Source organism: Rufibacter ruber, assembly GCF_014138425.1.
Taxonomy (GTDB): Bacteria; Bacteroidota; Bacteroidia; order Cytophagales; family Hymenobacteraceae; genus Nibribacter; species Nibribacter ruber_C.
Map to the genome: position 1 here is coordinate 57,672 of NZ_JACJIQ010000015.1, position 56,503 is coordinate 114,174.

The following is a 56,503-nucleotide window of genomic DNA, read 5'->3' on the forward strand; positions in this document are numbered from 1 at the left end:
TTGCCGCTTCTTTACCGTACAAACAGACTAAACAAGACACTATTCCATGCAAGACTGGCGAAAACTGGTGGGTTCTGCGGTAGAAAAGGCAGACTTGACGTTTGACCTCATGATGCAGCGGTTCCGGAACCGGTTCAACCTCTACAAGCCGCTGCACATTGTGCCCTACCGCAGCTACGGCACCAGCACCCGCCTGTATGTAAAGGGCCGGGTGCTGGCCAACAAAGGTATTTCCTCTGCCGCTGACAATGACACCCTCTGGAAAAACCTGGTGAACATGTACCGCCGTTTTGAAAGTGATGAGGTGCCCAATGCCCAGTTGCGGGTAAAGTTTGAGGGGCAGGACCACCAGGTGGTGACAGACAAGGAAGGCTATTTTGTGCTGAACCTGGCTCCTGCCACCCCCCTGGTAGAAGAAAAGAGCTGGCATGAAATTGAAATAGAACTGCTGGCGGCTAACATCTCCTCTTTTGAGCCCGGTATCAAAACCGAAGCCCATGTGCTGGTGCCGCCGCCAGATGCTGAGTATGGCATTATCTCAGACATTGATGATACCATTGTCCTGACCTCGGCCACAGACCTGATCAAGATGTCTCAGAACACCTTCATGAACAACGCGCGCACCCGTTTACCGTTTGCCGGGGTCTCTGCCTTTTACCGCTCCCTGCAGTTGGGCCGCAACGGCAAGCGCAACAACCCGTTCTTCTACGTGAGCAGCAGCCCCTGGAACCTCTATGACCTGCTGCATGACTTTCTGGACATCCATGATATTCCGGCAGGGCCGTTGCTGCTGCGGGACTTCGGGCTGCTGCAGAACAAGTTCTTTGGGGCAGACCACATGAGCCACAAGTTCAAGGAAATCCAGAACATTCTGCTCACGTACCCGCACCTCAACTTCGTGCTCATTGGCGACAGCGGCCAGGAAGACGCTCCCATTTACCGGGAGGTGATCAAGGAGTTTCCCGGCAGAATCATCTGCGCCTACATCAGGGATGTGGAGCTGCCGGAGCGGGCAAAGATGGTGGAGGAAATTACGCAGGAACTGAAAGGAACCGTTGAGATGATCCTGGTAAAAGACACCGCCGCCGCCGCCCAGCACGCCGCAGACAACGGTTTGATCTTCCAGGAAGAGGTGAAAGAGGTAGAGGCGCAGAAAGAGGTAGATAGCAGTGATGCGCCGGGCACCCCCACTAACCTGCCTCCCGCCCCTATCAGCAAAGACACGAGGAAGAAATAATGAGTGAATGCGTGATGGGGTGAAGGTGTGAATGGGCGAGAGCTGTTTTAGGGCAGTTTTCAGAAAAGGAGGATAAAAACAGCAGACCACAGAATTTGGAGTGAATAGGGTTAGGTATTCAAATGTAGAGACCAGGCACTGCCTTGTCTCTTTGCGATGGCCGCTCCAGGAAAGGAAGCGTCAGCAAATATCTTATCCAAAAACCAGCAATGCGCAAGAGTCAAGGCGGTGCCTGGTCTCTACCAACGTACCTAACCTATAACCTTCCTAAGCATCCCTTCGGCACTCAGCTGGAGTGGTCAGCCACTATTTTCCATTTCCCGGCTATTTTTCTGAAAACAAGCGAAAAGTGGCCGCCAATGTCTCCCATGCTCCGCTTCAGGTGCCATTGGCCCACCACCAGCAGCACGTCTTTTGCCAACTCCTTAGTTTGCAGCAGGGTGAACGTGAGTTCGCCCATGGCTTCTCTGGACGGGTAGCCTTTGCGGTAGTTCTGGAGGGTTTGGTCCCAGCCATAGGTAAGGCCGCTCTTGCCAATGAACATTAGGGAGTCTGACCGCCAGTAAGGTTCCATAAAGCTTTCCAGGTCGCCCCGGTTCCAGGCCTGGCTTTGCGCCTGCATGATAGCGGCAATCTCAGTTGGGGCCTGTGAAGGGGATGTTCTGGTGCTGCGGCAGTTGGTGAAAGCCAAGGCCAAAGCAGAGGCCATCATGTATAAACAGACACGGGTAAGGAAAGCGTTTTTCATTGCATCCACTTTTTAATGTAGTCACTCCCGCCTAACCTGTTCATGTTGCGCACTATATTCCGGCGCCGCCGAAGGGTGTAGCCGCTGGGGTTTTTCACGGAATATTTGATTGGGTTAGGCAAGACAGCGGCTAACAGAGCCGCCTGTTGGCGGCCTAGTTTGTCTGGGGTTGTTTTAAAGAAGTACTGGCTGGCGGCGTGCACCCCAAAGACATGGTCCCCCATTTCGGCAATGTTCAGGTACACCTCCATGATGCGCTCCTTGCCCCAAAGCAGTTCAATCAAAAAGGTAAAATACATCTCCACTGCCTTTCTGAGGTAGCTGCGGCCATGCCACAGAAATACGTTTTTGGCCACCTGCTGACTGATTGTGCTCCCGCCGTAGGTTTTCTTACTGGAGAGATTGCGCTGAAACGCCTGCTTGATCGCCTTAAAGTCAAAGCCGGAATGGGTGATAAACAACTGGTCTTCGGCGGCAATGGCGGCCAGGGGCAGCTGTTGGGACATGTCTTCCAGCTCCACAAACCTGTACTGGATCACCTCTACTTTCTCTGTCTTGGGAGACGGCTCAGAGCGTTTGGAGAGCATGTGCAGCGTCACCGGCGGGTCAATCCAGCGGTACACCAGCACCCAGAGAACAGACGTGAGAAACAGCACCAGACACAGCTTCCAGAACAACCGCCGCGCATCTGCCCACGTGAAAGAAATAGTTGGTTTAGCCATCAAATCTATAGTTTCCAGACACTAGAGCGCCTCAATGAAAGACAAAAATAAAGAATTACTGGCAGCATCTGGAAAGCGTTCTTAAATTAGTAGCCTTACTCATCAATACTAGCAGCATGAGCAGATTTCTGCCTTTCTTCCCGTTGAATATAGTGGTGTTTCCGGGGGAGAAATTAAACCTTCACATTTTTGAGCCCCGTTACAAACAACTGGTCATGGAATGCCAGACCAATGACTCCACCTTCGGGATTCCCGTTTACCTGGATAACGGGGTGGGTGACTATGGCACTGAGATTAAGATCCTGAGCATTGAGAAGAAATACGCCAACGGCGAAATGGACATTAAAACCAAAGGGCTGGGCATATTTAAAGTAAAGGAGTTCCAGCGGCAGATGCCGGGCAGGCTGTATGCCGGCGGGGAGATTGAAGACGTGCCCCTGATTCTGGATGAGGAGCCCCTGCATAGGCTGCAGGTGCTGGAACTGCTCCGGCAGCTGTACGTGGCCCTGGGCATACAGTCTTTGATGATCAGCCTTAAACCTGATTTTCTGGCTTATGACGTGGCCCACCACCTGGGTTTGTCTACAGAGCAGGAATATGCGCTGCTGCAGTTACACAGGGAGAGTGAGCGCATGGAATTTATCTTAGAACACCTTACTGGCATTTTACCCGTGGTGCTGGAGACCGAGCGGCTAAAGGAACGGGTGAAGCTGAACGGGCACTTTAAGCATTTGCTCCCGCCTAACTTTTAACCTGCTTCTTCAGTAAGAGGAAGACCAACCAACACTCCCGCCCCTGTAATGCTGCTTTATGTGCTTCTAGTCTTTTTTCTGCTGTTTTCCCTCTGGCTGTTGTGGTCTTACCTGCAGGAGCGCAAGTTCAGGAAGAAGCCGTATTATGCATTGGCAGAGATAGGCTGGCGCACGGTGACCCCTCCCCCTTTTTCAGAGCGAATCCATTCTGTGGCGCTGGTAGGGGATTTGGGAAATGCCGGGCCGGTGAGCCAGGATCCGGTGATGAAATCTATTCAAGGGTGGCTGGAGGAGGCTGGGGAGCAAAGCACTATTATTTTTCTGGGGGACAATGTGTACCCGGTGGGGATCCCTCCGCAGGAACACAGGCTGCACCAGGCGTCTGTCCAAAAACTCCAGTACCAGCTGGACCTGCTGAAGGCCTACAGATCCAAAGTGATTTACCTGGGCGGAAACCATGACTGGAACAAAGGCCGGAAAAACGGGTATGACTACCTGATGCGGCAACAGCAACTGGTGCAGGAGCACCTTCAGGATCCCCATGCCTATCTGCCCAAAGACGGCTGCCTGGGCCCTGTCTCCTGGGAGATAAATGAAGGGCTGCTGCTGATTATCATCAATACCCAATGGTGGGTACAACGGGGGTTCAGGCCAATTGGGGAGAAGTACGGCTGCTCCCTCAAACTTCCCACTGATTTTTATAGTAGGCTTGACAGTCTTTTAACGCAAAACAAGCACCGGTTTGTTGTGATTGCCGCGCATCACCCTTTGTACAGCAATGCCCTGCACGGCGGCAAGTTTACGGTGAAACAGCAGGTTTTTCCGTTGACATTTGTCAATAAAAGGGCGCTGATCCCATTGCCCCTGATGGGCACCATTTTCAGATATTACCGGAAGTACCTGGGGGCTAATGAAGACATGTCGTACCCCCCTTACAGGCGGTTGAGAAAGCGGCTGCTAAAGATGTTGCACCAGCACCAGAACCTCTTTTATGTGGCGGGGCATGACCATAACCTGCAGTACTTTCAGGTGCAGGGGAATCATTACGCGGTGAGCGGGTCAGGGAGCAAGACAAATTTTGTGGCCAAAGGCGGAAAAGCCTCTTTCTCACACGAGAATAAAGGGTTTATGGTGCTGGACCAGTACCGCGATGGGACCATCTGGTTACGGGTGCTGGAACCCTCCCTCACTCCCGGGGCCCCTTCTGTGTTGGCATTTCAAAAATGCGTGTATGCACCCACTACCCCTCCTGCTCCCCGGGGGTAGGAAGCAGCACGTGCAAACTTTGGGGCCGCACCTTGAATTCAATCTTTTCAGGCAGGTCCACCGGTTCGCCGTCTATGTGTGTGACTTCCCGAGCATGGTTCAAGATGGTGGCCGAGCGGCAACTGAACCGTTGGGTGTAAATTGAGTCGTCAATACTGTCTGTGTACATCCGGTAAAGGATTCCCAGGCTGGCGGTCTTGGGGAACGGCTCCAGAATGCAGATCTCAAATTTGCCGTCATTGATCACGCCATTGGGGTTAATGGTGGCATTGCTCCCAAAGGCTTTGGCATTGGTAACGGTAAGCATAAAGGCCTCCCCGTCAAAAAGGGTCTCCCCTTCAGAAATAACCGTATACCGTTTGGGTTCATAGCTCATATATTCCTGCATGGCTATCCAGGCGTAAGCGCCGGGGCCGCGGGTGTCTCCCTCGCAGAACCTTTTCACCACCAGGGCATTGAAGCCCATGTCACAGAGATGGATGGAATGGTGGCCAGAAACTTGCAGCGTATCTATCGCTTTCACCTTATGCTCTGCCAATAAATGGAGCGCCTCCTCAAAGTCCTGGGGAATGTCCAGGTCTTTTGACAAGCCATTGCCAGACCCCTGCGGAATAATAGCCAGTTGCGTAGGAGAATCAATCAGGAGTTTGGCCACCAGATTCACGGTGCCATCTCCCCCCATAGCCACCACCACATCAGGTTGTCCCTGTTCTATCTCCTGCTGGAGCTTTTGTTCATCCTGCTCCCCGGTGGTTCTGAAAAAAGAAGCAGAGATCTGGTGGCGTTGGCAGAACGCCACCAGATCCTCTTCCAGGTCTTCTTTGTCTATGTCTCCTGAAATGGGATTGATTACAAAAAGAATCTTGGTCATGGCAGTTTTCAGCTTGGGCTGTTTTAGGGCTGTTTTTCAGAAAACAGCCCTAAAACAGGTTAAAGTTATTGATTAGGCAAGTATCAGCAAGTAACCAGGAGTTTATTTATCTGGAAGGGAAAGCCGGTTTCCTTACTCCACCAGCCCGGCCGGCACCCCACTGGGAAACTCCTTTCCAATGGTCTGCTGGAGCCTGGTATTTCTGTTCTCAGGATTGGGGTGCGTTTGGAAGAACTCTGGCCCGCCGCCGCCCCCTTCGGCCTGGGCCAGTAACTCCATCACGCCTATCATGGACCTGGGTTCATAGCCCGCCTGGGCCGTAAAAGCGACAGGCAAACGGTCAGATTCCAATTCATCATCCCTGCCGTACTTAAGGTTCAGAAGTCTTCCTACCATAGCCGCCGCTGCGGCAGTACTCGCAGAGGAAGGGTTCTCCGGATCATACGTGGCCACCGCCGCTGCCCCTGAAAGCCCCTGGGTAAGTTTAGATTTGGCTATTTGCTCAGCAGAGTGCCGTGCTACCACATGCCCCACCTCATGGCCCAGGACCCCGGCCACCTGGCCTTCGGTTTGCAGTCTGCGCAGGAGACCGGCCGTAATGAATTTCTGCCCCCCGGGCAAGGCAAAGGCATTCACTGTGTTTTCATCTGCCAGCAAGTGGAAGTCAAACGGGTACGGTGTTTCTCTGGCTTTGGTATTTTGTACTATGCGCTGCCCAAACTCCTTGACTTTGGCAACGGCCTGCTGGTCTGGGTGCCGCCCCCCATACTGGGCAGCCATTTGGGGGGCGGCCTGTAACCCCAGGGCAATCTCCTGATCTGCGCTCATGTTCACATGCTGGTTTTCGCCGGTCACAGGATTGTTCTCTCTGTTACACCAATAGGTCAGCATGGGAAAAGCCGCAATCACAATGCCCACCAAAATGCGCATAGAGCCTCTCATATTGCAAAATTTTAATGTAGCTACGGGTTTACCCCCTGATTCAGATTTATTATCACTCAGAAAGTATTCCTCCAAGAACGGCTCTAGCGGTAGTTGGTTGCGTGTTTATACGTATTGCTTTTGGCTGATTCTCAAAGAAACATAGCATAGCTGCTATATCCTTTTGATTGCACATACGTAAGATACCCAAGCGGGCAGAAGCTCGTGCACAACTAAAACATGCAAAAATGAATTTGAAGAGAACATTCGGCGCCATTCTGACAATCCTAGGGATTGTGGGTGTCATATGGGGAGCATATGCCTTCTTAGCTGGAGGTGACTCAGTAGGGAATCTTTCTGTGAATCAATTCTCAGCGGCCGTTCCATTTGTGGTGGGGCTTATATTTCTTTTTACCGGTATCAGCTTAGTGAAAGCCACCCGGGACACTGCTTGATTTTTCAGACCCCTGTAAAACAGAAAAGCCGGCTAAAATAGCCGGCTTTTCTGTTTTACAGGGGTAAACTTATTTTCCTAACAGTACTTTTTGCTGGGCAATAATTTCAGATTCAAACGTTTTGATGGCTTTGGTTGGGTTCAGGTACGCAGACTGCAGGTTCGCCTTAGGAGAATCAATGTACAGGCAGGTGCCGTCTTTGATCAGGTTAATGACTTCGGCAGAAATATCTTGTGGCAAAGCGGGGCAACCGTGGCTGCGGCCCAGGCGGCCATGTTTTTTTACAAAGGCGTCACTTACATAATCAGCCCCATGCACCACTATTGCGCGGCCTCTGGCATTGGAGTTGAACCCTTTGTCCAGGCCGTCTAGCTTCAGAGAGAGGCCGTGCTTGCCGTAATAAGGCTCATCTGTTACATAGAACCCTACACTGCTCATATGGGAATCAACCGTGTTAGAGAAGTTTACGGCCATGTCATTTCCAGACCCCTGGCCGTGGGCCACCAGACTTTTATAAAGAACTTTGTTCTTCTTCATGTCTACTACCCAAAATCTTTTCTCGCGGCTTGATTTGCCGAAATCAACAATGGTAAGAATATCTTTAGAACGGTTCAGCTTCTTTTGCTCTTTCAGGTTATAATACCCCGTGGCCGCTCGTTGGAAGACGTTGAAGTCTAAACCGGCCTGTTTCAGATCTGCATCATCATAGACTTCTTCCAGGAACTCCTGAAACGAAGGAATGATAGGCACATCTGTCATCTGGGGAATCGCCAGGCTCGCTTCTTGGTTGGGCAAAGTAGTATAGTGAGAAGGATCACTGGTAGCAGGCGATACGAAGGAAAGAGTGGCTAGAAACGAAAGTGCTAAAAATGTTCTATTCATATCTAATTTCTTTACAAGGTGCACTCTTATAACGAGGAGTCTTTCTACTTTTGTTCCATGTTGTCTGCATTTTCTCCTTTAAATATAGGTAGAACCTGGTGATCAGAAACAACACCAATGGTAAAAATACCATTATTTTCTAAAAGTGGATCTATGAAACTATCCTTTAAAAACTTTTTTTCTGCTTCTGTCCTCCCCTTTTCATGTGTGCTTTTACTGGCCTCTGGGGCCTGTTCCTCACGTACCAGCAATTTTAATTTTGATTCTGGCGCCTGGAAATCAGATGTACACGGCTGCGAAGGCAAACGTCAGGAACTACAAAAAGAGCTGGAGGCTATCCGGTTAGATTTAATTGGCCTGAAGGAGTATGATATCAGAAGCCTGTTTGGCAAACCAGAGGCCGAAGAGTTGCTGGACAGGAGCAATAAATCTTATGTATACTATATAAAACCCGGGCCAAAATGTGCCAGCTTCTCTGTCTCCAGCGAAACCCTGGTCCTCAAAGTGAGGATTGACGCCTTGGGCAATACCATTGAGTCTGCCATTACCAATTCCCTGTAAGCATTGCCCACAGATTCGTTTCTGCTATACAGGGTGTGCGTTTATGACCTGTTTTTCTGAAAATAGGGCAAAACCAGGTCTTGCGGGGAGGTTGGCCTCAGAGGGGGAAAGGGTATACGCCTGGAAAGGAGCTAACACCCACGTAAGAGAGTGCTTCATCAGAAAAAAATAGCTCCTTACTGAAATTCATCTGCCAAAAAAGAAAGCCGTTCTCCATACAGGAGGAACGGCTTTCTGGGCAAGCGTCAAATCTTAGTTTTTGACTTTCTTTTTTGTAGTCTCAGTCTTGATCTTCACCTTGTCTTTCTCCACTTTAGATTTTCCGTCTGGAGTGATGATTTTCGTTTCTGAGGGGGTTGACTTATATTTTACTGAGTCAGTCTTTAGTTTTTCGACTTTCTTTTTTTTTTCATCTCACCATAAGAAGACTCCACTTTCACTTTGTCATCTTTTACTTTGACTTCACCTTCTGCAGATTCAGCAGCGGCAGAACCGGCAGAGACATTCGTGCTGGTGGAGTTCATGGTAGAAGTACCTTCAGGGCTGGAGGCCCCACCGGAAGTGGCTCTGCCTTCCATTTCCAGATAAGCAGTGAATTGCTTAGGGGTTAGCACCTCTGCAAACTGCTCGTCCAGCTGATCGTTTACCTCTTTAATCTTGGCATCACGCATCTGGGTATCATTGGAGTACATGCGCTCTATTTCACTGTATCTATCTAACCTGGCCTGATTAAGGGCCTTCAGTTTAATATATTGTCCTTCATTCAGCTCCAGGTTATTGTACATCTGCCGTGTCATATCTGTCGCGCTCATAGAAAGCACAGCACGGGTGGTAGCGGCAGTACCAGCAAGATTGGTTTGGGCTTGGGCAGTATAAACGGCACCAATAAAGAAGGCGGATAGTAAGAACTTTTTCATGATGTTTTGACGCTTTAGTTGTTTATGACTTCCAGTTGGTTATTTGCTTCTGGTTTACATCTCCTTTAACGTCACCAAAATGTTATAGTTATATGAAATTTTATATTTTATAATTGCACTACAAAAACAATTGTGTTTGCACTATATTTAAAACATCAATATTCAATACGTCTATATATAGTCTATAATATATTATTTTTCTATCTAAAACAGGTTATTATTACTCTCAAACCGATTTTTACTCTCAGAGCAAAATATTCCATATTGTAGTTTAACAGCCGTCTCAGATAAAACAAATTAAGGAATTAAATTTTTTTCATAACTAAAATACAATTATTATCTAAAGGGGATACAATAAAAAAAGCCGACCCTTAGTAGAGAGTCGGCTTGAGAGGCGCTGGCTGAGCAGGCCGCAGCTTAAATATCAGTTAGTTTATGGTCTGGTTTTTTAAAGAACTGCATAGCCAGGTACGCAACAAAGGCACCAATGGCACAACCAAAGATGACCCAGGTAGTGGCTACAATCCAGATGGCTGGCTCGTCTCCGTAGAGGTCATCTGCCATGTATGGGTAAGAATAGGCCATGTCAAAGAGGTAGTCTCCAAGCACCTGGGCAGTAGAATAGAGTACTGAGGAGACTAACCCTACCATGAACCCCACCCCAATGCCTTCCAGGTAGTTAATCCTTCCGTTTTTCAGCTGCTTGTGCCGTTTTATGCCCAGACAGACTCCCACCACTAAAATCACCCCTGTTAAGAAGTGCAGGGAGGTCACATTTGCTAATCCTGTTACTATCAGCAGGAGGTGGTACACTATGGCTACTATTCCAGTAATCACTCCATAATAAGTACCGGTTTTCTGTACCGATGTCCTACGTTGTTCCATGTCTAGTTTTATTTTGTTTTGGTCGTTTAGCTTAGAAGCGGCAAGCTTCTCCATATCAACTAAGATATGATTTATCATATACTTGTATATTTGCGAAGGTGTTGTGTTAAAAGACATTTTTTTCATTCCTGCCCAAATCCCTTTTCAACTGACTCACCGCTTTTTTTCGGCCTGAACTGTTTCAACAAATTGATTGTCTGTATATAAGGCCGCACCGCATTCAGAACGTAAAATTCACCGCATAGAGATGGTTTACAGTTCTTTTGGTAACTTCGCGGCCACAACAGCATTAGACAAATAGTAAAGCATGATCAGCACCAATAACGTCAGCCTTTCTTACGGCAAACGCACCCTCTTTGAAGATGTCACCATTAAGTTCTCCCCCGGCAACTGTTACGGCCTCATTGGCGCTAACGGCGCGGGCAAATCTACCTTCCTGAAAATCCTTTCAGGGGAGATTGACCCCAACACCGGCACGGTGGAGATTCCTTCTAAAATGCGACTGGCGGTACTAAAGCAGAACCACTATGAATATGACGAGTATCCGGTTCTGCAGACGGTGATCATGGGCCACAAGCGCCTGTATGAGATTATGCAGGAAAAGGACGCCATTTACGCCAAAGAAGATTTCTCTGAGGCAGATGGCATGCGCGCCTCTGAACTGGAAGCTGAGTTTGCCGACATGGAAGGCTGGAATGCCGAATATGAAGCGGGTGAATTGCTGAGCGGCCTGGGTATTTCCCCTGACCTGCACTACACCTTGATGAAAGACCTGGGGGGCAATGAGAAGATCAGGGTGTTGCTGGCCCAGGCCCTGTTTGGGAACCCGGATATTCTGCTGCTGGATGAGCCTACCAACCACTTAGACGCTGAGTCTATCATGTGGCTGGAAAACTTCCTTGACAATTTTCAGAACACCGTGATTGTGGTGTCCCACGACCGCCACTTCCTGGATGCTGTTTGTACCCACGTGGCAGATATTGACTATGGCAAGATCCAGTTATTTGCGGGTAACTACTCTTTCTGGTATGAGTCAAGCCAACTGGCCACCAAGCAACGCACAGACGCTAACAAAAAGACTGAAGACAAACGCAAGGAGCTCCAGGCATTCATTGCCCGCTTTAGCGCCAACGCGTCTAAATCAAAACAAGCTACCTCCCGCGCCAAATTATTGGAGAAACTGACCCTGGAAGACATCAAACCTTCCAGCCGCCGCTACCCTTACATCCAGTTCAAGCAGGAACGTGAGGCAGGGAACCAGATTCTGCAGGTAGAGGGCTTAAGCAAGAGCAATGATGAAGGGGTGATCTTCAAAGACATTTCGTTCATGGTTGACAAGAATGACAAAATAGCGGTCATTAGCCGCAATGACCTGGCCGCCTCTACTTTCTTTAAAGTAGTCATGGGCGAGGCTCAGGCAGACCAGGGGGAATACAAATGGGGAACCACCATCACCACCGCTTACTTCCCTAAAGACAACGGCGAGTTCTTCCAGACAGATATGAACCTGGTAGACTGGCTGCGTCAATTCTCTGTAGAGAAAGATGAAAGCTTTATCAGAGGGTTCCTGGGCAGAATGCTGTTCTCAGGAGAGGAGTCCCTTAAAAAAGCCAGCGTGTTATCTGGAGGCGAAAAAGTGCGCTGCATGCTATCCAGAATGATGCTGCAAAGCGGCAACATGCTGATTCTGGATGAACCTACCAACCACTTAGACCTGGAGTCTATCACAGCCTTGAACAACGGCTTGAAAGAGTACCAAGGCTCACTCCTCTTCAGCTCCCATGACTTGCAGTTTGTAGACACCATAGCCAACCGCATCATTGAGTTGACCCCTAGCGGCATCATTGACAAGCGCATGAGCTATGACGAGTACCTGACCAATGAAGACATCAAGCAGTTAAGGGCCAAGATGTACAAAGAGAAAACACTGGCCTAAGCCGGGGCGTTTCCGGGCTGTTTTTCTGAAAACAGCTCTAAAACAAAAAAAAGGGCGCTACTGCTGTAGCGCCCTTTTTGTTTATCTGAAGCACGGGTTACCCCCTGATCAATCTTAATAGTACGGCAATGATGGCAATCACCAGCAGCACGTGAATAATGCCGCCCACGGTGTCTCCAAATCCCAGGAACCCAATGAGCCACAGAATCACCAGCACCACTGCTATGATATACAACAAGTTTCCCATAGTATTTTCATTTTACTGCTTACGCAGATGGAACATACTTTTCAGAAAATAGCGTTACGCCCTCCTGATCAGACGCAGCAACACCGCAATTACGGCAATGACTAATAATACGTGAATGATACCGCCTACTTGGTCACCAAAGCCCAAGAAGCCGATCAACCAGATAATTACCAATACTACTGCGATAATATACAATAGATTTCCCATAGTTTTAGTTGTGTTAGGTTTTAGTTTCACTCCCCCCATTTTGAAGGGAGCTTTAATGAATTTTTAGCTTGTACGCAACTGTATTGCAAAAGATTTATATAGGGTATATCAAATTTCTTTACAAGCAAAATTTCATCCCCGGCTCCCCGGGGAAAAGCCACAACCTTAGCACGTTGCCATGCCGTTTAAAAGTTTTAGTTTTGTAGCACACACACCACTAAACACATGACTATGAAGATAGCCGTAATAGGATCAGGCACCATGGGAAATGGCATTGCGCACGTTTTTGCCCAGAACGGGTTTGAGGTTGCCCTGATAGATGTTTCGCAGGAGGCGCTCACCAAGGCGGTCACCACCATTGGTAAAAACCTGGACCGGATGATCACCAAAGGAACCGTTACAGAAGACGAGAAAGCCCAGACGCTGCAGCGCATTACCTCTTACACCGCCTTGCAGCAGGGAGTGCAGGAGGCAGATCTGGTCATAGAGGCTGCCACTGAAAATGTGGAGATTAAAATGGACCTGTTCCGTCAGCTGGAAGAATTCACTAAACCGGGCTGCATTCTTGCCAGCAACACCTCCTCTATCTCCATCACCAAGATTGCCTCTGTCACCAAGCGCCCAGACAAGGTGATAGGCATGCACTTTATGAACCCGGTGCCGGTTATGAAACTGGTAGAAGTGATCAGGGGCTACTCCACCAGTAACGAAGTAACAGAACAAATCATTGACCTCTCCAAACAGCTGGGTAAAATTCCGGCAGAGGCAAATGACTATCCTGGGTTTGTGGCCAACCGTATCTTAATGCCTATGATCAATGAAGCCATCTACACCCTCTTTGAAGGAGTGGCCGGGGTGGAGGAAATTGACACCATCATGAAACTGGGCATGGCGCACCCCATGGGCCCGCTGCAGCTGGCCGACTTCATTGGCCTGGATGTTTGCCTATCTATTCTGCGGGTCCTGCATGATGGTTTCGGGCAGCCAAAATATGCCCCTTGCCCACTGCTGGTGAACATGGTGCAGGCCGGACACAAAGGAGTGAAAACCGGGCAAGGGTTCTACTCCTACACCCACGGCACCAAAGACCTGGTGGTGGCAGATACTTTTAAAAAATAAGCAGTAATGGAAGTTTCTGTTTTAGGCCTGTTTTTCAGAAAACAGACCCAAAACAGAAAGCACCATTTCTTATTTGCAGTTTATACAGCTACTGGAAATAAAGATTTCTCAAACATAAGGGGCCAGCTTTTTTGCTGGCCCCTTATGTTTGAGTGCGGTATGGAAGCTAGCACCTACATGACTCAGTCAGGTATAGGGTTCTGCACAGGTAGAAGTTCCCTCTGTTTTTGGCCTGTTTTCCTGAAAGCAGGCCAAAAACAGAGAAGATATTCAAACCTTCTATTGCTGAGACAGCCTCATAAAAATTAGCCTATACTGCTACCTCGTTTTCCCGGAGGGCATCATTCAAAGACGTTTTCAAGTCTGTGCTTTCTTTGCGAAGGCCAATAATCAGCGCACAGGGCACCTGATAAGAACCTGCTGGGAACTCTTTGGTATAGGAGCCCGGGATCACCACAGACCTGGGCGGAACGTAGCCTTTGTATTCTTTGGGCTCTGCGCCAGTCACGTCAATGATCTTAGTGCTGCCGGTGATGCAGACATTGGCACCAATGACCGCCTCTTTCCCAATGTGGCAACCTTCCACCAGAATGCTTCTGGAACCAATAAAAGCGCCGTCTTCCACAATCACCGGGGCAGCCTGCACCGGCTCCAGAACACCGCCTAGGCCCACGCCACCGCTCAGGTGCACGTGCTTGCCCACCTGCGCGCAGGAACCAACGGTGGCCCAGGTGTCTACCATGGTCCCTTCGTCTACGTACGCTCCAATATTGGTGTAAGAGGGCATCAGGATAACACCCTTAGACAGGTAGGAACCGTATCTTGCCAGCGCATGCGGCACCACGCGCACCCCCTGTTCGGCAAAGTTCTTCTTCAGCGGAATCTTGTCATGGAACTCAAAGGGACCGGCTTCAATGGTCTCCATCTGCTGAATGGGGAAGTACATGAGCACCGCTTTTTTAACCCACTCGTTCACTTGCCATTTCTCACCGCCGGTTGGTTCGGCCACCCTGATCTCGCCTTTGTCCAGCATATGGATCACACATCTGATGGCTTCCTGCGTAGCAGACTGCTGTAACTGCGCCCGGTCATCCCAAGCGGCTTCTATGGTTGCGCGTAAGTCGTTCATTGGTCTTTTTAAAAGAATAAGAGCACAAATTTATTAATTTACCCCCTATGTTCCGAAAGCGAATTTTACTGGCCTCTCTTTTGAAGCCGGTTTCTGATACCCGCATGTATGGCAAAATAGGAAAAAGCCTGGCAAAAATGGCGGGGACAGAGATACATGTGGCTGGTTTCGTCAGTAAAAACTTTAACCCAACTGAGCCCGGCATTCAGGTTCACCCGGTATTTAATTTCAGCCGGTTATCCTGGCAGCGCGTGGCGGCGCAGTTCACCTACTGGCGTTTGCTGAAAAACATTAAACCGCAGCTGGTCATTGTGGGCACCCACGAGCTTCTTCTGCCTAGCTGGTGGTATTGCCGCCTGCATTCCTGCAAGCTGGTCTATGACGTGCGTGAAAACTACTACGTGAACCTGACCACCCAGGGCGTGTATCCCGTTGCCGGAAAACTGCTAGGGCTGCTGGTGCGGGCCATTGAGAAAGTCACCGCCCCTGCGGTCCATCATTTTCTGTTGGCCGAGGCGTCTTATGCCCATGAGCTCCCTTTTATTGGTACCAGCTACACGGTGCTGCAAAACAAATACCAGCCGCTCCCCCTTCAAGTGCAGGTGGGGCGCAAAACATCCGTTCACCTGGCTGCGGCCTCTCCCCTGCGGTTGCTATTTTCTGGCACCATCTCCCAACTGTACGGCGTGCTGGAGGCGGTACGGTTTGTAGAGCAACTGCGCCACTATGTGCCAGACGCGCAGCTGACCATCATTGGCTACTGCGCTGACCAGACCTTTTTAGGGGAGCTGAAAAAAAAGATTTCCCCGTTGCCCTTTGTACAGTTGATAGGCGGGGAGGCGCTGGTGCCGCACGCCCAGATTCTGGAGGAGGAAAAGCGGCACCATGTTGGGCTGCTTCCGTACCACCCCCACCCCAGCACCTTCCACTGCGTACCCACCAAGCTCTTTGAGTACCTGGGCAATGGCTTGGTCACCGTGGCACAATACAACCCGCACTGGAACCAGATGATAGAGGCGGCTGATGCCGGGTTCGGATATGATTTTTCAAAATCAGTAACCAGGCAGACGGTGCAGCTTCTGTTAGAAAAAACGTTCTACCAAAATGGCCTTCCGGCGCAGGTGTTTTGGGCCAATGAAGAGCCCAGGCTGGAGCGGCTCATGCGGCAACTCCTTTAAGAACAACCCCAAAATTAAGTTTTAGACACACCTAAACAAATATTTTAACTTTTCGTACATTAGCGCAACTATGACAAAGCAACTTAGAAACTCACGCATTGCGGGACTGGGCCATTATGTGCCGGAGAAGGTAGTGAAGAACGCTGATCTGGAGAAAATAATGGACACCTCAGATGCCTGGATTGTTGAACGTACCGGAATCCATGAGCGGCGGTACTTTGAGCCAGGGAAAGACACCACCGCCAACATGGCCGCCAATGCCGCCAGAAAAGCCCTGGAGAAAGCAGGTTTAGAAGCCAAAGACCTGGATATGATTGTATTTGCCACCCTCAGCCCAGACTACTTTTTCCCGGGGTCAGGGGTGTTGTTGCAGCGCGAGCTGGGTATTTCAGACATTCCCTGCTTTGATGTGCGCAACCAGTGCTCTGGGTTCATCTACGCCCTCTCTTTAGCCGACCAGTTCATTAAAACCAGCATGTATGACAATGTGCTGGTGGTGGGTTCTGAAATCCACTCGTCCGGGCTGGATTTCAGTGACCGCGGCAGAGCCGTGTCTGTTATTTTTGGAGACGGGGCCGGAGCCGCTGTCCTTACCCCTTCTGACAGCCTGGAGAAAGGAATCCTCTCTACCCATTTACATGCCCAGGGCGAATTTGCCGAGGAATTAATGACCATAGGGCCGTCCAGCAACGAGCGGGAGCGCATAACGCACCAGATGATTGATGACGGCACCATCTTCCCTATTATGAACGGCAGCACTGTGTTCAAACACGCCGTAACGCGTTTCCCTGAAGTGATCAACGAGGCCCTGAACCAGAATGGCTATACCGCCGCTGATTTAAACCTGGTTGTGCCCCACCAGGCCAACTTGCGCATCACCCAGTTCATTCAGCAGAAGATGCAGCTGCCAGATAATAAAATCTTCAGCAACATTCAGAAGTACGGCAACACCACGGCCGCCTCAGTGCCTATTGCCTTCTCAGAGGCCTTTGAAGAAGGATATGTGAAGGAGGGGGATCTTATCTGCCTGGCCGCCTTTGGCAGTGGGTTCACCTGGGCTTCTGCCTTGATCCGCTGGTAGTACAAACGTCATGCACAGTACCGCAGAAGAAAATTACATCAAAGCTATCTATAAACTGTCTGCTGGCGGCTCCTCGGCCGTCAGCACCAACGGTTTATCTGAAGTGCTGGAAACCAAACCCGCCTCAGTGAGTGACATGCTCCGCAAGCTCAGCGCCAAAGACCTGGTGCATTATGAGAAATACCGCGGGGTCTTGCTCACTGAAGAGGGAAAACGGGTGGCGCTGAAGATAATTCGCAAGCACCGTCTCTGGGAAACTTTTCTGGTACAGAAGCTCCATTTCTCCTGGGATGAGGTGCACGAGGTGGCTGAACAGATGGAGCATGTGAAATCTGAGCTGCTCACCCAGCGGCTGGACGAGTTTCTGGGGCACCCGCGCGTTGATCCGCACGGCGACCCTATCCCCACTGAGAACGGGGAGCTGCGGCAGGTGCAGCAAAGGGCCCTCGCCTCGCTGGAGGTGCAGCAGGAAGGGGTGGTTAGCCGCGTGAAAGACTCCCAGCCAAGCTTCCTGCAGTACCTTAACCGGGTAGGAATCCAGATAGGCTCCCATCTTCAAGTGCTGGACAAGATTGCGTATGACAACTCCCTTGAGATACAAATAGATAAGAACAAGTCAGTGATTCTTTCCTCAGATGTACTGGAGAAGATTTTCGTCATCTATCCGTGAAGTGCGTTTTAGACCTGTTTTTATGAAATCAGCCCCAAAACGGAAACGGTTCCTTGGGTGGTGGGTGGTAGGGCTGCTGCTGTCTGTTGCGGTTTCCTGCACCCCAGAGAACCCGGTGAGCGAAGAAGCCCGCCGGCATGGCAAACTCTACATAGTCACCACCACCGGAATCTTGCGGGATGCCGTGGCCCACGTGGCGGGTGACCGTGCCGAAGTGGAGGCGTTGATGGGCCCGGGGGTTGACCCTCACCTGTACAAAGCCGCCCTGGGTGATTTGCAGAAACTGCGGCAAGCCGATATCATCATTTACAACGGGCTGCACCTGGAGGGGAAAATGGGTGAGGTGCTGGAGAAGCTGGCCAGACAAAAGAACGTCTGGGCTGCTACAGATGCCTTGCCTGAGAAAAGCCTCCGCAAAACCCCGGCGTTTGCAGACAGCCATGACCCGCACGTCTGGTTTGATGTGCAGCTCTGGAGCCAGCTGGTAGAAGGGCTTGCCCAGAAACTGAAACGCTTTGACGCGGCCCACGCTCAGACCTACCAGACCAACGCCCAGCAGTACCGGCTCCAGCTAGACAGCCTGCACCGCTGGACCAAAAATAAGATTTCCTCCATTCCGGCGCAGCAGCGCATTTTGATCACCGCCCATGACGCCTTCGGGTATTTTGGCCGGGCCTACGGGATAGATGTGCGGGGGCTCCAGGGAATCTCCACCGTCTCAGAATTCGGCTTGCAGGATGTCTCCGGGCTGGTCAATTTTATTGTGAACAGAAAGGTGAAAGCCGTATTTGTGGAGACCTCCATTTCCCAAAAAGCCATTGAGGCGGTATTAGAGGGTGCCCGGCAGAAAGGTCACAAGGTAAAGCTGGGCGGGTCGCTGTATTCAGATGCCCTTGGGGAGGCGGGTGGTCCCGCCGGAAGTTACGTGGGCATGGTGCAGACCAATGTAAAAACAGTGGTTACCGCCTTAAAGTAAAATACGGGCTAACGGGTAGACAAAAGAAAATTTCTGTTTTCGGCCTGTTTTTCAGAAAACAGGCCGAAAACAGAAGACTAGTTCAAGAATTTCAGGAAGTGAATAGAGCCAAGCAAGTATGATTCAGCATGTAGACAACCCGGTGTTGGAAGTGCACGACCTGACGGTAAGTTACCAGCGCAAGCCTGTGCTGTGGGACGTGGACCTCACCTTGCCCCCCAAAGCCCTGGTGGGGATCATTGGGCCTAACGGCGCGGGCAAGTCTACCCTTATTAAAGCGGTCATGGGGCTGCTTCCGCTGAACAGCGGCTACGTGCAGCTGTTTGGGCAGGGGCTGGACCAGGTCAGGAAAAAAGTAAGCTACGTGCCGCAGCGCGAATCTGTGGACTGGGATTTCCCGGCCTCTGCGCTTGATGTGGCACTCATGGGAACGTATGGGCAGTTAGGTTTATTTAAACGCCCCACCGCCCTCCACCGCCAGCAGGCCATGGAAGCACTTGAGAAGGTAGGCATGCAGGACTTTGCCAACCGGCAAATATCCCAGCTCTCAGGCGGGCAGCAGCAGCGGGTTTTCCTGGCCCGGGCCCTGGCGCAGAACGCAGATCTGTACCTCATGGATGAACCCTTTGCGGGCGTAGACATCGCCACAGAAACCGCCATCATTGAGCTTCTGCGGCAGATGCGCGAAGCGGGCAAAACGGTAGTGGTGGTACACCATGACCTGCAGTCTGCCCAGGATTATTTTGACTGGATCATCCTGCTCAACATGCGTCTGATCGCCTCCGGCCCCACCGCTGAGACACTCACCCCTGCCCTGCTGGAAAAAACCTATGGCGGGCGGCTCACTGAGCTAAGCCGGGTAAGTGAACTGCTCCACAAGAAGAACTTCCCCATCCGGGAAACCAAACCGGCCAAGAAATGAATGCCTTGTGGGAATTCCTGAGCATGAGTGATGCCAACGTGCGCTACGTAACGCTGGGCTCTGTTTTACTGGCGGCCAGTTCTGCCGTGGTGGGCTGTTTTACGGTACTGAGAAAAAGAGCGCTGGTGGGTGACGCCGTGGCCCATGCCGTGCTGCCCGGCGTCTGCCTGGCATTTTTGTTAAGCGGTGAGAAAAACCCGCTGCTGCTGCTCCTGGGCTCCTTTGTCACCGGCTGGCTGTCTCTCATCGCCATTGACACCATCACCTCTAAGAGCCGCATTAAAGAAGACACGGCCATTGGGCTGGTGCTGTCAGTGTTCTTTGGGGTGGGTATTCTGTTTCTCACGGCTATCCAGCACTCCGGCAACGAGAACCAGAGCGGGTTAGACAAATTCCTGTTCGGCAGTGCCGCGGCGTTGGTGGGCCAGGACCTGATCACGTTTGGCGCCGTGGCTACGCTCCTGCTCCTGAGTGTGCTGCTGCTGTACAAAGAATTCAAACTGGTTAGTTTTGACATGGCGTACGCCCGCACCATTGGCCTGCCCGTGCGGGCCCTGGAACTGGTATTGACCACCCTCACCGTTTTGGCGGTGGTAGTGGGTATCCAGTCGGTGGGGGTGGTGCTCATGTCTGCCATGCTGATCACGCCCGCCGCCGCCGCCCGCTTCTGGACAGACCGCCTGGGGGGCATGGTCACCATTGCCGCCCTCATGAGTGCCGTGTGCGGGGCCGCCGGGGCCTTTGTCTCCTTCACCGCCCCGGCCATGCCCACCGGCCCCTGGATTGTCATGATCCTTTCGCTGCTGGCCATCCTCTCCTTTCTGCTGGCCCCGCGGCGGGGTCTTGTGGCGCGGCTTTTGTTGCAACGGCGTGTGCGTAGGCAAATGATGCGGGAGAACATCTTGAAAACGCTTTTCCTGCTGGGCGAATCAAAGAACGAACAAGGCCTCAGCTATACCAGAAAACAGATCAGTGAACGCAGAAAAATGCCCTTGCTCACCATGCAGGAGAGCCTGCGCGTACTGCGCAGCAAGGGGCTGGTCACCCACGGCTCTTCCGGCTGGTCTCTGACAGAGGCGGGCATGAAGGAGGCGCAGCGGGTGGTGCGCCTGCACCGGCTTTGGGAGCTATACTTAACTGAATACCTGCAGGTGGCCTCAGACCATGTGCATGAAGACGCTGAATCTATTGAACACGTACTTACCCCAGAGCTGGAGAAACGGCTGGAAGAACTTCTAAACTACCCTACCGCAGATCCGCACCAAACCGTTATACCCCAACAACCATGAACTTAGACGCCTTCTGGATCATCCTGACCGGCTCTCTGGTCGCAGTCTGCTGCAGCCTGCTGGGCTGCTTCTTAATACTGAGGCGCATGGCCATGGTGGGAGACGCCATCTCCCATGCCGTACTGCCGGGCATTGTACTGGCGTTCCTGTTCAGCGGCACCCGCGAAGTCTGGTCCATGCTGCTGGGTGCGGCGGCGCTGGGGGTGGCGTGTACCTTTCTTATTGAATTCTTCCATAAGAAAGCCAGGGTATCGGCAGATGCCTCTATTGGCGTCACCTTTACCTGGTTGTTTGCGTTGGGCATTATCCTGATCTCAGTCTATGCCGGCCAGGTAGACCTGGACCAGGACTGCGTGCTGTACGGCGAGATCGCCTACGTGCCCCTGGACACCTGGATCACCGCCGCCGGGCTGCACCTGGGGCCGCGCACCGTTTGGATGATGGGCGGTGTTTTAGCCCTCATTCTCCTTTTCATCCTGGTATTCTACAAGCAGCTGTACCTGACTTCTTTTGACCCGGCTTTTGCTACTGCCATTGGGCTCTCCACCACCCTCTGGTACTACCTGCTCATGGGGGCTGTGTCTCTGACCACTGTGGCTGCGTTTGAATCTGTGGGGGCCATTCTGGTGGTGGCGCTGATGGTGGGGCCGCCAGCCACCGCCTATCTGCTCACAGACAACCTCAAGGTGATGCTGGGGCTATCTTCCGCCTGCGGAATTGTAGCGGCTGCCCTGGGGTATTACCTGGCGCTGTGGCTGAACGGATCTGTGGCAGGAGCCATATCCGTCATCATAGGACTTCAGTTTTCTCTGGCGTTTGTTCTTTCCCCCACCCACGGTCTGGTTTCCAGACGCCGAAAGGTGCACCCCTCCCCCGCCGTTGTTCCTTCTTGAGAGTACCTTTCAAATCTGAAGGCGGGCTATTTCAGGAAGACAGCACCTCAGTTCGGGAAAAGACAACAATAGAAATGCTCTTTTTACGTCTTTAACGTTAGGTAGCTTCTTGAACAGGAACTGTTTTGGAGCTACTTTTTGTAAAACAGAGGAAAACCAGCCAACCCATGTACCTTCTGCTCTTTATCCTGACCTTTATCCCCTTCAAAGACCAGCCGCCTCTGCCAAAAGAGGCTTCTGGTCCCGCTTCTGTTGCCGCCCCTAAGGCAAAAGTAGAATGGCTCACGCTGCCAGAAGCCCTGGAACGGAGCAAGAAACACCCAAAGAAGATCCTGATAGACGTTTATACTGACTGGTGCGGCTGGTGCAAAAAGATGGATAAACAGGTGTATGCAGACCCGGCCGTGGCCAATAAGCTCGCGCAGGATTATTACGTGGTCAAGCTCAATGCAGAGCAGCGGCAACCCATTACCGTGAACGGCACCACCTACCAGTACCTTGAAAAGTACAAAGCCCATGAACTGGCGCTGTCGTTGCTGCAAGGGCAGATGAGTTACCCTTGTACCGTGGTTTTAAATGAGAAGCTACAGGTAATGCAACGGGTGCCGGGCTTTGTTCCGGCCAAGGACTTTCTGCGGGTGCTGGCGTAATTCTCAGGCAAATAGCCTGTCTTTTGATTCATCTTAATAGCCGCTGCGCAAGAAGCCGCCCCAGTATTCTGGAGCAGTTTTCTACATTCTTCTGTTTTTAGGCTATTTTTGTAAAAACAGGCCAAAAACGGCTTTTGATCTCTTAGAACCTGCTGAACTTGATACCCTCTACCCTTTCTAATGATACCATTGTGGCACTGGCCACCGCCTCAGGCCACGGCGCCATTGCCGTAATACGGCTTTCCGGGCCAGACGCCATCCCGCTGGTAGACGCGGTTTTCAAAGGCAAGAACCTGGCCCACCAGCCTTCCCATACCCTGCATTTCGGTACAATACGGGAGGGTGACCAGATTCTGGACGAGGTAGTGGTTTCCCTGTTCAAAGGCCCTGCGTCTTACACCAAAGAAGATGTGGTAGAGGTTTCCTGCCACGGTTCGCCTTTCATCACAGAGCAGTTGATCAAACTGTTTCTTAAAAAAGGGGCCCGCCTGGCCTTGCCCGGTGAATTCACCAAAAGGGCTTTCTTAAACGGCCAGTTTGATCTGGCCCAGGCCGAAGCGGTGGCCGACCTCATTGCCTCAGACTCGGCCCTCACCCACCAGATTGCCATGAAGCAGATGCGGGGTGGCTTTTCAGCCGAAATCAAAGCACTGCGGGCCCAGTTGATTCACTTTGCCTCCATGATTGAGCTGGAGCTGGACTTTAGCGAGGAAGATGTAGAGTTTGCAGACCGGGCGGGCTTACGGAGACTGATCACCACGCTCCAAAAGCTGATCTCAGACCTGCTGCAATCGTTTGAGATGGGCAACGTGCTCAAACATGGGGTAGCCACGGTGATTGCCGGTAAACCCAATGCCGGTAAGTCAACCCTGCTGAACGCCCTGCTGAACGAGGAAAAAGCCATTGTCTCAGACATACCGGGAACCACCCGTGATGTGATTGAAGATGAGGCCACCCTGGGCGGCATAAGGTTCCGGTTCATTGACACCGCCGGCCTGCGGGAAACCTTAGACACCGTGGAAGCCATTGGGGTAGCCCGAACCAAGGAGCAGCTCCAAAAGGCGGCGGTGGTGCTGTATCTGTTTGATGTGACCTCCACTTCTCCCGCCCAGCTGCAAGAGGAGCTGCAGCAGTTGCAGCTTCCAGGGGTGCCACACCTGCTCCTGGCCAACAAGAAGGATTTAGCCACCCCCCAGCAGTTGGAAAGCTTTGAACACCTGGAGAACCTGGTCTTTCTTTCCGCGGGGCAGAAAGAGGGGCTGGAAGAATTGCAGCAGGCGTTGCTGGCGCTGGTACATGCCAATGAGGCGCTGACCGGTGACCGCACTATTGTGACCAACCTCCGGCACTTTCAGGGACTGCAAAAAACCGACGAGGCACTGCAGGAAGTTCTGCAGGGGCTGGATAACGGCCTCACCGGTGATTGGCTGGCTTCTGATATCAGAAGATCCCTCTACTACTTAGGCGAAATCACCGGCGAAATCACCACAGATGATTTGCTGGACAACATCTTTACCAAATTCTGCATAGGAAAATAAATCCTGGGGTTGAGGCTAATAGGCATTTCTATGACTGCAGTGGTACAGCTAGTAGCATCAGAAAGTGTAAACGGTAGATCAATGAAAGATACCTTCCTGTCTCTGGCACAAGCATGGGTAGTGCCGCCGTTTTGGGGCTACTTTTCTGAAAACAGGGCAAAAACAGAAAGTTATAATTTAACGAACAAGCAGACGCGTGCGCCAGAGAAAGTCTGCTAAACATTTCTCCCTGGCTAGAGAAGTGCTGGTTTATTTCTAAATAAACCCAGTAAATCCTCTTGTTCAGGCAGGACCAGGACTGTACTTCTGCTCCCCAGACTTCTTCAGCCATACCGGGAACCATAAGACGGACCAGCTTTTACCACACACTGCTCTCAATGGCGGCAGAGCTTCTATTCTTTAGGGATTCTGATATAAAACGTGGTACCTTTTCCCTCTTTGCTGTCAAACCAGATGGTGCCCCTATGCCATTCCACCAGGGTTTTACAGATAGACATGCCCAGGCCAATGCTCTCCTCTCCCAGTAAGCCGGGTCTTCTGGCATCGGTAAATTTCTCAAAGAGGGTAGAATGGTATTTCTGGGGAATACCTACGCCGGTATCCTCTACTTTTACCAGAACAGTAGTTTCCTCATCTTCCAGGAAAACGGTAATGGTTCCCCCTTCGGGAGTGAACTTGATGGCATTAGAGAGAAGGTTGGTAAGGACCTGCAGGAATTTCAGATCATCTACCATGGCAAAAATCTCATCTTTGCTGCTCACGAAACTCACTTTCTTGCTCAGGAAGGTCCCCTTCTCCCCCCCATATTCTTCTATGGCTTCTTTCAATTTCTCCACCAGATTCACCCTTCTGGTGATCAACTCTGTTTTTTCAGATTCCAGAAACTCCTGGCTCATGAACTCCCTGATGAGGGCGGCCCCCTTTCGGCTATTCTGTTCAATGAGTCTGATGATCTCCAGGGCTTGTGCTTTCCCCTCTGGCGGAAAAGTCTGCTCTAACATTTGAGCAAGGCTGTGAATGATGCCTAAAGGGCCAGATAGGTCATGGGAGAGTATATTCAGGATGGTGTCCTTCTTGTTTGAGAATTTTTTAAGGTGGTCGTTGTATTCCCGCACGGCGGTTATGTCTTCGGCCCGGCCTATTATCACCTTGTCCCCCTCTGCCCGGGCAAGGAGGGAAAGCTGCAGACACACCCATTGCTCCTCCTGTTCTGGGAGCTGCACTCTCAGCTCCAATTGGTGCACCCTTCCTTTATCCAGCAACAAGCGCAGACTTTGCCGCACATACTCCTGGTCTTCCGGATGTACCAAAGACAGCAGGCCCTGCGGGTTCACAAGAACGTTTGCCCCCTGATAAGTTTCTATAAAAGACGGACTTTGATAGATGAAGCTTTCCTGGGAAACACTATAGGCAAAAAAAGCCTGTCCGGTTTTTTCTAAGAGCTGCTGGTAAAAATCAGAAGGATACGGTTCCAGTGACATGGGTGTAAGATAGTCTCCTATGTTAAACATAAAGTATAGTACCGTTTTTATATAACAAAGGTTGAATAATAAAGGAGAGCCTGCTCTGAAAGGGGTGCAGAAACGAATGTGCAAGTACTGGTTTTTAGCAGCTCTGGCGGCTTTCTGCCATGGGGGTGTTTCTGTTTATGGCGTACATTTCTGAAATCAGGCCCAAACCAAGGCTAACGGTTCTCACCCGGCAAAGTGCCATTCACAGAACCTGCGTTCACCCTCTCCAGGCTGCGCAGCATAGAACCGCATATGCAGAACTTTTTCCTGACACGCTTTCCCAGTAAAATGTGAATTTACGCATGCTCTACCTCAGGAAAGGTCTGGACTTATTTGAAGGAGCTTCCGGTAAAAGACAGGCCATGCACTACTCCCCGGTATAGCATTCTGGGGCAGAGGGAGCGCATGAGCAGCTGCTCAGTGGTGGGGTCATAATTCTGGAATCCGTTTTGCCAGTAGTTGATCCCGTGGTGATCATAGGGGTTGTGCTCGCAGGTTAGGTTCCCCTTTTCATGTACGCAGAGCAACCCCCAGTGCAGGGGCAGTTCGCGTTCTGTTACTACACCTGCCGGGGCACAGATAAACCGGAACTTCCCAATCTCCCGTGCCGGGTCCTGGTATCCGAAGCGCTGCATCTCGTGTTGAAACGCCTCTTTTGTCAGTACCACCTCCACATAGACGCTTTTCCCGAAGGAAGCCACCCCAAAGACAAACGGCCCGCCGACAGGTGCCGGAACGGGCGTATTTCCTTTCATTGAAAATCCACAACCGGCCTGCTTCAAAACCCATTCCTGAGCAAGGTGTAGTAAATCTTCTTCTGTCATTTGGCTATTTCCTCTTCAGGATTCCTGTACGGTTCTGGAGGCAAAGGTAATTAAAACCGCTGTGGGAGAAGGCACCTAACTTGCTTTATTCTGCCTGAAGGAGCAGGTTGTTGCTGTACAAAGGCAAAAAAGCGTACCAGACGACTGCCGGCACTACCTCTTGCTGTAAGGGGAACCAAGCCGGTTGGCTGATTCTAAAACCACTCCATTTGCCAACCCGCCCTTGCCGCAGCTCCCATTCCTGGCGGAGAACGGGAGTAGATAAAAGCTGTTTTCGGCCTGTTTTTCTGAAAACAGGCCGAAAACAGCTATTTTAAAAGCAGGCAACAGGGGGGCAAACCAAAATCTCACGCTACCTCCAGACTCTAAAGAGCCAAATGCAACCTACCCGTTCTCCTGTAGCAGATAAGATAGGGCAGAGATTTTCTAAGCTGATTCTAACCGGATTACCACCCCTTCATCTCCGGACAGGTCTATTTTATCCTGCACCGGTTGGCCATCCCGCTCCGGTAGGGTTGCCACCTCTATCCTTCCCTTGAAACTGAAGTCTTTGGGTTTGAAATAGCAGGTGCGGTGGCTCAGGTTCAGCACCACCAGAAAACGGCTGTCTGCGTCTTCCCTTACAAAGGCCATCATCTGCCGGTCTGCGAAAACAGGTGTGTAGCTGCCCACGTTGAGGGCCGGCTCCTGCTGCCTGAGCTGAATTAATTTTCTGTAAAGGGTGAGCATTGAATAAGGATCGTGCTCCTGCGCCTCCACATTCACCCGCCTGTAATCTGAGGCAAGCCGCAACCAAGGGTGGGCAGAAGAAAAGCCGGCGTGCTCCTGACCGTTCCATTGCATGGGCGTGCGGGCGGGGTCACGGCTCAGGTTCAGGTCAGGCATGTTCAGCCCCTGCGGGTCCCGTACCTCCTCCGCCGGAATGGGCACATCGCGCATGCCAATCTCCTCTCCGTAGTAAATGGTGGGGGTTCCCCTTAACGTAAGCAGAAGCATGGCCGCCACCCGCGCCTGCGAGTAGCCCACCCTGCTGGCAATTCTGGGCTGGTCATGGTTGCCCAAGACCCAATTGGGCCAGCCGCCCTCGGGCAGAGACCCTTCGTACTGGTCAATAACCGTGGCAATCTGCTGCGCCTCCCACGGCAGCACCAGCAGCTGAAAGTTAAACGGCAAATGCACCCCCGTGTGGTTCACCCCATAATAAGAGACCAGCCGGTTCAGGGGCAAGTAAATCTCACCTATCAGTACCCGGTCCTCGTACTGGTCTGTCACCTGCCGCATCATGGCCACTATCTCATGCACTGCCGGCTGGTCAGTAGAATACACGGGCAGCAGCTGGTCATAGTTGTTCATGTGCGGCTGGTAGTCAGGGTTCACCGGGTTGTTCCGGAACTGGTCATCTTTCACCATATGGAAGATCACATCTACCCTGAAACCGTCAATCCCTTTATCCAGCCAGAAGCACATCACCTCCATCATGGCGTTCTGCACCTCGGGGTTGCGCCAGTTCAAATCTGGTTGCTCTTTCAAAAAGCCGTGGTAATAGTACTGCTGGGTGTGTTCATCCCACTCCCAGGCGCTGCCGCCAAACATGCTCAACCAGTTATTGGGCTCAGCGCCGTCTGGGTGGGCGTCTTTCCAGATGTACCAGTCCCGCTTGGGGTTGTCCCGTGATGATTTTGACTCCTGAAACCACGCATGCTGGTCTGAGGTGTGGTTGGGTACCAGGTCCAGCAACAGTTTCATATCCCGCCGGTGCACCTCGGTCAGTAACTGGTCAAAGTCGTCCATACTCCCAAAGAGCGGGTGAATGGCTCTATAGTCAGAGATGTCATAGCCAAAATCTGCCATGGGCGATGGAAAAATAGGGGAAATCCAGATGGCTGTCATCCCCAGGTCCTTCAAATAATCCAGCCGGGAGATGATGCCCTGCAGATCTCCCACGCCGTCTGCGTTGCTGTCTTGAAACGATCTGGGGTAAATCTGGTAGATGATGCCGTCTTGCCACCAATGGTAATGCTGGGTTGCTGCTGCCATGTTCAATAAAGTAGTTGTCAATGATTCGCCTTCGTGGTTCAAACAGGTACACTGGCAGCGTTGCCAGTTGCTGCTCCTGCCTGCCCCTTTACCTCCGGGCGCCTAAATTGGGCACCTAAGTTGAAGGAAAAGGCAAACGTTTGAAGACAGTGTTTCTTTTTGTTTTATCTGGAGTACGTAAAAAAATACGCATCAGAATAAATACTGATCTCCGGCAACTGCCAGAAAGTGGCAGAGCCGGGCTTACCACCAGTCTCTGTTTTTGGCTTATTTTATGAAAAACAGTCCAAAAACAGCCCGTTTCTGCGTATAGAAAGAGAAGGAGCTTTATCACAAGAAAAAAATTGAAATGGCAGAGGTAGTAGTCAGTGCCGCGCAACCCAATGGCTTGGTAGCACAAATACAGATGGGAGTTCACCAGTTTACCATAGATGAATCTGACGTACAGAAACAGGGGGCGCCCGTGCCGGGACCCAATGACTATATTCTCAGCGCCCTGGGGGCGTGTACGGTGGTGACCCTCCAAATGTACGCCCAGCGCAAAAACTGGCCGCTGGAAAAGGCGGAGGTGCGGCTGTCACAGATGGTGCTGGAGGCCACCTCTCCCCTCACCGTAAACCAGCCCCACCCCAAGCGCATGCTCATCACCAAACGGCTGAAACTGACCGGGCCGCTTACCCCTGAGCAGATTAAACGCCTGGAAGAAATTTCTTCCCGCTGCCCGGTGCAAAAGACGCTGGAGGCCGGTGTGGTGGTGCAAACCTTCCTTGATGAAACCCTGCCCACGTAAGCCCTTTCCCGGCTGTGAAACAACCATCTGCTCCCCCGTGAGTAAAAGTAATAGAAAGAATAAACGAAAGGCTATGCAGATCTTAAAGTTCAAAACCGACATCAGCGGCCAGGAGGCTATTGACAAAGTAACCCCGCTGCTCAACCAGAAAGAGAACATCAGCAAATGGGACATTGACCCCAACTCAGATGATAATATTCTCAGCATCTCAGGAGAGAAAATTGACCCGCAGCAGATAGAGAACCTGGTACAGGAGGCAGGGTACAAAGCCGAACCCGTGCGTATTGTAGGTACAAGCGGCGAAGGTTTGTAAGCCTGCCTCTTAAGAAAACACCGTTTCTGTTTTCGGCCTGCTTTTAGAAAAACAGGCCGAAAACAGAAACGGGGGGAAGGTGTGCCGAGACCTAAAGGGAGCCGGTAAATTCTTCCTTTGGGATGCTACGTGCGGTTCAACTCATCTAAACTGTTGTTCCTGGGTTTGGGGGGTGTTCACCAGGTAATTGTGCGCGGTTATAAACTGTTGAGGGTGCTGCGGCTGGTTCCCTATCAAGGTGGCGGTGTTGAAATCTTCCCATCGTTTGTTCTGGTTAAAGTACACCATGTCCCCAATGCTGTGGCGGCCATTCAGGGTGAAGTCAGTTCCTAGCCTTAGGTTGGGTGGCCCCAGGTTTTTGCTTTTCCCGTAGGCCTCCTGGTCATAGTAGGTGGTTTGCTGCCCGTCATAAAACACGCGTGGAAAGGTTCCGTCAAGGTTGTACGCGCGTTTCAGGTGCTCCAGGCTCTGGAAAGAATTCCACTTGCCCGCTTTGTAGTTCACGTTGCCGACTACCGTCCCCCCCCCATTGTTTAAAGTTATAAGTACCCGTCCCGAAGACGCTTCCGTTCACGCCCCGCAATTCATTCTTCCTGAGGTTGATGTTCAGAATGCCAGATGCCCCCTCGGCATCAATTTGGCACTGGGGCTGGTGATGATCTCTATGTTCCTGATGTTTTCCGCAGACATGCTCTGCAGCAGATTTCTGAGATCACTGGCTAAGAGGTAGGTGAGTTTTCCGTCCAGCATGACCGTGACACCGCTTCTCCCGTTCAGCTGGATATTGCCATCCTGGTCTACAAACACCCCCGGCGATTTTGTCAGCACATCAAAGACGGTTCTCCCGGCGGCCAGCGCTGTTCCCTCAATACTCACCACCAGTTTGTCGGCCTCCTGGGAAATAATGGGCCTCAGCGCCGTCACCGTGACTTCCTTTAGGTTTGTGGCCGTCTGCCGAAGCGTCACCGTTCCCAACCTGGCCTCTGGTTGCGCCTCAGACAGCAAAACCGGTAAGTTGCCCCTGATCATGTACCCAAAAAACTGAAAACTAAGGTGTACTGGCCCAAGGCAATTTTCTGAAAAAAGAACTGGCCCTGGGTATTGGTCAGGGTGCCACCCACGGCAGCGGAAGAACCTTTTGCAACCAAGGCCACCGTGGCATATTCTATGGGTTTCCCCGAAAGGGAGTCTACCAGTGCGCCCGAAATGGTTCCCGGTGCAGCAACGGCAGCCGGGGCCTGGGGAGTGACTTGCGCAGCTCCACTACCCGGCAAGCAGAGGCAAAGGCATAGCAGTCCCAGCAAAAAGAGGGCTCTTTTTTTCATAGCAAGTAGATTGGAAAGTACGTCTGTGGTGGGTGGTAGTGGTAATCAACCTAAGAGACATGGGAAATTTGGCACCGTTGCATCTGTTTTCCTCTTTTTGCCAGAGATCATGCTATAATCCTGTTTTTGCAGAGGTTGATCAGACTAATGCCAGCTTATGCTTACGTGCAGACCTACGGGGCATCTGTTTTTTATGGAGACAGAACTACCGCCTCTTCTCGTTTCCTGCCAAGTGCTATTAAAGTTACCAAGGGCAAAATAATGCTGAACAGGCTTCTTCCGGGACCCGTCTTCCCCGGAAAATCAAAGATTTATCAACTTCTGTTGCCTTTCATTCAAGAGCGGCTGAAAGAAAGGAGCAGTTTTCTTTCAGGTGGTATGAAATGGTTTGCCTACTTTTGCAGCATGTTTGCAAATGAAGTACGGCTAGGAAACATTGTGCTGGAATCTGGGAAACCCGTGATGCTAGACGCCCCCCGCCTTATTGCCCTTCTCAGTGGCAATGATACTTCCTTTGCGCCCGTTCCCCTTTCACTTGCCTGGATTGCCGGGGCCAGCTACAATGAGCTGGAGAATGAATACATGTTTCCGGAGCTCAGCCAATGGGCCTTAGACCTGGAATATAAAGAGATTGTTTTCAACGGGGGGTTCATTGCCACCAGTGCCCCGGTGGCGTATGTGCATCAACTCCAGAACTTCTTCTTTGCCATGACGGGTCAGGAGTTGGAATTGCCGCTGGAGCACATTCAACAGGGCTAACGTTCTGTTTTTGGCCTATTTTTCTGAAAACAGCCCCAAAACAGAAAGCCGGCACAGGAGCTACATCAAAGACATGGACTGCTGCACGCCTTTTTCCTGAGGAAGAAGCGAAGCAGGCAAGTTCACCGCAAATACTGATCCCTTGCCCTGGGTGCTGCTGATGGAGAGACCTCCGCCGCTCTGCCTGAGTAAATCATCACAGATCATCAACCCGAATCCACTGCCCGTTTCACGGGCTGTGCCCACGGTGGTGAAGTACATCTTCTGCTTTATCTTCTGGAGGTTCTCCTCGCTAATACCTACCCCCTGGTCTTTTATGGCAATGGTGACCCCGTCAACGGCTTTAGAAGTGATGGTTACCTCCCCTCCCTGTTTGGTGAATTTAATGGCATTAGACAGCAAGTTCCTGAAAACCACTTTCAGCATCTCCGGATCCCCCAGCACCGAAAGGTCCTCCTGCACCTGGTTCCTGACCACCACAGATTTAGCGGCCAAGGCTTCTTCATGGTCTATGACAACGTCTTGCAAAAGCGATGACAAGGCCACCTCCCGCACTTGCACCTGCGCCCCTTCCAGCTGGCTTTTAATCCATACCAGAAGATTTTCCAGCAGGTCTGAAGACCGTACGTACTGTTTCTCCAGCTCCTCCAGCTTGGGCGCGTACTGCTCCTGCGTCACCATGCCGCTGTTGATGATGTGCAGCAGACCCTTGGTGTTGTTCAACGGCTTGCGCAGATCATGCGAAAGAATAGAGAACAGTTTGTTCTTCAACTCGTTGGCTTGTTCCAGCCTTAGGTTTTGTTTAGAGATGGCCTTGTTTAACTGGTCTAGTGCCACAGAACTTTTCTGGATTACCTGGTTCTTCACGGCTAACTCCTTCCCTATAGAGCGCGCCCTTTTAAAGTTACGGTACCAGAAGTAGGCAATTGCCAGCAACACCACTGAAGCCACCAGAGACACCTGAAGGATAAGATGGGTCACCTCTGCCTTTTGGGCGGCCAGTAAGGTTTGTTTTTCAAAAGCCGCCTGTTTTTCCTGCTTCTCTTTGAGCAGGTCCAGCATGTTGATGGCTTCGGTTCGCTCGGTCTCATAGAGTTCTGCCTGTTTCCGCACCAGACTGTCTTGCCAGGCAATGACGTGTTGCAGGTGGTTGCGTGACTGGTTAATGGAAGCCAGTCGCTCCAGCGCCTCTATCTCCAACTGGGTGGCTTTGATTTCCCGGGCGTACCGGAGCGATGCCAGGGCCAGGTTTTCGGCTTCGGCATTCTTCCCCTCCTCACTGGCAATCACTGCCAGGTGCCCCGTAGCCAGGGAGAGGCCGTAACTGTCATGTTTCTCCTGGTCCATGACCAGGGCGTGGCCCATGTAGTTTCTTGCTTTAGCAAGCTCGCCGGTGGCTTTGTACAGAAGCCCCAGGTGAAAATACGCCTTCTTCAGGCCATAGGTGTACCGACTGGCTTTGCTTTCCGCCAGGGCCTCTTGCAGGTATTTTTCTGCTTCTGAGTATCTGCCCCGGTCAAGCAATACCAACGCCAGGTTGTTTTTAATGTTAATGACATCCTTCCCTTGTTTCAGGGCCATAAACTGCCCCAAGGCCTCTTTGTAAAGTACTTCAGCCTCTGGCAAACGGTCGGCGTCTCTATAGGCATTGGCAATCTGGTGGTTGGCACGCGCAATGTTAAAGGTGTCTTTGAGCTGTTTGCTGATTTCAACCGATTGAAAAAACAAATACAAGGCGCGCTTGGCGTAGCCTTTCTGCTGGTAAATCCCTCCCTCATAGAGGTAATTGATTGCTTCTCCTTTCCGGTACTGGTGCTGAAGGGAAAGGGTAAGGGCTTTGTGGAGAAGGCCCAGGGCGGCCGATACATCCTGACGCTTTACTTCAAATGCTTCTTCATTCAGGGAGTCAATTTTAGCGGCCAACGCCGGATCAATTACTTTGATTTTATCTGGTCCAGAGACAGCACCAGACGCGAAAGGTTTGCCCAAAATCAGACACACCAAAGCAAGAACCACCGCAAGAGGCCGTATTTTGATTTTTTTAGATAATTTAAATATGCGCCAGAGCATTGCCAATAGCTAAAACAGGTAACAATCCCCTGCCATTACAAAGATAATCAAAAAAGAAACAGATTGTTGTATGTACAATCTTGAGTCTAGCAAATTGTTTTATAATTGAATTTTACCCATTTTATTCATTTACAAACCAAGGTGTTTCTAGTAATAAACAAGCGGTGGTACGGCTATGTTTAGGATTGAGGATGTTTATGACCGCCTTCCAGCCCAGTGATAGGTTTTTGTTCAGGTTTTCGTGGGGGCGAACATGATAAAGTATCTGAGTGAAGGACAGACAAATCACGGGAGGCGTTCACTTTTTACGGGACGCAAACAGCGTACTTTTACTTTTGCTTCCCGCTCACAAGCATCAGCGCCAGAAACTAAATTGACTCTTACCAGTGTTTGAAACCCCAGTGGTGAAAATCAGAATGTCTTCATCAGACCCCTCTTACTCTGGTCACCTCCTTTCCCTCATTCAAAACGTCACATTTTCTCTGCAGGTTTTATTGGCTCAAGGTGGTTTCGTTCATTCCCTGTGCTGCGTTTGCTTTTAAGTCTTCCTAAATAGCTTACTTTTACATCAGCTCCTGAGCGGGTTTCAATAGGGTTTCTTTGAGCCGAAAAGTGCCTTATGGCTGCTTTCTTTCCCTCCTGGCAACACCTTGCCCAGCGGAGCGCATAGTTTGTTTAATGGCAGTGGCTACTGGTCATGCTGCTGCTTTCTAACCTCTTACCTGATACCATGGCCGACCATAAAGACAAAGATTCTATCCTACACCTGTACAACCAGATCCTTCCTAAACTGGCAGAGCGCATTTACCAGAACCTGACAGAGGTATTCCCGCTGTTTGATGATTTCCGGCTAGAGAAGATGGCAGACACCTGGACGAAGGACAAAACGAACCCCACTGACAAAGAAATCAGCCTGGAGAACGGAAACGTGGCGCAGATAGGGCTCCGGCTGCAGTTGCTGGGCTTTCACCGGGCAGGGGCCGATGCTTTTGATTTGGCAAAAGACCTCCTCTTCAAACTGGAACACACCTCCTATACCGTAGGCCCCTCCCCAGATAAAACATGGCTGGAGAAATTATATTTTGAACCGTGGTCGTCAGCAGAGCTTACTGACATAGCCTCCAGATGGAGCGAAGAGGTGGTAGATGACCTTACGCAGCAGCTCCAGCAACAGGGATAAGTGACTTTCTTAAAAAGGACTTCAAACTTCCGACTCTGGAGGCAAAACGTAGCAACAGCAGGCATTTCTCTTTGGGAAGTGCTTCTGTCCTGCTCTCCAGTTTTCATTTCAGGTTGTATCAGGGGTTGGTTTAACTTCCTGTTTTGGGGCTGTTTTTGCAAAACCAGCCCCAAAACAGGAAGCCTTTCAAGAAGGCTTCCGTAGCTGAAATTTATAAAGGGTTCCTTCTCCCCTTCCTGAGATTGATCTGCGGCAGGGAGAGAAGGTGGTCAGATAAACCGTACCTTTACCTTTTCAACCCATACCTCATGCAGCAGCGAATACTGGACCGACTCAAGATTGCCCAACTCACCCCCATGCAGGAAGCCACGGTGCAGGCGGCTACCCAACACGATGTGGTGGTGTTATCGCCCACCGGGTCAGGTAAAACGCTGGCGTTCCTGCTGCCGTTGGCCCTGCGCCTGCAAGAAAACCAGAAGAGGGTACAGGCACTGGTGCTGGCCCCCACCCGCGAACTTGCCCAGCAGATTGAGCAGGTCCTGAAACAGATGAGCCTGGGCTATAAAGTAGACTGCTTCTATGGCGGCCACGGCATCTATGAGGAAAAAAAGAGCCTGGCCTCTCCCCCCGCGGTGGTCATAGGAACCCCTGGGCGCATTGCCGCGCATTTGCGCGAAGGCTACTTAAAAGCCGACACCCTGCACACGCTGGTGCTGGACGAGTTTGACAAGGCCCTGGAGATGGGCTTTCAGGAGGACATGGCCTACATCATTGGTCAGTTGCCAAAGGTGTCCCGCCGTCTCCTGACCTCGGCCACGGCCATGCCGCAGGTTCCGGCGTTTACCGGCTTACGGGATGCAGTTACCCTCAACTTCCTTCAGGATACCTCCAGCACCCCAGACCTGCTGTTGAAGTACGTGCCCGTAGAAGGTCAGGATAAACTCTCGCCGCTGTACCGGCTGCTCTGCCTCCTTGGCACGCAACCTACCCTTGTCTTCTGCAACCAGCGCGAGGCGGTGGAACAGGTCAGTACCTTCCTCCAGAAAAAGAAGCTGGCGCACGGCATCTTCCACGGCGGTCTGGAGCAGCCTGACCGGGAGCGCACACTGCTCAAATTCCGGAACGGCACCCAGCACCTGCTGGTGAGCACAGATTTGGCGGCCCGCGGTCTGGATATTCCCGAAGTGGCGTTTGTCATTCATTTCCAACTGCCAGATGCCTCTACGTTTCTGCACCGCAACGGCCGCACCGCCCGCATGAACGCCAAGGGCACGGTCTACCTGCTCCTGCATTCCGGCGAAAAACCCGCCTACCTGCCCCACCTCCCGGCGCAGGAGAAGTTACCGGCCACTGCCACACCGCCCCCCCCCTCCTTCTGGGACACCCTCTACCTCAGCGCCGGCAAAAAGGACAAGGTGAACAAGGTAGACGTGGTGGGCTGGATGCTGCAAAAAGGCGGCCTGGAAAAAGCGGACCTCGGCAAGATTGAAGTGCAGGATAACGCCACCTTTGTAGCCGTGAACCGGAAGAAATTAGAAAAAGCCGTACAACTGCTCAGACCTGAAAAGCTAAAGGGGAAAAAAGTGAAGGTGGAGCGCGCGAGTTAAAGGTTCTGCTACCGTAGTGGCCAGTAGTGTATTTTAATTATAGAACAATTATACAAGAAGCTGATTAGCGTCTTTCCCCCTCTCTGGCGTAACGTGTTTGTATGTGGTTTAAAGAGGGTAACTTCTGTTTCTGGCTGATTTAGAAGAACATGTTTGAAACTGAAGATAAAATTACTTTTTAAACAAAAGATTTTAAATAGAATCCATATGTTGTTTCATGTCTAGAGATGAAAAACTAAGTAATTCCTTTTTTATTATCTATAGCTGAAAAGCGCATTATTCCTGAATTAAAAAATTAAACTTACTTTAAAGAAAAAAATATCTGTCCCTCCTATATATGTTCAATAAGCAATCTCTCTCAGAAAGAGACATCTGTACCAAATTCATTACCCCGGCCTTAGTAGCCGCCGGGTGGGATATTCAGAAACAGGTACGGGAAGAATGGTCGTTCACCGATGGCCGAATTATTGTAAGGGGGCAGAAGTACACCAGAGGCAAACAGAAACGGGCCGACTATGTGCTCATTTATAAATCTACGCTGTTGGCCATCATTGAGGCAAAGGAAAATAACCATTCTGTGGGCGCGGGCATGCAGCAAGCCAAAGACTATGCGGCTATTTTGGATATTCCGTTTGTCTATAGCTCCAATGGTGATGCATTTCTGGAATTTGACACCACTAAAGAAGAAGGGCAGGTAGAGACAGAGATTCCTTTGAGTGGCTTTCCGTCTCCGGAAGAACTCTGGCAGCGTTATGCGGCCCATAAAGGATTAAGCCAGCCGCAGCAAGAGATTGTTAAGGAAGAAAACCACAAAGACGAAACAGGCCTAGCCCCGCGCTATTACCAACAGATAGCTATTAACCGCACCATTGAAGCCGTGGCCCGAGGAGAGAAACGCCTCTTGTTGGTGATGGCCACCGGCACGGGCAAAACCTATACGGCTTTTCAAATTATCTGGCGACTCTGGAAAGCTAAGACCATAAAACGGGTTTTGTACCTGGCCGACCGCAACATTCTGGTGGACCAGACCAAGACTGGCGACTTCCGGCCGTTTGGGTCAGATATTATGACCAAGATCCAGAACCGCGAGGTGGACAAGTCATACCAGATTTACTTTGCGCTCTACCAAGGCCTTACGGGGGCAGAGGAAGAGAAAAACGTCTTCAAGCAATTCTCCCGTGACTTCTTTGACCTGGTGGTGGTAGATGAGTGCCACCGTGGCAGCGCCAAGGAAGAATCTGCCTGGCGTGAGGTGCTGACGTATTTTGACAAGGCGGTGCACCTGGGCATGACCGCCACGCCCAAGGAAACGAAGGAAACCTCTAATATCACGTACTTCGGGGAACCCATTTACACCTACTCTTTAAAGCAAGGCATTGAAGACGGCTTCTTGGCTCCTTATAAAGTAGTGCGCCTAAGCCTGAACGTAGATGACGGCTACCGTCCCGAGAAAGGAAAAGTAGACAAGTATGGCCATGAGGTAGAAGACCGCATTTACAACACCAAAGACTTTGACCGCACCCTGGTCATAGATGAGCGCACCAAGGTAGTGGCCAGAAAGATTTCTGAGTACCTCAAACTCACCAACCGCATGGCCAAGACCATTGTATTTTGCGTAGACACTGAACACGCCGAACGCATGCGGCAAGCACTGGTGAATGAGAACAGTGACATGCTGAAACAGTACCCCAACTACGTGGTACGCATTACCGGCGATGATGACATAGGCAAGAAAGAACTGTATAACTTTTCCTCAGTGGTAGAGGAGCAGCCCGTGATTGCCACTACGTCCAAACTGCTCACCACCGGGGTTGATACCAAAATGGTGAAAGTGATTGCTCTGGAGGCGGGCATTCAATCCATGACCGAGTTCAAACAAATTATTGGCCGGGGCACCCGCTTACGGGAAGACGATGGAAAGGTGTATTTCACCATCATGGACTTTAGGAAGGTGACCAACCTGTTTGCTGACCCAGACTTTGACGGCGACCCCGTGGTCATTTATGAACCCAAAGAAGACGAACCCATTGTACCTCCCAACCCGCCAGAAGGAGGAGAAGAGGATGAGTTTACTGGTGGGCAACCTATACCCGGAGAGGGCGTAGATGACCCGGATTCCCCTCCTCTAACGCCGCCCATCATTGACCCCGGCACCGGCAAACCTAGAAAATACTACCTCAATGATGTAGCCGTGACGGTGGCTAATGAACGGGTGCAGTACTACGGCGCAGACGGCAAATTAATCACAGAGTCTCTAAAAGACTACTCACGCAATAAGCTGCTGTTAGAATATGCTTCACTGGATGATTTTCTACAGAAGTGGAATGAAAGCGAACGCAAAGAAGCCATCATCAATGAATTAGCCGAGAAAGGCGTGTTGTTTGAGGAACTGCAACAGGAGATTGGCAAAGACCTGGATGCTTTTGACCTCATTACTCATATTGCCTTTGACCGACCGCCGCTCACCCGCAAAGAGCGCGCCGAGGAAGTGAAAAAGCGCAACTACTTTGAGAAGTATGGCGCGGGTGCCAGAGAAGTGTTGCAGACGCTGTTGGAGAAATACGCTGATGAAGGCATTGGCTCCATTGAAACCACGGCGGTGCTTAACGTGAAGCCACTCAATCAACTGGGCACACCCATGGAGATTGTAAAACGGTTCGGGAAGAAGGCAGACTTTGAGAAAGCGGTGCAGGAATTGGAGCAGGAGTTGTATAAAACAGCATAGGAATGGCAGAAATAACCGAACATGACCTGCAGAAGCAATATTTGGCTTTAATGAAAGACACCAATTTAGACAGATTGGAACTTGAGCTGAATGAGCCAAATATATTCTCTATTTTGGCCATAGACAACATGGAAATAAGGCACTCCAACTTTTTAGCGTGGCTCTTAAATCCAAAAGAAAGCCATGGCTTGAATGACCTTTTCTTAAAAAGATTCTTGCGAGAAATCTTTTTTGACAAGAAAATTCAAAATGTAACTCCGCTGGATGCTGAAATGTTAGATTACCGGAAGGTAGAAATTAGAAGGGAATGGCATCATATTGACCTTTTAATTTCTTTCCCAAACCTTGTAATCTGTCTTGAAAATAAGGTCTGGTCAAAGGACAATGGTAAACAGCTTACGGAATACAAAAATATCATACAAGCAGCGTTTCCAGAACCAACTTATAGGCAGGTATTCCTTTACCTCACACCTTATGGAGAAACAAGTTCACATGAAACAGACATTTATTCTTTTATCTCCTACAGAAATATTATTACTATTCTAGATAGAATATTAAATATATACCAAGATTTGATTTCGACACAAGCAAAGATTTACATTAACGACTACATAAAATCTTTAAAACGAAATATTATGGGCAATGATAAAGCCAATGAAATGGCAAGGGATATTTATCGGAACCACAAGAAGTTGATAGATTATATTTTTGCAAATAGACCCAATGCTGCCGAGGAATATGCAGAAGTCGCTAATGAGGTAGTTAAAGCTGAAGGATTTTTATTAGGCTCTGAACAACCCAACTTTGTCAGATTCTTACCAGCATCAATAAGTGAATTTATACCTAAATACTCTAAACCTAATGGTTGGACTAACGCAGAAGGCCTACTTTTTGAAATACATTTTAGAGATAGAGATGTACTTTTAAAGCTCACAGCCTCACCAAGTATTGAACCCTTCAAAGCCAAAGTCAAAGAGTTATTACTTCCTGCGCTATCAGGTAAAAAATATCCATGGGAAGGGTATTATGTATTATTTGAACAAAGAGAAGTTATAAATTATAAAGACACTAAATTAGATAGACTTAGTGTAGAAAGAGATATTAAGTCCCTTTTACAGAAACTGAAACCTACAATAGATGCAGTTGAAGAAATATTACTTGCCCACAAAGACGAGTTAATCGCCCTCAAACAACAAGTAGAAAATAAATAAGTACGCTTACCAAACTTTACCAATGAGTAACCTTTCCGGTATTATCAAATCCATCAGAGACATCATGCGCCAGGATGCGGGCGTGGACGGAGATGCGCAGCGGATTTCGCAGATGGTCTGGATGCTTTTCTTAAAAGTGTTCAGTGACAAAGAAGAAGAATGGGAACTGACCATAGAGAACTATAAATCACCTATTCCGGCGCAGTTGCAGTGGAGCCAGTGGGCGGCCAATGAAGAAGGCATGACCGGGGAGGAGCTGTTGCAATTTGTGAACAATGAGCTGTTTGAGACGCTCAAGAACCTGGAGGTATCGCCCAAGGCAGACCCGCAGGGCTGGATTGTGAAGCAGGTGTTTGAAGACACCTACAACTACATGAAAAGCGGCACGCTCATCAGGCAGGTCATCAACAAAATCAATCAGATAGACTTCAACTCGTCTAGTGACCGGCATTTGTTCAATGACATTTATGAGAACATGCTCAAGGAACTGCAAAGCGCGGGGTCGTCTGGGGAGTATTACACGCCCAGGGCGGTCACGCAGTTCATGGTGGACATGACTGCGCCCCAGATGGGCGAGACTGTGCTGGACCCGGCCTGCGGTACGGGCGGTTTTCTCACCTGCGCCATTGAGCACGTGCGCACGCAACTGAGCAACCCCAGTGATATCCAGACGCTGCAAAACAGTTTTCAGGGGGTAGAGAAAAAGCCGCTTCCGCACATGCTGGCCACTACCAACCTCATGCTGCACGGCATGGATGTGCCCGTGATACGGCATGACAATCTGTTGGTGCGCCCCTATGACAGCTGGACCGGCAAAGACCAGGTGGACATTATTTTGAGCAATCCACCGTTTGGCGGCACCGAGGAAGAGGGCACTGATGCCAATTTTCCGCCCAAGTTCAAGACCAAAGAAACTGCCGACCTGTTCATGGCCCTCATCATGCGCCTGCTCAAACCCAACGGCCGCGCGGCGGTGGTGTTGCCAGACGGTACGCTGTTTGGCGAGGGCGTGAAAACCCGCATCAAGGAAGAACTGCTGAGCAAGTGCAACCTGCATACCATAGTGCGCCTGCCCAACGGCGTGTTCAACCCGTACACCAGCATTAAAACCAACCTGCTCTTCTTCACCAAGGGCCAGCCCACCAAAGAGGTGTGGTATTTTGAGCATCCATACCCGGCGGGGCAGAAAAGCTACAACAAAGGCAAACCCATTAACATCAAAGAGTTTGATCTGGAGAAAGCCTGGTGGCACAACCGCGAGGAGAACCAGCACGCCTGGCGCGTGTCTGTAGAAGACATTGCCGCCCGAAACTACAACCTGGACATCAAGAACCCGCACGCGCCGGAGAACGACCTGGGCGACCCCGCCGATTTGCTGGAGAAACTACAGGCCACGGCGCAGCGCGTAAAGGCGCTTCAGGCCGACATTGTACACGCATTAGAAGAATCTTTACTCGCCTAAGCCCGCATGGTACTACTGGAGCAATTTGAACAACTCACCGGGCACCCCAAGAACGCCGCCAAACTCAAAGAGCTGGTGCTGCAACTGGCTGTGCAAGGCAAACTCACCGAAGCCTGGCGAAACCAACACCCAAACGTAGAACCCGCCTCGGAACTTCTCAAGAAGATTGAGGCGGAAAAGGCGCAGTTGGTGAAAGAGAAGAAGATTAGGAAAGAACAGCCCTTAGAAACAATTCAGGAAGAAGAGATAACCTATGATTTGCCTGAAACTTGGTTATGGGTTAGGCTTGGAGAACTTGGTGATTGGGGAGCGGGAGCAACACCAAGTAGGGGAAATTCTGAATTATATGATGGAAACATTAACTGGTATAAATCAGGGGAGCTAAATAACGGAATTATAGATTACGATTCTGAGGAACGCATCACTGAGCTTGCTCTCAAAAAAACATCGTTGCGGTTAAACAAGCCAGGCGATGTGCTGATTGCCATGTACGGTGCCACAATTGGAAAAACAGCTATCCTTGCCGTTGAAGGCACAACTAATCAGGCAGTTTGTGCTTGCACCTGCTACTCCGGCTTAAGTAACCTATACTTACATCTACTGCTGAAAGCTTACAAATCTGTATTCACAGACCAAGGAACTGGAGGAGCGCAGCCTAACATTTCAAGGATTAAAATCAGAACTACACCCGTTCCCCTTCCGCCGTTGGCGGAGCAGGAAGCCATTGTGGCGCGGGTAGAAGAGCTGATGCAGAAAATTGAGGAACTGGAGAAAGGTACCCTTGAAAGAATACAGCTGCAAAAGAGCCTCGGCGAGGCTGCGTTACAGGCGCTCACCACCGCCCCGGCAGACGAACTGGAGCAGCAATGGCTTTTCCTGAAGGAGCATTTCCAGCTTCTCTTCACCCAGGAGGCCAACGTGAAAAAGCTCCGCGAAACCATTCTGCAACTGGCGGTGCAAGGCAAACTTACATCGGCGTGGCGCCAGCAAAACCCCACCGTGCAGCCCGCCGCCCAACTCCTGCAACAGATTCAGGCCGAGAAAGCGCAACTGGTGAAGGAGAAGAAAATAAGAAAAGAAGAATCATTCTATCCATTGCCTTCCAAAGAAAAACTTGAAGTACTTCCTGAAGGTTGGAATTGGTACAGATTTGGTGAATTAACCATAAATAGAGATAGTGAGAGAGTCCCATTATCAAAGTCAGAAAGAGAACATAGAAAAGGTAATTTTGATTACTATGGAGCTTCAGGAGTGATTGATAAAATTGATAAATATCTCTTCGAAAAAGATTTACTGCTAATAGGTGAAGATGGTGCAAATTTGATTAATCGCTCAACACCAATTGCCTTTATAGCCACTGGGAAATATTGGGTAAATAATCATGCTCATGTTATTGATGCAATTGATTTTAGAATTTTAAGATATTTAGAAGTCTACATTAATTCCATCAATTTGGAGTCATATATTACAGGGATGGCTCAACCAAAGATGAATCAAAAATATTTGAATTCTATACCTGTCGCTCTTCCTCCACTCGCCGAACAAGAAGCCATCGTCGCAAAAGTAGACCAGCTTATGCAGATGTGTGATGAACTGGAGAACCAGCTAAAGCAGTCTAACCATCAGGCTGAGGTCCTGATGCAGGCCGTGGTGCAAGCCGCCTTGCAACCGCAGGAAGAACCGGTCTTGGAGGCGTAAACTTTCCTTCGGTTTTATGTAACCCAAGCCTTTTCCGTTTTCGGCCTGTTTTTCAGAAATCAGGCCGAAAACGGAAATATTTACCCGGCATCGTTTCCTTCTTTCAGGCGGTTTTCTACCATTTCGCTATCTTCAATATCCGTAAATCCTTTATTTCAAAGCTCCCTTGCATGGCACCGCTTTCCCTGTTTCACAAACTAGAGCTGCATTATTTCTTCACAGATGACTCCCACACCATAGATGCCGCTGTCCGGAACAAGTGCGAGGCAGAATTATTAGCCGTAGCCAGTGAGATAGCCGCCATTCTGGGCATTAAGATAAAGCTGGAAACTGAGCCTTATAGAGAGGGCGGCTTAAAGGAGAAGTTCAGAATTATCACCAAAAACCGGTTTCTATCGGGTATTCTGGCCTCCATTTTAAGCGGGGTTATTACCGCGGTGGTGTCTCACCAACTCAATTCAGACACTGATCTAGACGAACTGCAAAAGCAGAAGCTGCGGCTTGAAATAAAGAAACTGGAACAGGAGGTGAATGAGTTTAACCGGGCCCATGCCACGCTAGATGTGGCCAAAGCGGCAGATACCCTCAGCAACTACAGCTATAAGATTGTCAAGCATACATCTAATTTCTACAAGACCTTACAGCACTATTCAAAAGTAACCCACGTCTCCTTTACCAGATTGAATGAGCAGGATGAGGAAATAGGCCAGCCCAAGGTGCTCCAAAAGAAAGACTTCGGTCAGTTTATTTTAGATACAGATGAGTTGCCTTCGGTGCTGGATGAGCAGGCCCAGATTGAAATCATCTCGCCCGTGCTCAGCCCCGGCCCCTACAAATGGAAAGGCTTTTACGCCGCCACCGGTGAACCCATAGATTTCTACATGAAAGACGAGGACTTCAAAAGAGACATCATCCAGAAGGCAGTCTCCTTTAGAAGCGGTAGCCGCATAGACTGTCGCTTAGAAGTAAAACGGAAACTCTCTGAGACAGGGTTGGTCATCCATTCTTCCTACGCAGTGTTAACTGTACTCAGCGTACAAGACGGCCAGGCCACCGTTGAAACCCCGCAGGGCAAGAAGCTGAAAAGAGAGAAAGAGTTACTCAAGAACCAGCTGGCCTTGTTTTAAAACTTCCTCCCATTAACCTCTTCTCCGTTTTCGGCCTGTTTTCTGAAAAACAGGTCCAAAACGGGTAAAGAACTCAAAATCAAATAATAAATTCATATTAGGCATTACATACCATCATGAACAGAGAAGAGGCCATTGCCATTATTGATGCCCTGGCAGCCGGTTGTTCGCCCTTCACCGGCGAAGTGCTGGAAGGCCACCCCATTTTGAATGACCGCAACGTGATCAGGGCCTTGCAGACGGCTTTGGTGTCTTTGTCTGGCTCTGTCCAGCCTGGAGCTGTGCAGAAGAGCCAATCTGATGCAGGAGGCTCTTCCTCTGTTGAGTTAACCAAGGCAGATGTAAGTGCCGCTATTGATGTGCTGAAAGCAGCTAATCTCACTACTTCCTACAGTGCCCTGACTCGGTTCTTTCTGGGGAGCAGACGTTTTTTAGACACACCTGTAAGTGACAGCCCACTGTTTGGTTGCTTGAAAGCACGGTACAAGTACAACTCCCTAAAGCCGGTTGTGCTACAGGTGCTAAAAGACAACCCAGAGCTTAGACCTACAACAGCTGTAAACAAGTCTTCCCAAGAAGGAAAACCCTGGGATTCTGTGACTTATTTCACTGAAACAAAATTTTGTAAACTATCGGCCAAAGCCCTAGACCAGCTAAAAGGGAAGATTGGTGAATTAGGAATACAAAAACCTACTGAAACCTTAGCTGAAAATGTTCAACAGGCTCGTCTTTCGCACCCCAGAGCCTATGAACCCTGGTCTGAAAAGGAGACAGAATACCTGGCCAAAGCCTTATTCTACACCAATGATCTGAAAGTCCTTTCTTCCTGCTTCCAACGCACCGCAAGCTCGCTCAGCTCCATGGGGAAAAAGCTGATTTATGACGGGAAAGCAACTATTAACCCAGGTACTGAGGCTTAGAGACAATCCTCAAACACTAGAATACCAGTTTGAGCCGGTACCTGTTTTAGGCTTGTTTTCAGAAAAACAGGCGTAAAACGATCCTTAAGTTTCTGATTTAGTCAGAGTACCAAACAACCTTTTATGATGGCATTTGAATTCTTTTTGGGCGGCTACGGCCGAAGCAACTTTAAGGTGCGCCTGCAGGACGGCCATTTGCATTGCGCTGAAAGCGAAGGTGGGCCATATGTAGAACAGGAAAAAACGGTCTCCATCACAGACGCACCTGCGTGGCAAAACCTGGTGGCATTTCTTGAAAATTGCCGATGGAAGAAGAAGTATGTTGAAATGGTCTGTGACGGCAACCAATGGGAGCTGAATTGGCAAACCCCACACCAAAAGTTAAAAAGCTATGGTTCTAACAGCTATCCCGCAGATTTCAACCAGTTTCTGGCGCTGCTCAATGCCTGCCTCACCGAAATAAACGTAACCCTATCCTAAGAAAAGCTTCTTTCTTCACTGGCGTTGAGGGCAACAGTAATCTTGCTAGAAAAAACACACCTTGCTATGCTTAAAAAGACATTCCTTCTCCTGCTGCTTTTCTTTTTCTTCTGCCGTGCCAAAAGCTCTGCGCAGCACCTTTTCGATGAGAAATTCAAGGGATGCGCCTTTGACCAGTTTGCTCTTGAGAAAGATTCTATCATGGCTGAGCAAACAAACAAACAAACAAAGAAATCTTAACCGCTTTGCTGAGTGGCCTGCCAGAAAAAGCGCGGCCCCAGGTGCGCGGCATTCTCACGCTGCAGATAATGGTGGAAGAAAATGGGAGCTCCTGCCTGGTGAGCCTTAGAAACGAGACGAACTATACAACCAGAAAATGGCACCTGCCAGAGAACATCAGCCATAGGCTAACCTGGCACCACGTCAAGAAAAAAGTCTCAGTGGTGTTGGCCGTAAAGTTCTCAGAAAAAGGCGCCCAGTTCCTGCGATATGGCATAGAAGGCCTTAATAGGGAATGGAAACCTATCAAAACCTGGTAGGCTCCCTTTCCCTGTTTATGACCTGTTTTTCTGAAATGTAGCACAAACCAGTTCACAGAAGTGCAGCAGCATTCAGGCGTCCTTGCAATCTGGGGAGCACCACAGCAACTTCTTTTATCTCACTAAATACATATCAGAAATGATATTCAAGATATCTGGACTAAACGGTTTGGAGAAATAGTCAGTCACCACTGACTGTTGCGGGGAGGGGCTAGGGTTCTGCTTGTCTATGGCCGAGGACAGCACAAACAGCTGGCAGTTCTGAATGAGCCCGCCCGGGAGCTTTTTGAATTCCTCTATAAACTCCCACCCGTTCATTCCCGGGATGTGAATGTCCAGGAAGATGATCTCCGGAAAACTGGCCGGGTCCTCCTGAGAGAGGCTGGCAAGGGTTTGTAAAGCCTCTTCCGCCCATAGAAAACTGGTAACAGAGGCAGAGAACTTGTAACTCCGGATGATGCTTTCGCATAGAAAATTATGGAGTTCATCATCATCAATTAAAAAAACCTTCTGGTATCTACTCATTCTCTTACTGGTTCTAAACTACTCATGTGTGATGCCTCTCTCCTTTGCCCCTACTCCTACCTGCCCTCATCTTCCACTAAGGTCTGGTCACTCGCCCTCCTGCTGCCCCGCCCCAAGCAGGCGCCACTGGTGGTACATTCCAAAGATCTTTTTTCACACTGCTAAACCAATTTCGTGCCAAGTCTTAGACTTAACTCCAAGACAAACAACAGTTTCTATAAAAACACCGGGAGGTGGAATGGAATCAGCCAACAGAAACCTGACGTTTTTGCCTTTGATAGTAAAACTTGAAAAGTGAAAAACCTTTAGGTGCCCCCCCTACAGCATCAGTTAACAAATTCGTCTGTAGACCATCAATGACAGGAATTAGATTCTGAACAGGCAATCATCCCACTCACGTACCAATCCTTTTAGATCCGAAATAGACAAGGAGATTTAATAGAGAGACGCTCACCACTACCACAAATTAATCATGTCCAAATGTAAGGATATTAATAAAAAATATAAGCCGTCTGGATTTAACTTTATATTATTTTTGAACAAGTTCCCCTCGCAAGACCACTGATGTTGAACCCGTTCACAAATGATTATTTTTTTCAGGAAGAGGATTCCAAAGGGTAAATATCTGCCTGACCCGCCGTTTCTGGGCTACTTTTCAGAAAACAGACCGGAAACAGGGAGCGTATTATCTTACAAAACACAAGCAGACGTTGCGCCAGAGATGAGAAGATAGCTCTAATCAAAATCAGGGTATTACCGGCGAGAAAAGGCAGAGAATGGTTCAGCAGAAGCAGTTTTGGAAACGTGTATTAACGCTACGGAACAAGAAGAGGGTGATGCTGTTTCTTTTTAAGTCTTTTGCCCCGTCATAGGCAAATCATACAACCTACTCCAGGGAGGAGCGAAAGACCTCTGTTTCTGACCTATTTTCCTGAAAACAGGCCAGAAACGCGGGCGGTTAGTTCCGCCACTTCGGGTGCCGTGAGTGACCGCCACGCTCCCTGCGGCAGGTTTCCCAGTTCCACCGTCACCATGCGGGTCCGCACCAGCCGGTTCACCGTATACCCCAGTTGGTAACACATACGTCTGATCTGGCGGTTGAGGCCCTGCGTCAGGATAATGGTAAATGTCATCTCCCCCACCTGCTGTACCCGTGCCGGTCTTGTCATTTGTTCCATAATCACCACCCCAGAAGCCATTCGGGCCAGGGCCTCCGGGGTCAGCGGCTGGTCAACCGTCACCAGATACTCCTTTTCCTGATGGTATTGGGGCTGGCTGATGCTCTTGTACAGGTGACCATCATTGGTGAGCAGCAGAAGCCCTTCAGACTCTTTGTCCAGCCTGCCAATGGGGAACAGCCGCTCCTCCAGGTTCAACGCGTGCACCAGGTTGTGGTCAATCTCTGGGTTCAGGGTTGACTCCACCCCCCTGGGCTTGTAGTAGGCCAAGTAAGTAAAGGCCTGTGGGGCTTTCAGGACCTGCCCGTTGAGGGTTACCCCGTCTTCTGGCCTGAGCACCTGCTGCAGTCTCCCCTTCTGGCCGTTCACCAACACCCGCCCCGCCAGAACCGCCTCAATGGCTTCTTTGTTAGACAGCCTCGCCTTCTGCACCACAAAATACTGCAGGGAGGAATTCCATGATTTCATTCTTAGCGCATTTTACTTTTAAAGTGGAAAGCGAAAGTGGTTAAAAGAGGTTCACCCATTGTTGTTTTTGAGCCCGGTAAAGGCCATATAAAGCCATAACGGGTTCATGGGGGCAGGGCAGCAACGGAGAAACGAGCTCATGCCCTTTGCCAGCGTCAAAAAAAAGTGCCAGGGCAGAAAGATATCTCTGCCCTGGCACGCAAATATTCCATTCAGCACACGGCAGATTATACCACCGCTACCCGCTCTTCCATCTGCCATTCCTCGGCGTTCCTGGTGCCCAGGTTGGCAGGGTCATATACAGGATCTTTGCCGGCCTTCTTCTGTGCCTGGTAATCTTTTAAAGCCCGTAGCGCCGGTTTCTGCAGAAGCAAAATGGCAATGATGTTCAGCCAAGCCATCAGGCCAACCCCAATGTCTCCCAGCGCCCACGCAGATTCTGCGGTTTTCACAGACCCGAAGAACGTAGCCGCCATAATAGCAGCCCGCAGCCCCCACAGCGCCCATTTGCTGGTGCCCTTCTTCATGAGGTAGCTCAGGTTGGTTTCAGCAATGTAGTAGTAGGCCATGATGGTGGTAAACGCGAACAGCAGCAGCGCAATGGCTACAAACCCACCGCCCAAAGACGGGAAATGGACATTCACAGCATTTTGGGTAAACTCAGAGCCAATGGCCACCCCCGGCATATTCTCCACCAGAAAACCACCCTCCGGGTTCACAATATTATATTGCCCGGTAAACAGGATCATAAAGGCTGTGGCCGTGCACACAAACAAGGTGTCTACATACACGCTGAACGCCTGTACCAGCCCCTGCTTTACCGGGTGGCTCACCTCAGCGGCGGCCGCGGCGTGGGGAGCAGTTCCCTGCCCCGCCTCATTGGAGTAGATGCCTCTCTTCACGCCCCAGGAAACCGCCATCCCAAAGACCCCGCCAAACGCCGGCTCCAGATCAAACGCCGACCTGATGATCAGACCCACCACCTCGGGCACCTGGGTAATGTTCATGCCAATGATCACCAGGGCCATCAGGATATAGGCGCCGGCCATGAAAGGCACCAGCACCTCGGCCACTTTGCCTATCCGCTTCACCCCGCCAAAAATGATGAGGCCCAGCACCAGGGTCACCACGCCCCCGGTCACCGCCGGCGGAACAGGAAACGCATTGGTGATGCCCAGGGCAATGCTGTTGCTCTGCACGCCCGGCAGCAGAAACACCATGCTGATAATGGTAGCCACTGCAAAAATCACCGCGTACCATTTAATACCCAGGCCTTTTTCAATATAAAATGCTGGGCCGCCGCGGTATTGCCCGTCTTTTACTTCTTTGTAGATCTGCCCCAGGGTGGCTTCAATAAACGCCGAGGCACTGCCCAGAAAGGCGATCATCCACATCCAGAAGATCGCCCCGGGTCCGCCCATGGCAATGGCGGTGGCCACGCCCGCAATGTTGCCGGTACCCACGCGCCCGGCAATGGCCACAGAGAATGCCTGAAAGGAACTGATGCCGGTGGCCGAAGACGTATTGTTAAACAGGAGCCTGATCATTTCCCTGAAATACCGTACCTGAAGGAAACCGGTTCTGACAGAAAAGTAAACGCCTGTGCCCAGGCAGAGAAGAATCAATGCGTTACTCCAAACCACATTGTTGATGTCGGCAATAAGTTTTTCCATGAAAGAGGTTTAACCAGAAAAAGAGGCAGCGCCAGTTGAAACGGGTGGTGAAAAGGACAAGACGTGCCATTCCCAGTCCAAAGTAAACAAAAAATCTTAGAACTGCCCACCTTTCTGCCCCACCCATCCCTCCAAAAGGCAGGAAAAAAAGAGGGTAAATACGGATGTCTTCCGGTATAACTTCTTACAACCGTACCCGTGAAAGAAGAGGGAACAGGGCACCTGAACTTTCTATCCCCAACTATACGCCTCCATGAAGCCATCTTTCCCTACTGTTATTTTTCCACCCGCTCCGGTACCCGCCGGCAGCAGGCCGAAGCCCCTGGCTCAACAGAGCAGCCCCACCGGTTTACCCTTTACCGCAAACTGTAAAAGCAAGTCCCCAGAAAAAAAACCAGGCTCTTCTCTTCTGACCGGGGTGAAAGCCTCTGCCCTCTTCCTGCTGTTGCTGGGGCTTGTTCTCAGCAGCTGTGCCACCTCTGAGCTAGGGGCATCGGGCCAAAAGAAGATTGCCGGTAAAACGGTGGTGATTGTGGGTGCCTCCAGCGGCTTTGGCCGGGGCGTTGCCGAAAAACTGGGGACCTACAAAGCCAACGTAGTGCTGGCTGCCCGCCGCGGGGATCTGCTGGAGGAGATTGCTGCGCAGATAAGGGCAGCAGGTGGCACCGCGCTGGTGGTGCCCACAGACATCAGCCAACCAGACCAGGTGGAGCGGCTCATGGCGCTGGCCCTGCAGCAGTACGGGAAGGTTGACGTCTGGATCAACATGGCGGGCGTGGGCGGCATTGGCCGGTTCTGGGAGATTCCGCTGCAAGACCAGGCGCGCATTGTAGATGTGAACCTGAAAGGCATCATCTACGGGAGCTTTGCCGCCGTCCGGCAGTTCCGCACGCAAGGCTACGGCACGCTCATCAACATGGGCTCCATAGAGAGTGTGAACCCGCTGGCTTACCACGCCTCCTATGCCGCCACCAAAGGCGGGATAAAGAACCTGGGGCAGGCGCTCAACCAGGAGCTGCGCCTGAACGGTCATAAAAACATAAGGGTGGTAACGGTAGAGCCCTGGGCCGTAGACACCCCTTTCTGGGGGCATGCCGCCAACTACACGGGCAAAACACCCCGCATGGTCATGATGGACCCGCCCGGCAAAGTAGTGAACGCTACCATACGGGCCACGCTGCGCGGCAGGAATGAACGGCCCGTGGGCTGGAAAGCCAAAGCCTCCTGGGTCAGCCACCGCTTCTTCCCCCGCTTCACAGAGCGTATTTCTGCCAATGCCATCCACAAATCTCAGATAAGAAACGGCTTGCCCATGCCGCCAACCGCTGGTTCTGTGCATGAACCCATGCCCACAGGCAGAGGCGTAGATGACGGGGTGAAAAAACGTATGCGGGAGGAAAACAAACAGCGCAAGCAAAAGAACTAAAGCCCCGCAACAGAAGGGCCTGCTTAAATTTTGGCTTGCGTGCTAAGAAAGCCATAGCCAGAACCGGCAACCATGCTTTTTCTGTGGGAAAGTTCTTGGTTTTGGACCCGCTCTAGAAGACCTCCCGCTGTTCCTGTTGGTAGGCAAACCAAATACATACTCCTGAGCAATTTTCTGTTTTCGGCCTGTTTTTCAGAAAACAGGCCGAAAACAGAAGGCTTCTATTTCGGCAGGGCCAGCTCATACTCTTTCCCGGCGGTCACGGTCAGTTTGTAACTTTTGATCCAGGGGTTGTACAGCTTGAGGGTTTTGTAGTTGGTGCCCTGGTCCAGCGCGTACTGGGGCAGATCAGGAATGGTGGAGGTAACGGTGAGGGTACGCACGTGATGGGGGGCGTAGCCTTGCGCCTCTGGCAGATCAAAGCCGTACTTTTCCGGGTTTCCCAGGATTTCCTTCAGCGCAAGAATCCGGAAAAGATAGCGGGAGGTTTCGTCATTGAGGAACAGGTCATAGAACGAGTCCACCCGCTGACGTTTTAGCGCGGCATCCAGCCCCGCCATGCCGCGGTTATAGGAGGCGGCGGCGTTGGTCCACGTCCCGAATTTCTTTTTGGCGGTTTTGAGGTAGCGGCAGGCGGCACGGGTAGCCTTTTCCAGGTGGTAGCGCTCGTCCACCTCGGCGTTCACCAGCAGGCCGTAGCCGCGGGCGGTGTCTGGCATGAGCTGCCAAAAGCCAGAAGCCCCGGCAGGCGAGGTCACGTGGCTGAAAAGGCTTTCGGCCAGGGCCAGGTACACAAAATCTTCGGGAACGTCATTTTCAACCAGCAGCTGCTTAATCTGGGGCAGGTAGCGCTGCATGCGTTTAAGCCCCAGCAGCGTAGTGGCTTGCAGGTACGAGTTGGTGAGCAGTTCCCGGTCCAGCCGCTCGGCCACATCTGGCACCTCCAGCGGCACGGGTTCGCCGGCAAACGTGAGGCGGGCAGGCAGCTTGGGCGCCCTGATCACCGTGGCCTCCCTAAAGGAAGCCGTTTCTTCTGTGGCCATGGCCCCTTGCTGAATAGCCCGCTGGCTACACAGGTGCAACGTAAGGGCTAGCAGACCGCCCACCCCCAGGGTTTTCCAGATTTGCTGTGACACGCGTTCCTCCTTTATTTTCTCTTCTCCCTTATACAGGCCCAGAAGCGGTAAAAGTTACCTTCTTTGCAGATAAGTTACCGCCCCTGTCTTACAAGAAACGCTCCAGAAGCCCCTAAACGTACCCCATGCGCCACTTTCACAGCTTTCGTTGGGGTGACCCTTATCAAAACGCCTTCTGTTTTGGGGCTGTTTTCTGAAAAACAGCCCCAAAACAGAAGGCGGGGAAAGATTGCCAGGAAATGGAGTTCTATTTAAACATACGCCCCAGTAGACAACGTTTATGCCTTCATAGCGGCCTCTGCCCTTCTTATTGGGGAATGGAATAATTGCCCGTGCTGCGTCACATATACCAGAAAACCTTTCTGACGCATTTTAAAGTTGAGGCAATTTGTACTTCCACCGCTCCCCCAAAGGGTACGTGAAAGCTTATCTTTCCCTGGCACAGGTTAGGCAGAAGAACAACAGCTGACGGGTCAGGTCAGATTTCCTTTTTACACCGTAATGCGTTGCAGAACGGCTTTGCAGGGAACCTGGGAGGTGACTTTGATCATGTGCGGCGTATGCAACGGAACGGCAAAGAAATCTCCGGCCGCCAATTGGTGTATGTCTTCGCCCGCCACCATGTCACAGGTGCCCTCTAAGATCAGGAAACGCTCGTATTCTTCATGGTGCACCTCAAAATCTGTCATGTCTTTGACCCAGACTATGGCCGTGGTGGCTTTGGGCGTATAGCCTATAATCTTGGCAAAGATATCTTCGGCGTCATCTGGGAGCGTCATGTCTGGCCGCTGCAGCCATTTCTCATAGTCTGCCACGGTTGACGCCGGGGTAAGCTCAGGCGGCGAGGCGGGCACCTCCCCTTGTTTCATGCGCTCCATGTAGTCTACCGTGGCCAGGACCAGCGGCTTGATGGTGTGTTTAGGCTCTACGGCATGGGCAGAGGCATACGCCTCCAGCGCCAGGCTCACCTGGTCAATTTCCTGCCGAACCTCCGGGTATGCCGCCGCCATTTGCTCCACATCAAGGGACTCCTGCGGGCTGGTCGCCCCTAGTACGTACAGCTCAATGATGCCCGATTGCAAAAATTCTTCTAGTGGGTTCATGCTGTTTTCTCTGCCCTTATTTGTGTAAACGCCATTTTCAGTTTCACCTTGAGCGCCTCTTCTGTCAACCCCAGCTCTTCTGCCGCCAGTGGGCAGGTGTATCCTTGCAGATAGACCAGATCCAGAACGGCTTTTTCAGGGGAAGCGAGCCCGTGAAAGGAAGGCAAGCGGGTGTCCGGTTGGTTATCAGGGGCAAAAGTAGTCATTTTCTGATCTTGCCCGGGAGCAAACGCCCTGGTGGAATTTTTCTTTGCCAGTGCCAACTGCCGCGCAATGCCCAGCAACCAGGTCAAAAGGCGGTGGGTAGCGGGGTTGAAGTCCCTGATCTTGCCCCAGACATGCACAAAGCAGGCCAGGAGCACCTCCTCCGCGGCTTCCTGGGTGGGCAGAATACGGGCCACCAGCCCCAGCAGCACCGGCGAATACGCGTCATACAGCAGGCTGAGCGCCTCCCGCTGACCCGCCTGCAGCGCCCTGACCAGGTCTTCCTCCGTCTTACCCTTTAAATCAATTTCCAGCATAACCGCTCCTCTCAAAAAAACATCCGCATGTTTTAGCCCCAATAAGGACCATTGACCTCCCAAGATAGCAACCGCCCCTCTTAATCCCTACGCCGCGCCACTTTTTATCACCGCCGCGCCCCGTTCATGCCGCTGGTCAGATTTTCTGTTTTGGGGCTGTTTTCAGAAAAACATCCCCTAAACAGAAACCGTCTCCCCTTCTCTTAACACCCTGTCATAGTTACGGTTACCTACCGTCATTACAGGTTCTGCTTTATGGCACAGCACAGCACAGCACTGGCCTCCAACCCTTGCCCATGGGCCTTCTGGTTCCTGTAAGCCCAACCGGCAGGCCACGGGCAACCTTCCCTTCGGCAAAGCCGAAGGAGTAAACGTTGAAAGAAGAAACAAAGTAATGGATTACACCAAAAGGAAGAAAAGAGGCAAAAAGCCTTTTCGCTGCCAAAACTTTGTTTTCTTTGTTTAAAACCCAAACCTATGCTACCACCAGAAGAGGACGGGGAGGAATTCTCGCTGCCAGACCAGTTGGAACTCTACCAGAAAGGGCGGGAGATTTTCCAGCTGACCGTGAAGATTGCAGCCCTCATTGAAGAGGACCAGGAGATTCATGTGAGCCTGATGGAGCAGATGCTGGAAGACGCTTCCCTCCTGACGGTGAAAGTGGCGGGCGCCGAGGCCTCTGACCTCTACGACCTGCGCATGGAGAATGCCACCCTCATCAGAAAGGCGGCCCGGGACCTTCTCACCCACTGCACCAGCCTGGAGATGTTCGGGTTTAAAGACGTGCACTACTTCCGCCTGCTCCGTGAAGCCATTGAAGAATACCGGCTCCTTTTTCTTGAATGGGTGAACAGCTTTGACCCCTGGAATTATATGCTGGACACCTGGGGGCTTTTCAACCCGCCCGGTATTTCGCCCACTACAGGAGACAACCAAGATTAACCTCTTGCAGGCCAGTAGATTATCAAGAATCTGTTCACGCACCCAAACCAAGAGCGCCAGAAAAAAGTACACCAAAGGGCAATCTTCATGGTAGGCTTTGCAAGCGGTACAGGGTCTGCCAAAGCTTCTGTGCCGTACCAAAGACCAAATAAACCCATGTGCTTTCGTCCATACACTCCCACATTAGCTTCTTTCCCTTTCCATGAAAGAAATTAAAGAAATAGCAGAAGCGTACCTGCGGCACCAGGCAGCCGGTAAAATGACCGCCCTGGCCACGGTGGTTTATTTAGAAGGCTCCTCTTACCGAAGGCCGGGGGCCCGCATGCTGGTCTCTGAAGACGGCGAGCTCACCGGGGCCATCAGTGGCGGCTGCCTGGAGGGGGACGCCCTGCGCAAAGCCCGCCTGGCCATGGCCCAGGGGGTACCAGCCCTGGTGAAATATGACACCATGGATGATGACGATTCGCATTTAGGTGTAGGGCTGGGCTGCAACGGAATCATCTATATTCTCATTGAACCCCTTACCCCCGGTACGAACGACCAGGCGGTGCTGCTGCTACAGCAGGCGCTTCAGCAACGCAAACCCGCGGTGGTGGTGACGCTCTTTTCGCTCCAGGACCGCAAAGGGCAACAGTTTGGCACTTGCTTTCTTGCACAGGAGGCGGGCACCCAGGCCACCCCTGCCTTGCCCAAAGCCCTTCTGCCCCAGGTGGAAGCAGATGCCCGCCATGCCCTCCGCTCCGGTTGCTCCCTCCATACCTCGTATGCGTTCCAGGGGAAAGCGTACACGGCTTTTGTAGAAGTACTGGAGCCTGCTCCTGCCCTGGTGATTTGCGGGACCGGAAACGACGTGATGCCGCTGGTAAACCTGGCCCACCTGCTGGGGTGGCCCACCACCGTG

General features: G+C 50.9%; 56 protein-coding genes (1 of these 56 running past the window's edge). 33 read left to right on the plus strand and 23 right to left on the minus strand.

What is annotated here, in order from left to right; all coding sequences use genetic code 11:
• The first annotated feature begins 46 nt into the window (after positions 1 to 46).
• Entirely contained in the window at positions 47 to 1,237 is a 1,191-nt protein-coding gene (locus tag FHS90_RS16355) for an App1 family protein phosphatidate phosphatase (RefSeq protein ID WP_066831259.1), read from the plus strand.
• Between the two features lie 286 nt (positions 1,238 to 1,523).
• Here the strand turns inward: FHS90_RS16355 and FHS90_RS16360 are convergent, their stop codons facing one another.
• Positions 1,524 to 1,985: a YybH family protein gene (locus FHS90_RS16360; protein ID WP_246387107.1), complete on the minus strand. Its 462-nt coding sequence runs from the start codon at positions 1,983 to 1,985 to the stop codon at positions 1,524 to 1,526.
• Positions 1,982 to 2,707 (minus strand): monofunctional biosynthetic peptidoglycan transglycosylase, encoded by a 726-nt coding sequence (mtgA, locus tag FHS90_RS16365; RefSeq protein ID WP_066831261.1) that lies wholly within the window; start codon positions 2,705 to 2,707, stop codon positions 1,982 to 1,984. Before mtgA ends, FHS90_RS16360 begins: the two co-directional genes overlap by 4 nt.
• 116 nt (positions 2,708 to 2,823) lie before the next feature.
• Between mtgA and FHS90_RS16370 the strand changes: the two genes are divergently transcribed.
• A complete protein-coding gene (locus FHS90_RS16370; protein WP_182513849.1) occupies positions 2,824 to 3,459 on the plus strand; it encodes an LON peptidase substrate-binding domain-containing protein in 636 nt (211 codons plus the stop codon).
• 60 nt (positions 3,460 to 3,519) lie between these two features.
• Positions 3,520 to 4,725 (plus strand): metallophosphoesterase, encoded by a 1,206-nt coding sequence (locus FHS90_RS16375; protein ID WP_182513850.1) that lies wholly within the window; start codon positions 3,520 to 3,522, stop codon positions 4,723 to 4,725.
• On the opposite strand, the gene FHS90_RS16380 is transcribed toward FHS90_RS16375, so the two are convergent.
• From FHS90_RS16380 to FHS90_RS16390, 3 genes are all read right to left on the minus strand, one after another.
• Complete coding sequence (locus FHS90_RS16380) at positions 4,700 to 5,596, minus strand: diacylglycerol/lipid kinase family protein (protein ID WP_066831267.1); 897 nt, start codon at positions 5,594 to 5,596, stop codon at positions 4,700 to 4,702. The genes FHS90_RS16375 and FHS90_RS16380 overlap by 26 nt on opposite strands.
• 132 nt (positions 5,597 to 5,728) lie before the next feature.
• Positions 5,729 to 6,538, minus strand: a complete 810-nt coding sequence (locus FHS90_RS16385; protein ID WP_182513851.1) for a M48 family metalloprotease — start codon at positions 6,536 to 6,538, stop codon at positions 5,729 to 5,731.
• Between the two features lie 503 nt (positions 6,539 to 7,041).
• The gene (locus FHS90_RS16390; protein ID WP_153042580.1) at positions 7,042 to 7,854 is read right to left on the minus strand and encodes a murein L,D-transpeptidase catalytic domain family protein; all 813 of its coding nucleotides are present in this window, start codon (positions 7,852 to 7,854) and stop codon (positions 7,042 to 7,044) included.
• 207 nt (positions 7,855 to 8,061) lie between these two features.
• Between FHS90_RS16390 and FHS90_RS16395 the strand changes: the two genes are divergently transcribed.
• Positions 8,062 to 8,415 (plus strand): hypothetical protein, encoded by a 354-nt coding sequence (locus tag FHS90_RS16395; protein WP_066831278.1) that lies wholly within the window; start codon positions 8,062 to 8,064, stop codon positions 8,413 to 8,415.
• Between the two features lie 383 nt (positions 8,416 to 8,798).
• On the opposite strand, the gene FHS90_RS16400 is transcribed toward FHS90_RS16395, so the two are convergent.
• Together FHS90_RS16400 and FHS90_RS16405 are read right to left on the minus strand one after the other, a co-directional pair.
• A complete protein-coding gene (locus FHS90_RS16400) occupies positions 8,799 to 9,332 on the minus strand; it encodes a DUF4890 domain-containing protein (protein WP_182513852.1) in 534 nt (177 codons plus the stop codon).
• A gap of 417 nt (positions 9,333 to 9,749) precedes the next feature.
• Positions 9,750 to 10,217 (minus strand): DUF4199 domain-containing protein, encoded by a 468-nt coding sequence (locus FHS90_RS16405; protein ID WP_182513853.1) that lies wholly within the window; start codon positions 10,215 to 10,217, stop codon positions 9,750 to 9,752.
• Positions 10,218 to 10,524: 307 nt separating this feature from the next.
• On the opposite strand from FHS90_RS16405, the gene FHS90_RS16410 reads away from it, so the two are divergent.
• Positions 10,525 to 12,153, plus strand: coding sequence for an ABC-F family ATP-binding cassette domain-containing protein (locus FHS90_RS16410; protein WP_066831285.1), 1,629 nt, complete (start codon positions 10,525 to 10,527; stop codon positions 12,151 to 12,153).
• Positions 12,154 to 12,250: 97 nt separating this feature from the next.
• On the opposite strand, the gene FHS90_RS16415 is transcribed toward FHS90_RS16410, so the two are convergent.
• Together FHS90_RS16415 and FHS90_RS16420 are read right to left on the minus strand one after the other, a co-directional pair.
• Positions 12,251 to 12,400 (minus strand): lmo0937 family membrane protein, encoded by a 150-nt coding sequence (locus tag FHS90_RS16415; protein WP_153042582.1) that lies wholly within the window; start codon positions 12,398 to 12,400, stop codon positions 12,251 to 12,253.
• A gap of 54 nt (positions 12,401 to 12,454) precedes the next feature.
• Positions 12,455 to 12,607, minus strand: coding sequence for a lmo0937 family membrane protein (locus tag FHS90_RS16420; protein ID WP_123127185.1), 153 nt, complete (start codon positions 12,605 to 12,607; stop codon positions 12,455 to 12,457).
• 231 nt (positions 12,608 to 12,838) lie between these two features.
• On the opposite strand from FHS90_RS16420, the gene FHS90_RS16425 reads away from it, so the two are divergent.
• Positions 12,839 to 13,726, plus strand: a complete 888-nt coding sequence (locus FHS90_RS16425; protein WP_182513916.1) for a 3-hydroxyacyl-CoA dehydrogenase family protein — start codon at positions 12,839 to 12,841, stop codon at positions 13,724 to 13,726.
• A gap of 310 nt (positions 13,727 to 14,036) precedes the next feature.
• Here the strand turns inward: FHS90_RS16425 and FHS90_RS16430 are convergent, their stop codons facing one another.
• On the minus strand, positions 14,037 to 14,855 hold the full coding sequence (locus tag FHS90_RS16430; RefSeq protein WP_182513854.1) for a 2,3,4,5-tetrahydropyridine-2,6-dicarboxylate N-succinyltransferase: 819 nt from the start codon (positions 14,853 to 14,855) through the stop codon (positions 14,037 to 14,039).
• A 47-nt stretch (positions 14,856 to 14,902) separates the two neighbouring features.
• Between FHS90_RS16430 and FHS90_RS16435 the strand changes: the two genes are divergently transcribed.
• The 10 genes from FHS90_RS16435 to FHS90_RS16480 all read left to right on the plus strand — a co-directional run bounded on the left by FHS90_RS16435 (position 14,903) and on the right by FHS90_RS16480 (position 24,271).
• Positions 14,903 to 16,033, plus strand: coding sequence for a glycosyltransferase family protein (locus FHS90_RS16435; RefSeq protein ID WP_182513855.1), 1,131 nt, complete (start codon positions 14,903 to 14,905; stop codon positions 16,031 to 16,033).
• 70 nt (positions 16,034 to 16,103) lie between these two features.
• The gene (locus FHS90_RS16440) at positions 16,104 to 17,114 is read left to right on the plus strand and encodes a 3-oxoacyl-ACP synthase III family protein (protein ID WP_182513856.1); all 1,011 of its coding nucleotides are present in this window, start codon (positions 16,104 to 16,106) and stop codon (positions 17,112 to 17,114) included.
• Positions 17,115 to 17,124: 10 nt separating this feature from the next.
• The gene (locus tag FHS90_RS16445) at positions 17,125 to 17,784 is read left to right on the plus strand and encodes a metal-dependent transcriptional regulator (RefSeq protein WP_182513857.1); all 660 of its coding nucleotides are present in this window, start codon (positions 17,125 to 17,127) and stop codon (positions 17,782 to 17,784) included.
• A gap of 22 nt (positions 17,785 to 17,806) precedes the next feature.
• Positions 17,807 to 18,760, plus strand: a complete 954-nt coding sequence (locus tag FHS90_RS16450) for a metal ABC transporter solute-binding protein, Zn/Mn family (protein WP_182513858.1) — start codon at positions 17,807 to 17,809, stop codon at positions 18,758 to 18,760.
• A 118-nt stretch (positions 18,761 to 18,878) separates the two neighbouring features.
• Positions 18,879 to 19,682, plus strand: coding sequence for a metal ABC transporter ATP-binding protein (locus FHS90_RS16455; protein WP_066836522.1), 804 nt, complete (start codon positions 18,879 to 18,881; stop codon positions 19,680 to 19,682).
• Positions 19,679 to 20,971: a metal ABC transporter permease gene (locus tag FHS90_RS16460; RefSeq protein WP_182513859.1), complete on the plus strand. Its 1,293-nt coding sequence runs from the start codon at positions 19,679 to 19,681 to the stop codon at positions 20,969 to 20,971. Before FHS90_RS16455 ends, FHS90_RS16460 begins: the two co-directional genes overlap by 4 nt.
• The gene (locus FHS90_RS16465; RefSeq protein ID WP_182513860.1) at positions 20,968 to 21,864 is read left to right on the plus strand and encodes a metal ABC transporter permease; all 897 of its coding nucleotides are present in this window, start codon (positions 20,968 to 20,970) and stop codon (positions 21,862 to 21,864) included. The genes FHS90_RS16460 and FHS90_RS16465 overlap by 4 nt, the downstream gene beginning before the upstream one ends.
• Positions 21,865 to 22,031: 167 nt before the next feature.
• Positions 22,032 to 22,514 carry a thioredoxin family protein gene (locus FHS90_RS16470; RefSeq protein WP_182513861.1) on the plus strand — a complete coding sequence of 161 codons (483 nt, stop codon included), beginning with the start codon at positions 22,032 to 22,034 and terminating at the stop codon, positions 22,512 to 22,514.
• Between the two features lie 158 nt (positions 22,515 to 22,672).
• On the plus strand, positions 22,673 to 24,052 hold the full coding sequence (mnmE, locus tag FHS90_RS16475; protein ID WP_220483095.1) for a tRNA uridine-5-carboxymethylaminomethyl(34) synthesis GTPase MnmE: 1,380 nt from the start codon (positions 22,673 to 22,675) through the stop codon (positions 24,050 to 24,052).
• Between the two features lie 81 nt (positions 24,053 to 24,133).
• Positions 24,134 to 24,271 carry a hypothetical protein gene (locus tag FHS90_RS16480; protein ID WP_182513862.1) on the plus strand — a complete coding sequence of 46 codons (138 nt, stop codon included), beginning with the start codon at positions 24,134 to 24,136 and terminating at the stop codon, positions 24,269 to 24,271.
• Positions 24,272 to 24,444: 173 nt separating this feature from the next.
• Here the strand turns inward: FHS90_RS16480 and FHS90_RS16485 are convergent, their stop codons facing one another.
• The 3 genes from FHS90_RS16485 to FHS90_RS16495 form a co-directional block, all read right to left on the minus strand.
• A complete protein-coding gene (locus FHS90_RS16485) occupies positions 24,445 to 25,563 on the minus strand; it encodes a PAS domain-containing sensor histidine kinase (RefSeq protein ID WP_182513863.1) in 1,119 nt (372 codons plus the stop codon).
• Positions 25,564 to 25,892: 329 nt separating this feature from the next.
• Positions 25,893 to 26,318 carry a hypothetical protein gene (locus FHS90_RS16490; protein WP_182513864.1) on the minus strand — a complete coding sequence of 142 codons (426 nt, stop codon included), beginning with the start codon at positions 26,316 to 26,318 and terminating at the stop codon, positions 25,893 to 25,895.
• Between the two features lie 495 nt (positions 26,319 to 26,813).
• Positions 26,814 to 28,424, minus strand: coding sequence for an alpha-amylase family glycosyl hydrolase (locus FHS90_RS16495; protein WP_182513865.1), 1,611 nt, complete (start codon positions 28,422 to 28,424; stop codon positions 26,814 to 26,816).
• A gap of 349 nt (positions 28,425 to 28,773) precedes the next feature.
• Here FHS90_RS16495 and FHS90_RS16500 point away from each other — a divergent pair, with 349 nt between their 5' ends.
• On the plus strand, positions 28,774 to 29,214 hold the full coding sequence (locus tag FHS90_RS16500) for an OsmC family protein (RefSeq protein WP_066836537.1): 441 nt from the start codon (positions 28,774 to 28,776) through the stop codon (positions 29,212 to 29,214).
• A 73-nt stretch (positions 29,215 to 29,287) separates the two neighbouring features.
• On the plus strand, positions 29,288 to 29,527 hold the full coding sequence (locus FHS90_RS16505) for a copper chaperone (protein WP_182513866.1): 240 nt from the start codon (positions 29,288 to 29,290) through the stop codon (positions 29,525 to 29,527).
• A gap of 141 nt (positions 29,528 to 29,668) precedes the next feature.
• Here FHS90_RS16505 and FHS90_RS16510 read toward each other — a convergent pair whose 3' ends face one another.
• The 3 genes from FHS90_RS16510 to FHS90_RS22885 all read right to left on the minus strand — a co-directional run bounded on the left by FHS90_RS16510 (position 29,669) and on the right by FHS90_RS22885 (position 30,852).
• On the minus strand, positions 29,669 to 30,031 hold the full coding sequence (locus FHS90_RS16510; RefSeq protein WP_182513867.1) for a hypothetical protein: 363 nt from the start codon (positions 30,029 to 30,031) through the stop codon (positions 29,669 to 29,671).
• Positions 30,032 to 30,133: 102 nt separating this feature from the next.
• Positions 30,134 to 30,556, minus strand: a complete 423-nt coding sequence (locus FHS90_RS16515; RefSeq protein ID WP_182513868.1) for a TonB-dependent receptor plug domain-containing protein — start codon at positions 30,554 to 30,556, stop codon at positions 30,134 to 30,136.
• Positions 30,553 to 30,852, minus strand: a complete 300-nt coding sequence (locus FHS90_RS22885) for a carboxypeptidase regulatory-like domain-containing protein (protein ID WP_182513869.1) — start codon at positions 30,850 to 30,852, stop codon at positions 30,553 to 30,555. The genes FHS90_RS16515 and FHS90_RS22885 overlap by 4 nt, the downstream gene beginning before the upstream one ends.
• A 405-nt stretch (positions 30,853 to 31,257) precedes the next feature.
• On the opposite strand from FHS90_RS22885, the gene FHS90_RS16525 reads away from it, so the two are divergent.
• Positions 31,258 to 31,611, plus strand: a complete 354-nt coding sequence (locus FHS90_RS16525) for a hypothetical protein (RefSeq protein ID WP_153042779.1) — start codon at positions 31,258 to 31,260, stop codon at positions 31,609 to 31,611.
• Positions 31,612 to 31,671: 60 nt separating this feature from the next.
• On the opposite strand, the gene FHS90_RS16530 is transcribed toward FHS90_RS16525, so the two are convergent.
• A complete protein-coding gene (locus FHS90_RS16530) occupies positions 31,672 to 33,600 on the minus strand; it encodes an ATP-binding protein (RefSeq protein ID WP_182513870.1) in 1,929 nt (642 codons plus the stop codon).
• Positions 33,601 to 34,411: 811 nt separating this feature from the next.
• Here FHS90_RS16530 and FHS90_RS16535 point away from each other — a divergent pair.
• The 11 genes from FHS90_RS16535 to FHS90_RS16585 all read left to right on the plus strand — a co-directional run bounded on the left by FHS90_RS16535 (position 34,412) and on the right by FHS90_RS16585 (position 46,630).
• Complete coding sequence (locus FHS90_RS16535; RefSeq protein WP_066836592.1) at positions 34,412 to 34,861, plus strand: hypothetical protein; 450 nt, start codon at positions 34,412 to 34,414, stop codon at positions 34,859 to 34,861.
• A 308-nt stretch (positions 34,862 to 35,169) separates the two neighbouring features.
• Entirely contained in the window at positions 35,170 to 36,468 is a 1,299-nt protein-coding gene (locus FHS90_RS16540; RefSeq protein WP_182513871.1) for a DEAD/DEAH box helicase, read from the plus strand.
• A gap of 337 nt (positions 36,469 to 36,805) precedes the next feature.
• On the plus strand, positions 36,806 to 39,193 hold the full coding sequence (gene hsdR, locus FHS90_RS16545) for an EcoAI/FtnUII family type I restriction enzme subunit R (protein ID WP_182513872.1): 2,388 nt from the start codon (positions 36,806 to 36,808) through the stop codon (positions 39,191 to 39,193).
• Between the two features lie 2 nt (positions 39,194 to 39,195).
• Positions 39,196 to 40,404: a PDDEXK-like family protein gene (locus FHS90_RS16550; RefSeq protein ID WP_182513873.1), complete on the plus strand. Its 1,209-nt coding sequence runs from the start codon at positions 39,196 to 39,198 to the stop codon at positions 40,402 to 40,404.
• Between the two features lie 22 nt (positions 40,405 to 40,426).
• Positions 40,427 to 41,866 carry a type I restriction-modification system subunit M gene (locus FHS90_RS16555; protein ID WP_182513874.1) on the plus strand — a complete coding sequence of 480 codons (1,440 nt, stop codon included), beginning with the start codon at positions 40,427 to 40,429 and terminating at the stop codon, positions 41,864 to 41,866.
• A 6-nt stretch (positions 41,867 to 41,872) separates the two neighbouring features.
• Positions 41,873 to 43,564: a restriction endonuclease subunit S gene (locus FHS90_RS22305; RefSeq protein ID WP_220483096.1), complete on the plus strand. Its 1,692-nt coding sequence runs from the start codon at positions 41,873 to 41,875 to the stop codon at positions 43,562 to 43,564.
• A gap of 170 nt (positions 43,565 to 43,734) precedes the next feature.
• Positions 43,735 to 44,691: a hypothetical protein gene (locus FHS90_RS16565; RefSeq protein ID WP_182513875.1), complete on the plus strand. Its 957-nt coding sequence runs from the start codon at positions 43,735 to 43,737 to the stop codon at positions 44,689 to 44,691.
• Between the two features lie 116 nt (positions 44,692 to 44,807).
• The gene (locus FHS90_RS16570; RefSeq protein WP_182513876.1) at positions 44,808 to 45,611 is read left to right on the plus strand and encodes a hypothetical protein; all 804 of its coding nucleotides are present in this window, start codon (positions 44,808 to 44,810) and stop codon (positions 45,609 to 45,611) included.
• A 123-nt stretch (positions 45,612 to 45,734) separates the two neighbouring features.
• Entirely contained in the window at positions 45,735 to 46,091 is a 357-nt protein-coding gene (locus FHS90_RS16575) for a hypothetical protein (RefSeq protein ID WP_182513877.1), read from the plus strand.
• Between the two features lie 66 nt (positions 46,092 to 46,157).
• Positions 46,158 to 46,331, plus strand: a complete 174-nt coding sequence (locus tag FHS90_RS16580) for a hypothetical protein (RefSeq protein WP_182513878.1) — start codon at positions 46,158 to 46,160, stop codon at positions 46,329 to 46,331.
• Between the two features lie 5 nt (positions 46,332 to 46,336).
• Positions 46,337 to 46,630, plus strand: coding sequence for a hypothetical protein (locus FHS90_RS16585; RefSeq protein ID WP_182513879.1), 294 nt, complete (start codon positions 46,337 to 46,339; stop codon positions 46,628 to 46,630).
• A 114-nt stretch (positions 46,631 to 46,744) separates the two neighbouring features.
• On the opposite strand, the gene FHS90_RS16590 is transcribed toward FHS90_RS16585, so the two are convergent.
• The 3 genes from FHS90_RS16590 to FHS90_RS16600 form a co-directional block, all read right to left on the minus strand.
• Complete coding sequence (locus FHS90_RS16590) at positions 46,745 to 47,155, minus strand: response regulator (protein ID WP_182513880.1); 411 nt, start codon at positions 47,153 to 47,155, stop codon at positions 46,745 to 46,747.
• Positions 47,156 to 48,078: 923 nt separating this feature from the next.
• The gene (locus FHS90_RS16595; protein ID WP_066836568.1) at positions 48,079 to 48,801 is read right to left on the minus strand and encodes a pseudouridine synthase; all 723 of its coding nucleotides are present in this window, start codon (positions 48,799 to 48,801) and stop codon (positions 48,079 to 48,081) included.
• 227 nt (positions 48,802 to 49,028) lie between these two features.
• Positions 49,029 to 50,474, minus strand: coding sequence for an alanine/glycine:cation symporter family protein (locus FHS90_RS16600; protein WP_182513881.1), 1,446 nt, complete (start codon positions 50,472 to 50,474; stop codon positions 49,029 to 49,031).
• A gap of 418 nt (positions 50,475 to 50,892) precedes the next feature.
• On the opposite strand from FHS90_RS16600, the gene FHS90_RS16605 reads away from it, so the two are divergent.
• Entirely contained in the window at positions 50,893 to 51,900 is a 1,008-nt protein-coding gene (locus FHS90_RS16605) for an SDR family NAD(P)-dependent oxidoreductase (RefSeq protein ID WP_206598699.1), read from the plus strand.
• 221 nt (positions 51,901 to 52,121) lie between these two features.
• Here the strand turns inward: FHS90_RS16605 and FHS90_RS16610 are convergent, their stop codons facing one another.
• From FHS90_RS16610 to FHS90_RS16620, 3 genes are all read right to left on the minus strand, one after another.
• Positions 52,122 to 53,036 carry a lytic transglycosylase domain-containing protein gene (locus tag FHS90_RS16610; protein WP_343049752.1) on the minus strand — a complete coding sequence of 305 codons (915 nt, stop codon included), beginning with the start codon at positions 53,034 to 53,036 and terminating at the stop codon, positions 52,122 to 52,124.
• Positions 53,037 to 53,527: 491 nt separating this feature from the next.
• Complete coding sequence (locus FHS90_RS16615; RefSeq protein WP_066836574.1) at positions 53,528 to 54,139, minus strand: cupin domain-containing protein; 612 nt, start codon at positions 54,137 to 54,139, stop codon at positions 53,528 to 53,530.
• Positions 54,136 to 54,660, minus strand: a complete 525-nt coding sequence (locus FHS90_RS16620) for an RNA polymerase sigma factor (RefSeq protein ID WP_182513882.1) — start codon at positions 54,658 to 54,660, stop codon at positions 54,136 to 54,138. The genes FHS90_RS16615 and FHS90_RS16620 overlap by 4 nt, the downstream gene beginning before the upstream one ends.
• A 477-nt stretch (positions 54,661 to 55,137) precedes the next feature.
• Here FHS90_RS16620 and FHS90_RS16625 point away from each other — a divergent pair, with 477 nt between their 5' ends.
• Both FHS90_RS16625 and FHS90_RS16630 read left to right on the plus strand, forming a co-directional pair.
• Positions 55,138 to 55,602 (plus strand): hypothetical protein, encoded by a 465-nt coding sequence (locus FHS90_RS16625; RefSeq protein ID WP_182513883.1) that lies wholly within the window; start codon positions 55,138 to 55,140, stop codon positions 55,600 to 55,602.
• Between the two features lie 202 nt (positions 55,603 to 55,804).
• Positions 55,805 to 56,503, plus strand: partial view of an XdhC family protein gene (locus tag FHS90_RS16630; RefSeq protein WP_182513884.1) — the 5' portion only. The gene runs 462 nt beyond the window's last position; the window shows 699 of its 1,161 coding nt (coding positions 1-699); it begins with the start codon at positions 55,805 to 55,807; the stop codon falls past the right edge of the window.

Coding starts and splice junctions, on each gene's coding strand:
- FHS90_RS16355 (WP_066831259.1), top strand. CDS start 47: ATGCAAGACTGGCGAAAACTGGTGGGTTCTGCGGTAGAAAAGGCAGAC.
- FHS90_RS16360 (WP_246387107.1), bottom strand. CDS start 1,985: ATGAAAAACGCTTTCCTTACCCGTGTCTGTTTATACATGATGGCCTCT.
- mtgA (WP_066831261.1), bottom strand. CDS start 2,707: ATGGCTAAACCAACTATTTCTTTCACGTGGGCAGATGCGCGGCGGTTG.
- FHS90_RS16370 (WP_182513849.1), top strand. CDS start 2,824: ATGAGCAGATTTCTGCCTTTCTTCCCGTTGAATATAGTGGTGTTTCCG.
- FHS90_RS16380 (WP_066831267.1), bottom strand. CDS start 5,596: ATGACCAAGATTCTTTTTGTAATCAATCCCATTTCAGGAGACATAGAC.
- FHS90_RS16385 (WP_182513851.1), bottom strand. CDS start 6,538: ATGAGAGGCTCTATGCGCATTTTGGTGGGCATTGTGATTGCGGCTTTT.
- FHS90_RS16390 (WP_153042580.1), bottom strand. CDS start 7,854: ATGAATAGAACATTTTTAGCACTTTCGTTTCTAGCCACTCTTTCCTTC.
- FHS90_RS16400 (WP_182513852.1), bottom strand. CDS start 9,332: ATGAAAAAGTTCTTACTATCCGCCTTCTTTATTGGTGCCGTTTATACT.
- FHS90_RS16405 (WP_182513853.1), bottom strand. CDS start 10,217: ATGGAACAACGTAGGACATCGGTACAGAAAACCGGTACTTATTATGGA.
- FHS90_RS16410 (WP_066831285.1), top strand. CDS start 10,525: ATGATCAGCACCAATAACGTCAGCCTTTCTTACGGCAAACGCACCCTC.
- FHS90_RS16415 (WP_153042582.1), bottom strand. CDS start 12,400: ATGGGAAACTTGTTGTATATCATAGCAGTGGTGCTGGTGATTCTGTGG.
- FHS90_RS16420 (WP_123127185.1), bottom strand. CDS start 12,607: ATGGGAAATCTATTGTATATTATCGCAGTAGTATTGGTAATTATCTGG.
- FHS90_RS16425 (WP_182513916.1), top strand. CDS start 12,839: ATGAAGATAGCCGTAATAGGATCAGGCACCATGGGAAATGGCATTGCG.
- FHS90_RS16430 (WP_182513854.1), bottom strand. CDS start 14,855: ATGAACGACTTACGCGCAACCATAGAAGCCGCTTGGGATGACCGGGCG.
- FHS90_RS16435 (WP_182513855.1), top strand. CDS start 14,903: ATGTTCCGAAAGCGAATTTTACTGGCCTCTCTTTTGAAGCCGGTTTCT.
- FHS90_RS16440 (WP_182513856.1), top strand. CDS start 16,104: ATGACAAAGCAACTTAGAAACTCACGCATTGCGGGACTGGGCCATTAT.
- FHS90_RS16445 (WP_182513857.1), top strand. CDS start 17,125: ATGCACAGTACCGCAGAAGAAAATTACATCAAAGCTATCTATAAACTG.
- FHS90_RS16450 (WP_182513858.1), top strand. CDS start 17,807: ATGAAATCAGCCCCAAAACGGAAACGGTTCCTTGGGTGGTGGGTGGTA.
- FHS90_RS16455 (WP_066836522.1), top strand. CDS start 18,879: ATGATTCAGCATGTAGACAACCCGGTGTTGGAAGTGCACGACCTGACG.
- FHS90_RS16460 (WP_182513859.1), top strand. CDS start 19,679: ATGAATGCCTTGTGGGAATTCCTGAGCATGAGTGATGCCAACGTGCGC.
- FHS90_RS16465 (WP_182513860.1), top strand. CDS start 20,968: ATGAACTTAGACGCCTTCTGGATCATCCTGACCGGCTCTCTGGTCGCA.
- FHS90_RS16470 (WP_182513861.1), top strand. CDS start 22,032: ATGTACCTTCTGCTCTTTATCCTGACCTTTATCCCCTTCAAAGACCAG.
- FHS90_RS16480 (WP_182513862.1), top strand. CDS start 24,134: ATGAAAGATACCTTCCTGTCTCTGGCACAAGCATGGGTAGTGCCGCCG.
- FHS90_RS16485 (WP_182513863.1), bottom strand. CDS start 25,563: ATGTTTAACATAGGAGACTATCTTACACCCATGTCACTGGAACCGTAT.
- FHS90_RS16490 (WP_182513864.1), bottom strand. CDS start 26,318: ATGAAAGGAAATACGCCCGTTCCGGCACCTGTCGGCGGGCCGTTTGTC.
- FHS90_RS16495 (WP_182513865.1), bottom strand. CDS start 28,424: ATGGCAGCAGCAACCCAGCATTACCATTGGTGGCAAGACGGCATCATC.
- FHS90_RS16500 (WP_066836537.1), top strand. CDS start 28,774: ATGGCAGAGGTAGTAGTCAGTGCCGCGCAACCCAATGGCTTGGTAGCA.
- FHS90_RS16505 (WP_182513866.1), top strand. CDS start 29,288: ATGCAGATCTTAAAGTTCAAAACCGACATCAGCGGCCAGGAGGCTATT.
- FHS90_RS16515 (WP_182513868.1), bottom strand. CDS start 30,556: ATGATCAGGGGCAACTTACCGGTTTTGCTGTCTGAGGCGCAACCAGAG.
- FHS90_RS22885 (WP_182513869.1), bottom strand. CDS start 30,852: ATGAAAAAAAGAGCCCTCTTTTTGCTGGGACTGCTATGCCTTTGCCTC.
- FHS90_RS16525 (WP_153042779.1), top strand. CDS start 31,258: ATGTTTGCAAATGAAGTACGGCTAGGAAACATTGTGCTGGAATCTGGG.
- FHS90_RS16535 (WP_066836592.1), top strand. CDS start 34,412: ATGGCCGACCATAAAGACAAAGATTCTATCCTACACCTGTACAACCAG.
- FHS90_RS16540 (WP_182513871.1), top strand. CDS start 35,170: ATGCAGCAGCGAATACTGGACCGACTCAAGATTGCCCAACTCACCCCC.
- hsdR (WP_182513872.1), top strand. CDS start 36,806: ATGTTCAATAAGCAATCTCTCTCAGAAAGAGACATCTGTACCAAATTC.
- FHS90_RS16550 (WP_182513873.1), top strand. CDS start 39,196: ATGGCAGAAATAACCGAACATGACCTGCAGAAGCAATATTTGGCTTTA.
- FHS90_RS16555 (WP_182513874.1), top strand. CDS start 40,427: ATGAGTAACCTTTCCGGTATTATCAAATCCATCAGAGACATCATGCGC.
- FHS90_RS22305 (WP_220483096.1), top strand. CDS start 41,873: ATGGTACTACTGGAGCAATTTGAACAACTCACCGGGCACCCCAAGAAC.
- FHS90_RS16565 (WP_182513875.1), top strand. CDS start 43,735: ATGGCACCGCTTTCCCTGTTTCACAAACTAGAGCTGCATTATTTCTTC.
- FHS90_RS16570 (WP_182513876.1), top strand. CDS start 44,808: ATGAACAGAGAAGAGGCCATTGCCATTATTGATGCCCTGGCAGCCGGT.
- FHS90_RS16575 (WP_182513877.1), top strand. CDS start 45,735: ATGATGGCATTTGAATTCTTTTTGGGCGGCTACGGCCGAAGCAACTTT.
- FHS90_RS16580 (WP_182513878.1), top strand. CDS start 46,158: ATGCTTAAAAAGACATTCCTTCTCCTGCTGCTTTTCTTTTTCTTCTGC.
- FHS90_RS16590 (WP_182513880.1), bottom strand. CDS start 47,155: ATGAGTAGATACCAGAAGGTTTTTTTAATTGATGATGATGAACTCCAT.
- FHS90_RS16595 (WP_066836568.1), bottom strand. CDS start 48,801: ATGAAATCATGGAATTCCTCCCTGCAGTATTTTGTGGTGCAGAAGGCG.
- FHS90_RS16600 (WP_182513881.1), bottom strand. CDS start 50,474: ATGGAAAAACTTATTGCCGACATCAACAATGTGGTTTGGAGTAACGCA.
- FHS90_RS16615 (WP_066836574.1), bottom strand. CDS start 54,139: ATGAACCCACTAGAAGAATTTTTGCAATCGGGCATCATTGAGCTGTAC.
- FHS90_RS16620 (WP_182513882.1), bottom strand. CDS start 54,660: ATGCTGGAAATTGATTTAAAGGGTAAGACGGAGGAAGACCTGGTCAGG.
- FHS90_RS16625 (WP_182513883.1), top strand. CDS start 55,138: ATGCTACCACCAGAAGAGGACGGGGAGGAATTCTCGCTGCCAGACCAG.